At 60.7% G+C, this 53,814-nt stretch carries 61 protein-coding genes and 1 tRNA gene (2 of these 62 only partly in view); 38 read left to right on the top strand and 24 right to left on the bottom strand.

Annotation, left to right across the window (positions count from 1 at the left end):
• Positions 1-203, top strand: partial view of a hypothetical protein gene (locus tag Q1A07_RS00590; RefSeq protein WP_299776838.1) — the 3' portion only. It extends 7 nt beyond the left edge of the window; the window shows 203 of its 210 coding nt (coding positions 8-210); its start codon lies beyond the left edge, outside the window; its stop codon occupies positions 201-203.
• Positions 204-207: 4 nt separating this feature from the next.
• On the opposite strand, the gene Q1A07_RS00585 is transcribed toward Q1A07_RS00590, so the two are convergent.
• Entirely contained in the window at positions 208-1,371 is a 1,164-nt protein-coding gene (locus tag Q1A07_RS00585) for a reductive dehalogenase domain-containing protein (protein ID WP_299776836.1), read from the bottom strand.
• A 114-nt stretch (positions 1,372-1,485) separates the two neighbouring features.
• On the opposite strand from Q1A07_RS00585, the gene Q1A07_RS00580 reads away from it, so the two are divergent.
• Positions 1,486-2,430, top strand: a complete 945-nt coding sequence (locus Q1A07_RS00580; protein ID WP_299776834.1) for an NAD(P)-dependent oxidoreductase — start codon at positions 1,486-1,488, stop codon at positions 2,428-2,430.
• A 53-nt stretch (positions 2,431-2,483) separates the two neighbouring features.
• Here Q1A07_RS00580 and serS read toward each other — a convergent pair whose 3' ends face one another.
• Both serS and Q1A07_RS00570 read right to left on the bottom strand, forming a co-directional pair.
• Positions 2,484-3,776 (bottom strand): serine--tRNA ligase, encoded by a 1,293-nt coding sequence (gene serS / locus Q1A07_RS00575; RefSeq protein ID WP_299776832.1) that lies wholly within the window; start codon positions 3,774-3,776, stop codon positions 2,484-2,486.
• A gap of 76 nt (positions 3,777-3,852) precedes the next feature.
• On the bottom strand, positions 3,853-4,620 hold the full coding sequence (locus tag Q1A07_RS00570) for a serine protease (protein ID WP_299776830.1): 768 nt from the start codon (positions 4,618-4,620) through the stop codon (positions 3,853-3,855).
• A 206-nt stretch (positions 4,621-4,826) separates the two neighbouring features.
• On the opposite strand from Q1A07_RS00570, the gene yajC reads away from it, so the two are divergent.
• Genes yajC through Q1A07_RS00520 form a run of 10 tightly spaced genes read left to right on the top strand, consistent with a single transcriptional unit; the run spans position 4,827 to position 11,701 of the window.
• Complete coding sequence (gene yajC, locus Q1A07_RS00565) at positions 4,827-5,105, top strand: preprotein translocase subunit YajC (RefSeq protein ID WP_195820732.1); 279 nt, start codon at positions 4,827-4,829, stop codon at positions 5,103-5,105.
• A gap of 34 nt (positions 5,106-5,139) precedes the next feature.
• Entirely contained in the window at positions 5,140-6,801 is a 1,662-nt protein-coding gene (secD, locus tag Q1A07_RS00560; protein WP_299776827.1) for a protein translocase subunit SecD, read from the top strand.
• A 1-nt stretch (position 6,802) separates the two neighbouring features.
• Positions 6,803-7,771: a protein translocase subunit SecF gene (gene secF, locus Q1A07_RS00555; RefSeq protein ID WP_299776825.1), complete on the top strand. Its 969-nt coding sequence runs from the start codon at positions 6,803-6,805 to the stop codon at positions 7,769-7,771.
• Positions 7,764-8,516, top strand: a complete 753-nt coding sequence (locus Q1A07_RS00550; protein ID WP_299776823.1) for a sulfite exporter TauE/SafE family protein — start codon at positions 7,764-7,766, stop codon at positions 8,514-8,516. Before secF ends, Q1A07_RS00550 begins: the two co-directional genes overlap by 8 nt.
• Before the next feature lie 9 nt (positions 8,517-8,525).
• The gene (locus tag Q1A07_RS00545; RefSeq protein WP_299776821.1) at positions 8,526-8,879 is read left to right on the top strand and encodes an Mth938-like domain-containing protein; all 354 of its coding nucleotides are present in this window, start codon (positions 8,526-8,528) and stop codon (positions 8,877-8,879) included.
• A gap of 41 nt (positions 8,880-8,920) precedes the next feature.
• Entirely contained in the window at positions 8,921-9,538 is a 618-nt protein-coding gene (gene ccmA / locus Q1A07_RS00540) for a heme ABC exporter ATP-binding protein CcmA (RefSeq protein ID WP_299776819.1), read from the top strand.
• Positions 9,535-10,191: a heme exporter protein CcmB gene (gene ccmB, locus Q1A07_RS00535; RefSeq protein WP_299776817.1), complete on the top strand. Its 657-nt coding sequence runs from the start codon at positions 9,535-9,537 to the stop codon at positions 10,189-10,191. Before ccmA ends, ccmB begins: the two co-directional genes overlap by 4 nt.
• Positions 10,192-10,243: 52 nt before the next feature.
• Positions 10,244-11,011 carry a heme ABC transporter permease gene (locus Q1A07_RS00530; RefSeq protein ID WP_299776815.1) on the top strand — a complete coding sequence of 256 codons (768 nt, stop codon included), beginning with the start codon at positions 10,244-10,246 and terminating at the stop codon, positions 11,009-11,011.
• On the top strand, positions 11,011-11,166 hold the full coding sequence (ccmD, locus tag Q1A07_RS00525) for a heme exporter protein CcmD (protein WP_299776813.1): 156 nt from the start codon (positions 11,011-11,013) through the stop codon (positions 11,164-11,166). Before Q1A07_RS00530 ends, ccmD begins: the two co-directional genes overlap by 1 nt.
• On the top strand, positions 11,159-11,701 hold the full coding sequence (locus Q1A07_RS00520) for a DsbE family thiol:disulfide interchange protein (protein ID WP_299776811.1): 543 nt from the start codon (positions 11,159-11,161) through the stop codon (positions 11,699-11,701). Before ccmD ends, Q1A07_RS00520 begins: the two co-directional genes overlap by 8 nt.
• A gap of 31 nt (positions 11,702-11,732) precedes the next feature.
• On the opposite strand, the gene Q1A07_RS00515 is transcribed toward Q1A07_RS00520, so the two are convergent.
• Positions 11,733-12,623 carry a DMT family transporter gene (locus Q1A07_RS00515; protein WP_299779086.1) on the bottom strand — a complete coding sequence of 297 codons (891 nt, stop codon included), beginning with the start codon at positions 12,621-12,623 and terminating at the stop codon, positions 11,733-11,735.
• A 305-nt stretch (positions 12,624-12,928) separates the two neighbouring features.
• Between Q1A07_RS00515 and Q1A07_RS00510 the strand changes: the two genes are divergently transcribed.
• Positions 12,929-13,213, top strand: a complete 285-nt coding sequence (locus Q1A07_RS00510; protein WP_299776809.1) for a hypothetical protein — start codon at positions 12,929-12,931, stop codon at positions 13,211-13,213.
• Between the two features lie 100 nt (positions 13,214-13,313).
• Here the strand turns inward: Q1A07_RS00510 and acnA are convergent, their stop codons facing one another.
• The gene (gene acnA, locus Q1A07_RS00505; protein ID WP_299776807.1) at positions 13,314-16,004 is read right to left on the bottom strand and encodes an aconitate hydratase AcnA; all 2,691 of its coding nucleotides are present in this window, start codon (positions 16,002-16,004) and stop codon (positions 13,314-13,316) included.
• A 229-nt stretch (positions 16,005-16,233) separates the two neighbouring features.
• Between acnA and Q1A07_RS00500 the strand changes: the two genes are divergently transcribed.
• Positions 16,234-16,929, top strand: coding sequence for a thioredoxin family protein (locus Q1A07_RS00500; RefSeq protein WP_299776805.1), 696 nt, complete (start codon positions 16,234-16,236; stop codon positions 16,927-16,929).
• A gap of 323 nt (positions 16,930-17,252) precedes the next feature.
• Here the strand turns inward: Q1A07_RS00500 and Q1A07_RS00495 are convergent, their stop codons facing one another.
• The 4 genes from Q1A07_RS00495 to purB form a co-directional block, all read right to left on the bottom strand.
• The gene (locus Q1A07_RS00495; protein ID WP_299779085.1) at positions 17,253-18,311 is read right to left on the bottom strand and encodes a FliG C-terminal domain-containing protein; all 1,059 of its coding nucleotides are present in this window, start codon (positions 18,309-18,311) and stop codon (positions 17,253-17,255) included.
• 85 nt (positions 18,312-18,396) lie between these two features.
• A complete protein-coding gene (locus Q1A07_RS00490) occupies positions 18,397-18,918 on the bottom strand; it encodes a hypothetical protein (RefSeq protein WP_299776804.1) in 522 nt (173 codons plus the stop codon).
• Between the two features lie 101 nt (positions 18,919-19,019).
• Entirely contained in the window at positions 19,020-19,181 is a 162-nt protein-coding gene (locus tag Q1A07_RS00485; protein ID WP_195820718.1) for an adenylosuccinate lyase, read from the bottom strand.
• Positions 19,182-19,277: 96 nt separating this feature from the next.
• Complete coding sequence (gene purB, locus Q1A07_RS00480) at positions 19,278-20,582, bottom strand: adenylosuccinate lyase (RefSeq protein ID WP_299776800.1); 1,305 nt, start codon at positions 20,580-20,582, stop codon at positions 19,278-19,280.
• A gap of 83 nt (positions 20,583-20,665) precedes the next feature.
• Here purB and Q1A07_RS00475 point away from each other — a divergent pair, with 83 nt between their 5' ends.
• The 3 genes from Q1A07_RS00475 to Q1A07_RS00465 all read left to right on the top strand — a co-directional run bounded on the left by Q1A07_RS00475 (position 20,666) and on the right by Q1A07_RS00465 (position 22,087).
• Positions 20,666-21,004 (top strand): hypothetical protein, encoded by a 339-nt coding sequence (locus Q1A07_RS00475; RefSeq protein ID WP_299776799.1) that lies wholly within the window; start codon positions 20,666-20,668, stop codon positions 21,002-21,004.
• Complete coding sequence (locus Q1A07_RS00470) at positions 20,994-21,407, top strand: DUF6314 family protein (protein ID WP_299776797.1); 414 nt, start codon at positions 20,994-20,996, stop codon at positions 21,405-21,407. The genes Q1A07_RS00475 and Q1A07_RS00470 overlap by 11 nt, the downstream gene beginning before the upstream one ends.
• A 74-nt stretch (positions 21,408-21,481) precedes the next feature.
• The gene (locus tag Q1A07_RS00465; RefSeq protein ID WP_299776795.1) at positions 21,482-22,087 is read left to right on the top strand and encodes a biotin transporter BioY; all 606 of its coding nucleotides are present in this window, start codon (positions 21,482-21,484) and stop codon (positions 22,085-22,087) included.
• A gap of 84 nt (positions 22,088-22,171) precedes the next feature.
• Here the strand turns inward: Q1A07_RS00465 and Q1A07_RS00460 are convergent, their stop codons facing one another.
• Together Q1A07_RS00460 and Q1A07_RS00455 are read right to left on the bottom strand one after the other, a co-directional pair.
• The gene (locus tag Q1A07_RS00460; protein WP_299776793.1) at positions 22,172-23,386 is read right to left on the bottom strand and encodes an alpha/beta fold hydrolase; all 1,215 of its coding nucleotides are present in this window, start codon (positions 23,384-23,386) and stop codon (positions 22,172-22,174) included.
• 181 nt (positions 23,387-23,567) lie between these two features.
• The gene (locus Q1A07_RS00455) at positions 23,568-24,263 is read right to left on the bottom strand and encodes a VPLPA-CTERM sorting domain-containing protein (RefSeq protein WP_299776791.1); all 696 of its coding nucleotides are present in this window, start codon (positions 24,261-24,263) and stop codon (positions 23,568-23,570) included.
• A 589-nt stretch (positions 24,264-24,852) separates the two neighbouring features.
• Here Q1A07_RS00455 and Q1A07_RS00450 point away from each other — a divergent pair.
• Positions 24,853-25,653 (top strand): penicillin-binding transpeptidase domain-containing protein, encoded by an 801-nt coding sequence (locus tag Q1A07_RS00450; protein ID WP_299776789.1) that lies wholly within the window; start codon positions 24,853-24,855, stop codon positions 25,651-25,653.
• 16 nt (positions 25,654-25,669) lie between these two features.
• Here the strand turns inward: Q1A07_RS00450 and dddP are convergent, their stop codons facing one another.
• Positions 25,670-27,010, bottom strand: a complete 1,341-nt coding sequence (gene dddP / locus Q1A07_RS00445; protein WP_299776787.1) for a dimethylsulfonioproprionate lyase DddP — start codon at positions 27,008-27,010, stop codon at positions 25,670-25,672.
• 128 nt (positions 27,011-27,138) lie between these two features.
• Between dddP and Q1A07_RS00440 the strand changes: the two genes are divergently transcribed.
• Complete coding sequence (locus tag Q1A07_RS00440) at positions 27,139-27,876, top strand: DUF3445 domain-containing protein (protein ID WP_299776785.1); 738 nt, start codon at positions 27,139-27,141, stop codon at positions 27,874-27,876.
• Positions 27,877-27,909: 33 nt separating this feature from the next.
• On the opposite strand, the gene Q1A07_RS00435 is transcribed toward Q1A07_RS00440, so the two are convergent.
• The 5 genes from Q1A07_RS00435 to Q1A07_RS00415 all read right to left on the bottom strand — a co-directional run bounded on the left by Q1A07_RS00435 (position 27,910) and on the right by Q1A07_RS00415 (position 32,393).
• Entirely contained in the window at positions 27,910-28,353 is a 444-nt protein-coding gene (locus tag Q1A07_RS00435) for a glyoxalase superfamily protein (RefSeq protein ID WP_299776783.1), read from the bottom strand.
• Positions 28,354-28,551: 198 nt separating this feature from the next.
• Positions 28,552-29,475 (bottom strand): alpha/beta fold hydrolase, encoded by a 924-nt coding sequence (locus Q1A07_RS00430; protein WP_299776781.1) that lies wholly within the window; start codon positions 29,473-29,475, stop codon positions 28,552-28,554.
• A gap of 100 nt (positions 29,476-29,575) precedes the next feature.
• A complete protein-coding gene (locus Q1A07_RS00425; RefSeq protein ID WP_299776779.1) occupies positions 29,576-30,403 on the bottom strand; it encodes a hypothetical protein in 828 nt (275 codons plus the stop codon).
• Between the two features lie 204 nt (positions 30,404-30,607).
• The gene (gene glnA, locus Q1A07_RS00420; protein WP_299776777.1) at positions 30,608-32,011 is read right to left on the bottom strand and encodes a type I glutamate--ammonia ligase; all 1,404 of its coding nucleotides are present in this window, start codon (positions 32,009-32,011) and stop codon (positions 30,608-30,610) included.
• A gap of 43 nt (positions 32,012-32,054) precedes the next feature.
• Positions 32,055-32,393, bottom strand: a complete 339-nt coding sequence (locus Q1A07_RS00415; protein ID WP_299776775.1) for a P-II family nitrogen regulator — start codon at positions 32,391-32,393, stop codon at positions 32,055-32,057.
• A gap of 167 nt (positions 32,394-32,560) precedes the next feature.
• On the opposite strand from Q1A07_RS00415, the gene Q1A07_RS00410 reads away from it, so the two are divergent.
• A complete protein-coding gene (locus tag Q1A07_RS00410) occupies positions 32,561-34,105 on the top strand; it encodes an NAD(P)H-hydrate dehydratase (RefSeq protein ID WP_299776773.1) in 1,545 nt (514 codons plus the stop codon).
• Here Q1A07_RS00410 and Q1A07_RS00405 read toward each other — a convergent pair.
• Positions 34,102-34,617: a Hint domain-containing protein gene (locus Q1A07_RS00405; RefSeq protein WP_299776771.1), complete on the bottom strand. Its 516-nt coding sequence runs from the start codon at positions 34,615-34,617 to the stop codon at positions 34,102-34,104. The two genes, Q1A07_RS00410 and Q1A07_RS00405, sit on opposite strands and share 4 nt — an antisense overlap.
• Before the next feature lie 144 nt (positions 34,618-34,761).
• Here Q1A07_RS00405 and Q1A07_RS00400 point away from each other — a divergent pair.
• The 4 genes from Q1A07_RS00400 (at position 34,762) to Q1A07_RS00385 (ending at position 38,568) form a co-directional block, all read left to right on the top strand.
• Positions 34,762-34,846: transfer RNA gene (locus Q1A07_RS00400), tRNA-Leu, on the top strand.
• A gap of 563 nt (positions 34,847-35,409) precedes the next feature.
• Entirely contained in the window at positions 35,410-36,387 is a 978-nt protein-coding gene (locus Q1A07_RS00395) for a hypothetical protein (protein WP_299776769.1), read from the top strand.
• Positions 36,388-36,777: 390 nt separating this feature from the next.
• The gene (gene tig, locus Q1A07_RS00390; protein ID WP_299779084.1) at positions 36,778-38,109 is read left to right on the top strand and encodes a trigger factor; all 1,332 of its coding nucleotides are present in this window, start codon (positions 36,778-36,780) and stop codon (positions 38,107-38,109) included.
• A gap of 114 nt (positions 38,110-38,223) precedes the next feature.
• Positions 38,224-38,568 carry a hypothetical protein gene (locus Q1A07_RS00385; protein ID WP_299776768.1) on the top strand — a complete coding sequence of 115 codons (345 nt, stop codon included), beginning with the start codon at positions 38,224-38,226 and terminating at the stop codon, positions 38,566-38,568.
• A 3-nt stretch (positions 38,569-38,571) separates the two neighbouring features.
• Here the strand turns inward: Q1A07_RS00385 and Q1A07_RS00380 are convergent, their stop codons facing one another.
• On the bottom strand, positions 38,572-39,033 hold the full coding sequence (locus Q1A07_RS00380) for a lytic transglycosylase domain-containing protein (protein WP_299776766.1): 462 nt from the start codon (positions 39,031-39,033) through the stop codon (positions 38,572-38,574).
• 117 nt (positions 39,034-39,150) lie between these two features.
• Positions 39,151-39,684, bottom strand: coding sequence for an AAA family ATPase (locus Q1A07_RS00375; RefSeq protein WP_299776764.1), 534 nt, complete (start codon positions 39,682-39,684; stop codon positions 39,151-39,153).
• 140 nt (positions 39,685-39,824) lie between these two features.
• Here Q1A07_RS00375 and Q1A07_RS00370 point away from each other — a divergent pair, with 140 nt between their 5' ends.
• Positions 39,825-39,983: a hypothetical protein gene (locus tag Q1A07_RS00370; protein ID WP_299776762.1), complete on the top strand. Its 159-nt coding sequence runs from the start codon at positions 39,825-39,827 to the stop codon at positions 39,981-39,983.
• A 98-nt stretch (positions 39,984-40,081) separates the two neighbouring features.
• Here the strand turns inward: Q1A07_RS00370 and rplI are convergent, their stop codons facing one another.
• Genes rplI through rpsF form a run of 3 tightly spaced genes read right to left on the bottom strand, consistent with a single transcriptional unit; the run spans position 40,082 to position 41,347 of the window.
• The gene (gene rplI, locus Q1A07_RS00365; protein ID WP_299776760.1) at positions 40,082-40,729 is read right to left on the bottom strand and encodes a 50S ribosomal protein L9; all 648 of its coding nucleotides are present in this window, start codon (positions 40,727-40,729) and stop codon (positions 40,082-40,084) included.
• A gap of 10 nt (positions 40,730-40,739) precedes the next feature.
• On the bottom strand, positions 40,740-40,967 hold the full coding sequence (gene rpsR, locus Q1A07_RS00360) for a 30S ribosomal protein S18 (RefSeq protein ID WP_005982441.1): 228 nt from the start codon (positions 40,965-40,967) through the stop codon (positions 40,740-40,742).
• A 26-nt stretch (positions 40,968-40,993) separates the two neighbouring features.
• Positions 40,994-41,347 (bottom strand): 30S ribosomal protein S6, encoded by a 354-nt coding sequence (gene rpsF, locus Q1A07_RS00355; RefSeq protein ID WP_299776758.1) that lies wholly within the window; start codon positions 41,345-41,347, stop codon positions 40,994-40,996.
• Between the two features lie 271 nt (positions 41,348-41,618).
• Between rpsF and Q1A07_RS00350 the strand changes: the two genes are divergently transcribed.
• The gene (locus Q1A07_RS00350; RefSeq protein ID WP_299776756.1) at positions 41,619-42,107 is read left to right on the top strand and encodes a hypothetical protein; all 489 of its coding nucleotides are present in this window, start codon (positions 41,619-41,621) and stop codon (positions 42,105-42,107) included.
• 144 nt (positions 42,108-42,251) lie between these two features.
• Positions 42,252-42,824, top strand: a complete 573-nt coding sequence (locus tag Q1A07_RS00345; protein ID WP_299776754.1) for a YceI family protein — start codon at positions 42,252-42,254, stop codon at positions 42,822-42,824.
• Between the two features lie 68 nt (positions 42,825-42,892).
• Here the strand turns inward: Q1A07_RS00345 and Q1A07_RS00340 are convergent, their stop codons facing one another.
• On the bottom strand, positions 42,893-44,092 hold the full coding sequence (locus Q1A07_RS00340) for a cytochrome b/b6 domain-containing protein (protein ID WP_299776752.1): 1,200 nt from the start codon (positions 44,090-44,092) through the stop codon (positions 42,893-42,895).
• 188 nt (positions 44,093-44,280) lie between these two features.
• Here Q1A07_RS00340 and fabD point away from each other — a divergent pair, with 188 nt between their 5' ends.
• The 11 genes from fabD to Q1A07_RS00285 all read left to right on the top strand — a co-directional run.
• Positions 44,281-45,213 (top strand): ACP S-malonyltransferase, encoded by a 933-nt coding sequence (gene fabD / locus Q1A07_RS00335; protein WP_299776750.1) that lies wholly within the window; start codon positions 44,281-44,283, stop codon positions 45,211-45,213.
• 8 nt (positions 45,214-45,221) lie between these two features.
• The gene (gene fabG, locus Q1A07_RS00330; protein ID WP_299776748.1) at positions 45,222-45,959 is read left to right on the top strand and encodes a 3-oxoacyl-[acyl-carrier-protein] reductase; all 738 of its coding nucleotides are present in this window, start codon (positions 45,222-45,224) and stop codon (positions 45,957-45,959) included.
• 251 nt (positions 45,960-46,210) lie between these two features.
• A complete protein-coding gene (locus tag Q1A07_RS00325; protein ID WP_066009325.1) occupies positions 46,211-46,444 on the top strand; it encodes an acyl carrier protein in 234 nt (77 codons plus the stop codon).
• A 165-nt stretch (positions 46,445-46,609) separates the two neighbouring features.
• Complete coding sequence (locus Q1A07_RS00320; protein WP_299776741.1) at positions 46,610-47,143, top strand: GNAT family N-acetyltransferase; 534 nt, start codon at positions 46,610-46,612, stop codon at positions 47,141-47,143.
• An 81-nt stretch (positions 47,144-47,224) separates the two neighbouring features.
• Positions 47,225-48,484: a beta-ketoacyl-ACP synthase II gene (gene fabF / locus Q1A07_RS00315; protein WP_299776740.1), complete on the top strand. Its 1,260-nt coding sequence runs from the start codon at positions 47,225-47,227 to the stop codon at positions 48,482-48,484.
• Entirely contained in the window at positions 48,484-49,650 is a 1,167-nt protein-coding gene (mltG, locus tag Q1A07_RS00310) for an endolytic transglycosylase MltG (protein WP_299776738.1), read from the top strand. Before fabF ends, mltG begins: the two co-directional genes overlap by 1 nt.
• A gap of 680 nt (positions 49,651-50,330) precedes the next feature.
• Positions 50,331-51,557, top strand: coding sequence for a terminase family protein (locus tag Q1A07_RS00305; protein WP_366944034.1), 1,227 nt, complete (start codon positions 50,331-50,333; stop codon positions 51,555-51,557).
• A gap of 179 nt (positions 51,558-51,736) precedes the next feature.
• A complete protein-coding gene (locus tag Q1A07_RS00300; protein WP_299776736.1) occupies positions 51,737-52,915 on the top strand; it encodes a phage portal protein in 1,179 nt (392 codons plus the stop codon).
• Complete coding sequence (locus tag Q1A07_RS00295; protein WP_195822524.1) at positions 52,908-53,129, top strand: hypothetical protein; 222 nt, start codon at positions 52,908-52,910, stop codon at positions 53,127-53,129. Before Q1A07_RS00300 ends, Q1A07_RS00295 begins: the two co-directional genes overlap by 8 nt.
• A 35-nt stretch (positions 53,130-53,164) precedes the next feature.
• Positions 53,165-53,722 carry an HK97 family phage prohead protease gene (locus Q1A07_RS00290; RefSeq protein WP_299776733.1) on the top strand — a complete coding sequence of 186 codons (558 nt, stop codon included), beginning with the start codon at positions 53,165-53,167 and terminating at the stop codon, positions 53,720-53,722.
• Positions 53,723-53,792: 70 nt separating this feature from the next.
• Positions 53,793-53,814 carry the 5' end (the start) of a phage major capsid protein gene (locus Q1A07_RS00285; protein WP_299776731.1) on the top strand. Its footprint extends 1,157 nt past the window's final position, so 22 of the gene's 1,179 nt are visible here — the first part of the coding sequence; it begins with the start codon at positions 53,793-53,795; its stop codon lies off the right edge, out of view.

Genomic DNA, 53,814 nt, shown 5'->3' with positions numbered 1-53,814 from the left:
ACGAAACAGCGATTGAAGAACGTCACAGCTCACTGCGGAGTGTCACGCATACACTCTTGCTTCTGGCAACAGGCGTATTTCTTGGCATCATGCTGGCAGAGCTGCGTGAGGTTGCGATGGACAGCGATGCGCGCGCAGCCTTCGAGGCACAACCGATTGCAGGTGAAGACTGGCACGGCAACGTGCGCCGGTCGACCCCCTGACGGCTCAGGGGGCGGACCACCAGGCGCCTGGTTTTTTCCGCCCCCCACGCCCCTTATCCAGCCAAAGCGCCACCTGCCTGAGGGGTGAGAGCGCAAGGCGCAGCCACAGCCGGTGATACCATTTGCGAAAGTCCCGGTTGAACGGACAGACCCGCAGGCAGATCGCACAATCGGACGCCAGCTTGGCCCAGAACCCAAAGCATTTCTCTGCGTCGGATGTCCATTTGCGCACGCCCTTGAGGGCGGAGATATTGGTGCCCCCAACTTCCGGCGGACCAAAGGGCAGGGCCTTGACCGGGCAGGCCTCGGCGCATTTGGTGCAGATGTCGCAAAATGCCCTGACGCCCTGCGGTTTGGGGCTGTCATGCGCCAGAGGCAGCGACGTGAAAATCTTCGAAAACCGAAGCCGCGGCCCGAATTCCGGGGTGATCACCATCTGGTTACGCGCATATTCCCCCAGCCCCGCCTGGAGCGCATAGGGAATCACCAGCGCCGTGTCGTTCATCGACGGGACGGCCTCATACCCGAGATTACGGATGTAGGCGGCCAGCTGCATCACGGTTGCGGCCTCCTGACTGTAAGCGCGCCCGGTGGCCGCACCAGCGGTCGCTGCGGGGTAGGTATCAACCAGATCTGCATCCATCTCATGCCCCAGCACGATCACAGACGTAATCCCCTCGGGCAGGTTGTTCGGTGCGTCAGACAGATCACGCGTGTCGATGCGGGCGCTGTAGTGCCAGCGCGCATCAACCCCGGTAATTCCGCATAAGTCTGCTTTAAAAAAGCGCGCTACCTTTTTGATCTCGCGCGACATATCGTTCGAATCTGTAACCTTGAGGGCCACAGGAGCGACGGGTGTATCGGCGCTGATCGGTGCCTGAAACCCTTCGCGGCGCCCTTGATCGGCAAAGCGGTCCGTCATCACATCCGAGATCAGCCAGGACGCATTGCGCAGCGCAAAGTCCCGCTGACCAAACCCATCGCCCCGGCGCGGGGTCGCCTCCATCCGGTAGGAGGCGAAAAACGCGTCAGACCGCGCGCTGCGCACGGCGGGATCCCAGAACGCCCGGGTGAAAATGTCATTGCGCTGCGCAAAGGGCTCAAACCCGTCGGTCACGTCGATCCCGGCGGCCTTGTCAGAGACGTCGCTGTGCAACTCCTTTACCATCCTCTCAGGGTACGCCGCGAAATTCATCGGTCAATCGTAAAGGTCGCAAACAGGCGCGACCGTGGCGGCCGGGGTTCGCAGGCTGCCCGAAACACGATTGTCAGGGAGTGCGACATGAAGATTGGTTTTATCGGGCTGGGCAATGTCGGTAGCAAGCTTTGCGGCTCGCTGATCCGCAACAAGATGGATGTGCAGGTCTTTGATCTCAATGCGGAATTAGTGGCGGCGAAGGTGACCCAGGGGGCCGCAGAGGGCCAGAGCCCCGCGCGGATGATGCAGGCCTGCGATGCCGTGATCACCTGCCTGCCGTCGCCTGCCGCCTCCGCCGCGGTGCTCGACGAGATGTTGCCGCACGTCGCACCCGGAAAAGTCTGGATGGAAATGTCGACAACGGACGCCGCCGAGGTTAAACGGCTGGGTGCGCTGGTCATGGCCAAAGGGGGCGCTGCGGTCGACTGCCCGGTCTCGGGCGGATGCCACCGCGCGGACACCGGCAACATCTCGATCTACGCAGGTTGTGACCGTGCCACCTTCGACCGCGTGCTGCCCGTCCTGACGTGCATGGGGCGCCGTATCCTGCACGTGGGCGAGATCGGAAACGCCAGCGTTCTCAAGGTGATGACCAACTATCTTGCAACGGCCAACCTGCTGACCCTGTGCGAGGCGCTCACGGTCATGAAAGCCGCAGGAATGGACATGGGCACCACCTACGAGGCGATTGCGATGTCTTCAGGCACCTCCTTCGTGCACGAAACCGAAAGCCAGCTGATCCTGTCGGGATCCCGCGACGTGAACTTCACCATGGACCTGGTGCAAAAGGACATCGGGCTCTTCCAAAAACTGGCCGATGTACACGGGGTTCCGCTCGAACTGTCCCCCAAGGTGATCGAGATGATGGCGGATGGGCAGGCGCGCTACGGCACCCGCGCGCAGTCCGACCGCATGATCGAACGGCTGGAAGAGGCCACCGGGCTTGAGATCCGCGCCCCCGGGTTCCCGCTGGAACTGATCGATGACGAACCCGAAGCGCGCGGCTACGAGGTCACCACCAACCGCTGATTTTCATTGTTCTGCCAATATGCCGGGGTTTGGGGCAGCGCCCCAATCCTGTCTCACACCAGCTGACCTTCGGGGGTCAGCGTCGTCTTGCCGCCAAGATAGGGTGCCAGCACATCGGGCAAGACAACCGAGCCATCCTCCTGCTGACCGTTTTCCAGCACAGCAATCAGACACCGTCCGACCGCAAGACCCGAACCGTTCAGCGTATGAACGAACCGGGGCTTGCCGCCATCCGCCGGTTTGTACCGTGCATTCATCCGCCGCGCCTGGAAATCGCCGGTGGTGGAGACCGATGAAATCTCGCGGTAGCTGTCCTGACCGGGCAACCACGCCTCGATGTCATAGGTGCGCTTGGCGCCAAACCCCATGTCACCGGTGCACAGGATCACAGTGCGGTAGGGGATAACCAGCCGTTCCAGAATATCCTCGGCACAGCGCAGCATGCGCTTTTGCTCTGCATCTGATTGATCGGGCAGGGTGACGGACACCATTTCCACTTTTTCGAACTGGTGCTGGCGCAGCATGCCCGCCGTGTCCCGGCCCGCACTGCCCGCCTCGGACCGGAAACACAACGTGTGGGCGGTCATCCGGCGCGGCAGGTCCGCTTCGTCCAACACGTCCCCTGCCACCGAATAGGTCAGCGTGATCTCGGAGGTGGAAATCAACCACATATCCTCCGTCGTCTTGTAGCTGTCCTCAGCAAATTTCGGCAGCTTGTCGGTGCCATACATCGCCTCATCCCGCACCAGCACCGGACAGTTCACTTCCGTCAGCCCGTTGTGATCCACGTGAGTGTCGATCATGAATTGCGCCAGCGCCCGGTGGATGCGCGCCACGGCCCCTTTGAGCATCACAAACCGCGCGCCCGAGGTCTTGGCAGCCGTTTCGAAATCCATCGACGCGGCAACCCCGGCGATCTCGTAGTGCTCCTTGGGTGCGAAACCGAAAGCAGGGACATCGCCCCAACGGTTCACTTCGACATTATCCTCTTCATCCGCACCGTCCGGCACATCGGCCGCGGGCAGATTGGCGATCCAGGCCAGTTTCTCGGTCAGCTGAGCGTCAAGCTCCTTGGCTTCCGCCTGCATGGCGGCGACTTCGGCCTTTTTCTCACCGACAAGAGCGCGGAGACGCTCGAACTCCGCATCGTTGCCAGTGGCCTTCGCAGCGCCAACTTCCTTGGAGGCCTTGTTCTGATCCGCCTGTGCGGTTTCTGCGGCACTGATCTTGGCCCGACGCGCCTCGTCCAGCGCCAACAGCGCGGCAGACGCGGGGGCCTCTCCCCGGCGCGCCAGGGCGGCGTCAAAAGCATCGGGGTTTTCACGGATGGCACGAATATCATGCATGTCGGCAGTCCTTGATCTGAGTCGTCACGTATTGCTGCTTATGACCGATCTTGGTGCGGTCCGTAACCATGAGATTTCACTGTCCCGGCGCCACTTTGGTGCCGCGCGCGTCCGCCCGTTCCCACGCGTCTTTCCAGTGGTCAGTGATCCAGTCGTCAACTGGAACCGCCAGCGTTGTCGGGTTTTCGCTGCCAATGCGCCCCACGATCACGCCGACGAGATGCCAGTCACCATCAACTTGCGCCAGAACCGGACCTCCGGAGTTGCCACTCACGACTTCGCAATCGATGACGATCACGTCGTGGTCATCTTCCGGGATCACAGGGCAGTTGAACCGACCGGCAAGCCGTTCCTTCCCACCACGGTTGTAGCCCATCAGGGCCAGAGGTCCGCTGATCTGCCGGTCCGGCTGGAACAGGGGGAGCGGGGTAACCAGATCTGCGGGCAAGGGCGTGTCCAGCCGCAGAACCGCCACATCGTATTTGAACCGGGTGTTTCCTTTTGCAAACGGGTAGGCAGGATGCACATCCCTTTGCACAGAGCCGCGGTAGATCGTGGCAGCATCTTGTGTTTTTCCCAAAATGAAGTGGCGCTGACGTGTACGTTTTGCTGTACCACCTGCGCAATGCGCAGCCGTCAGCACCAGATCGGGCGCGATCAGCGTGCCCGTGCAGGTCGCCGATTTTTCGGGGCTGGTGCTGTTGATCCCTCCGACGGCCAACCAAAGCGCGCGCTCCGCCGGATCCAGAGCAGGCAGGGGGGCCGCAAGGAGGGGCGCGGCAAATCCGATTGCGCAGGCCAGGATTCCTCCCAGAATTGCGCTGGTTTCTTTCCCGTTTGCCATATGATCTCCCAAACCTCGTATCGCGTCACAATGGCCTGAATTGCCGGGCGCGCCAAGGGGGCGGTGACAGGCAGGATGGTGCCGGTCAGGGTCAAGCAGTATTGTGCAAAGCCTCCCTTGCAAAGCGCCGTGTGAGCCCATAGGTTCCGCCAAAATTCGCGACCTGCTTAACGCGTTGTCGCGCCCCACCCGGAAGGACCATTTTCATGGAAGCGTTCGCGCAATTTGTGCCCCTCATCCTGATCTTTGCGATCATGTATTTCCTGCTGATCCGCCCGCAGCAGAAAAAAGTCAAAGAGCATCAGGCGATGGTGGCCGCGCTGCGCCGCGGCGATCAGGTGGTGACCCAGGGTGGGATCATCGGCAAGGTGGCCAAGGTCAAGGAAGACGGCGAGCTGGAGCTGGAAATCGCCGATGGCGTGAAAGTACGCGTGGTGCAATCCACCATCGCCACCGTTGTCTCCAAGACCGAACCGGCGAAGTAACAACGCCTCCTGACGCGTTCGAAAAGGCGTAGACATGCTGCAAATCGATCTTTGGAAGCGGATCACCATCTGGCTGACCTGTGCGGTGGGCCTGTGGCTTGCGATGCCCAACGCCTTCTACACGAACGTTGAAAAACACAACGACGCGGTTCAGGCCATCGAACTGGGTGCTACCACGCCGGAAAATCTGGCGGATCAGGCGCGCTGGCCGGATTGGATGCCCTCGGGGCTGGTGAACCTCGGTCTCGATCTGCGCGGCGGCGCGCATCTGCTGGCAGAGGTGCAGGTCGAGGATGTCTACGCGGCGCGGATGCAGGCGGCCTGGCCGGAAATCCGCGACAGCCTGCGCCCGGAGCGGTCAACGGTTGGCACGATCCGGCTGCAGCCTTCAGCCGATGATGAGGTGCGGGTACGCATCAGTCAGCCGGAGGGCATGCCGCGCGCGCTGGAAATCGTGCGTGGGCTGGCGCGCCCGGTGCAGACCCTGACCGGGGTGGGTGCCAATGACATCGAGGTGCGCGCGGAAAACGACCTGATCATCGTCACCTTGTCAGAAGCTGAAAAGCTTGCGACCGACGAACGGACCGTTCAGCAAAGTCTCGAAATCATTCGCCGCCGGATCGACGAGGTTGGCACCCGCGAACCAACGATCCAGCGTCAGGGTGCGGACCGTATCCTCATCCAGGTGCCCGGAATCGGGTCGGCGGGCGAGTTGAAAGAGATCATCGGCACCACGGCGCAACTGACCTTCAACCCGGTGGTGACGCGCGGTACGAACCCCGATGCCTCTGCCGGGATCGGCAACAAGATCGTGCCGTCTTTGGATGAGCCCGGCGTTTTCTACACCATCGAAGCGGCGCCCGTCGTGACGGGTGAGGAACTGGTGGACGCGCAGCCTGCGTTTGATCAGAACGGTCGCCCGGCGGTGAACTTCCGCTTCAATACTTCCGGGGCCCGCAAGTTCGGTGACTACACAGCGGTAAACATCGGCTCCCCGTTTGCCATCATTTTGGATGACGAGGTGGTCAGCGCCCCCACGATCCAAAGCCATATTCCCGGGGGCTCCGGCATCATCACCGGGCGCTTCACTGTGGAGGAATCGACCAATCTCGCGGTGCTGCTGCGGGCAGGGGCCTTGCCGGCGGGGCTCGAATTCCTCGAAGAACGCACCATCGGTCCGGAACTGGGGCAGGACAGCATCGATGCGGGTAAGGTCGCGACCATCGTGGCTTTCAGCGCCGTACTGGTCTTCATGTTTCTCAGCTACGGGCTCTTCGGGATCTTTGCCAATATTGCGCTGATCATCAACATCGGGCTGATCTTTGGTCTGCTGAGCCTCATCGGCGCCACGCTGACCCTTCCGGGGATTGCGGGTATCGTGCTGACAGTCGGGATGGCGGTGGATGCCAACGTGCTGATCTTTGAACGGATTCGCGAGGAATTGAAGACGTCCAAAGGCCCTGCACGAGCGATTGAACTGGGCTATGAAAAAGCGCTCAGCGCGATCCTCGACGCCAATATCACGACCTTCATCACCGCGACGATCCTCTTTGCCATGGGCTCGGGTCCGGTGCGCGGCTTTGCGATCACGCTGGGTCTGGGTATCCTGACCTCCGTTTTCACCGCGATTTTCGTCACCCGCCTGCTGGTGGTGATGTGGTTTGAACGTCGCCGCCCCAAAACGATCGAGATTTGATATGCGCCTGAAACTGGTCAAACAGAATACGAATTTCGATTTCTTCAAACGCTGGAAACTCTGGCTGGGCATCTCGGGTCTGATGATGGTGGTGGCCTTTGCCTCTTTCATGATCCAGGGGTTGAATTTCGGTATCGATTTCCGGGGCGGTACCACGATCCGCACCGAAAGCCCGCTGCCGGTGGAAATCGGCGTCTACCGCGATGCCATTGCCGTGCTGGACCTGGGCGATGTCACGATCACCGAGGTCTTCGATCCCACCTTCGAGGCGGATCAGAACGTCGCCATGATCCGCATTCAGGCGCAGGACGGGCAGGAGGCGGTGACCACCGAAGTGATTGCCGCCGTGCAGGAGGCACTCAGAACCGTGCGGCCGGATATCAAGTTTGTTTCGGTCGAATCCGTGGGGCCAAAGGTGTCTGGCGAGTTGATCCAGACAGCGGCGATTGCCGTCGTGCTCGCCATCGGGGCGGTGCTGATCTACATCTGGCTGCGCTTTGAATGGCAGTTTGCCCTCGGCGCCGTGCTGGCGCTGGTGCATGACGTGATCCTGACCATCGGCGTCTTTTCCGAATTGCAGATCCGTTTTGACCTCGCGATCATTGCCGCCCTGCTGACCATCGTGGGCTATTCGCTGAACGACACCGTGGTGGTCTTTGACCGGGTCCGCGAGAACCTGCGCAAATACAAGAAACGCCCGCTGAACGAGGTGTTGAATATCTCCATCAACGAGACGCTCAGCCGGACCTTCATGACCTCCGTGACCACGCTGCTGGCGCTCATCGCGCTTTTTGTGCTGGGCGGCGACGTGATCCGCGGCTTTGTCTTTGCGATGATCTGGGGCGTGATCGTCGGGACCTACAGCTCGATCTTCGTGGCCTCTGCCGCGCTTCTCTATCTGGGCGTGAAACGCGATTGGTCCAAGCCGGACGCCAATTCCGGCAACCAATACGCGGGCATTGATGCTTGAGGCGCTTTCAGGCGTTACCGATACAGGCGGGCTGATCTGGCTGACACTGGGCGTTCTCGCCGCCGGCATGGTGCGCGGGTTTGCCGGCTTCGGCAGCGGCATGATCATCATGCCCGTCGCTGCCTCCGTCCTCTCCCCCGTCGAAGCGGTGATTTTCATGATGATGGCGGAACTGGTCGGCCCCCTGCCGAACCTGCCTGCCGCCTGGCGGGATGGCGCGCCGCGCGACGTGGGGCGGCTGATGTTGGGTGCGACGCTGACCATTCCCGTGGGCGTCTTTTGCCTGTCGCATATGGATGCCACCTTCTTTGGCTGGGTGGTGTCTATCTGTGTGGCGGTCCTGCTGGTGCTGGTCATGTCCGGCTGGCGCTACAAGGGCGTGCTGACCCGGCCCATGACCGTTGCAACCGGGGGTTTGGGCGGTTTCATGGGGGGATTTGCCGGGGTGCCGGGGCCCCCGGTGATCATGCTCTACATGTCCAGCCGTCTGCCGATTTCGGTCATCCGCGCAAACTTCCTGCTCTACCTGCTGGCGATTGATTTCGTGATGATCGCGGTGTTCTTCGCGCTGGACCTGTTTGTCTGGAAAATCGCGCTGCTGGGGCTGCTGGCGGGCATCCCCAACGTGGTGGCCAATATGATCGGCGCCCGGCTGTTCGATCCGACGGCAGAGCTTCTTTTTCGCCGGGTGGCCTACCTCATCATTGCGACATCGGCTATTCTGGGGTTGCCGATCTGGAGCTAGGAGACGGGCATGCGCCTCAACGAAATTTCATTCACTGACGCGAAACCGATCGAGGGATATGGGGTGGGGTTCTTCCGCATCGGCGGCGAGGTCTTCCAGGGCCCGGTCATCGCCGGACCCAAGGGCACATTTGGGTGGCAGGGGTACGAGGATGTCGATGCACTCCTGGCCCTGAAGGACGAAATTGACGTGCTTTTTGTCGGCACCGGGGCCGAGACCGCGCATCTGCCCTCCGATGTCCGTGCCACGCTGGAAGAGGCGGGTATGGGCGTCGAGGTTATGGCCTCACCTGCTGCCTGTCGGACGTACAACGTGCTGCTGAGCGAGGGCCGCCGCATCGCGCTGGCGCTGATCCCGGTTTGAACGGGCTTTTGGTTGCGCGGGCAATCGGTTAACGCTGTCTCATGACATTGACGATCCGTGATCTTTGCGTGGCGCGCGGTGGGCTGCCGGTGCTGCAGGGGCTGAGCTTCACGCTTGCGCCGGGGCAGGCGCTGATCTTGCGCGGGCCCAATGGATCGGGCAAGACCACTTTGCTGCGGACGCTGGCCGGACTGCAACCACCGCTTGCCGGGCAGATTGACGGGGCAGAGGAGCAGATCGCCTATGCAGCGCATTCCGACGGGCTCAAGGCCATGCTTTCCGTGCGGGAGAACCTGACTTTCTGGGCTGATGTGTTCGGGCAATCGGACATTGTGCCGGCCCTTGATGCCTTCGCCTTGATGCCGCTGATCGACCGGCTGGCGGGCACGCTGTCGGCGGGGCAGAAACGCAGGCTGGGGCTCGCGCGGATGCTGGTGACCGGACGGCCGATCTGGATGCTGGATGAGCCGACCGTCTCACTCGACGTGGACGCCGTGGCGCAATTCGCGGTCGCTGTGCGCAGACATCTGGCGGCAGGGGGGATGGCGCTGATCGCCACCCACATCGACCTTGGGCTGGAAGCCGAGGTGTTGGATGTCACGCCCTTTCGCGCGACACAGGACACGCGCGCGGGCGCCAGTGACGAGGCGTTCCTATGACAGCGCTGCTGCGTCGCGATCTGAAACTGGCGGTGCGGGCCGGGGGTGGCTTTGGCCTTGGCCTCGCGTTTTTCCTGATCGTGACGGTGCTGGTGCCCTTTGGCGTGGGCCCGCAGTCCGAGCTCTTGTCGCGCATCGCACCGGGCATTCTCTGGCTGGGCGCCTTGCTGGCCTGCCTTTTGTCACTCGACCGGCTGCTGGCGCTGGATTGGGAGGATGGCACGCTCGATCTGCTCGCGACCTCGCCGCTGCCACTCGAGGCCGCGCTCGGCATCAAGGCGCTGGCCCATTGGATCACCACCGGGTTGCCGCTGGTGCTGGCCGTGCCGGTGCTGGGCATCCTGTTGAACCTCCCTGCGCAAGGGTATGGCTGGCTGGTCCTGTCGCTGCTGCTTGGGACCCCCGCGCTTTCGGTCATTGGCACCTTCGGGGCGGCGCTGACGGTGGGGGTGAAACGGGGCGGGCTCTTGATGTCGCTCTTGGTGCTGCCGCTCTATGTGCCGACGCTGATCTTTGGTGCAGAGGCTGCGCGACGAGGAGCCACGGGGATGGACCCGCTCACGCCGCTCTTGATGCTGTCAGGGATCACGGCAGGTGTTGTGGCCATCATGCCCTTCGCCTCTGCCGCCGCACTGCGGGTGAACTTGCGGTGACCGGGACCATTTGCCCATTGAGCCAAAAGGCCGAAAGGCTTAGATCAGTGCCATGTCCATGACCGAAGACACAGCCACACCCAAACGCCCCTCCGGCTTTTGGAGCTATGCAAACCCGGTGAAGTTCCTGGGCCTCAGCGAACGGGTTCTGCCCGCGCTCTGGGGGCTGGCGGCGCTTTCGCTGATCGTTGGCCTGATCTGGGGGTTTTTCTTCACGCCGGATGATTTCCGGCAGGGCTCCACCGTCAAGATCATCTACCTGCACGTGCCTTCCGCGATGATGGCGATCAATGCCTGGGTGATGATGCTGGTGGCCTCGCTGATCTGGCTGATCCGGCGCCACCACGTCAGCGCACTGGCGGCCAAAGCCGCCGCACCCGTGGGCGTCGTGATGACCTTGATTGCGCTCTGCACCGGGGCGATCTGGGGGCAGCCGATGTGGGGCGACTGGTGGGCGTGGGACCCGCGCCTGACCTCCTTCCTGATCCTGTTTCTGTTCTATCTGGGCTACATCGCGCTCTGGGAAGCCATCGAGGACCCGGACACCGCTGCTGACCTCACCTCTGTGCTGTGTCTGGTGGGATCTGTCTTTGCAGTGCTGTCACGCTACGCGGTGAACTTCTGGAACCAGGGCCTGCACCAGGGCGCCTCTCTCAGCCTTGATAAGGAGGAGAACGTGGCGGATGTCTTCTACTTCCCGCTGCTGGTCTGCATTGCGGGCTTCGTGCTGCTTTTTCTCGCGCTGGTACTCTACCGCACAGGCACCGAGATTCGTCTGCGCCGCACCCGTGCGCTACAGGCGCGGGAGGCCCGGCTGTGATGCCCGATCTTGGCAAATATGCAGATGCGGTGCTCTCCGCTTACGGGGTCTCCATCCTGCTGCTGGTCCTGCTGGTCGCATTGAGCCTGCGGCAGGGCAAACGCGCCCGCCGCGCGTTGCAGGATGTGGAAAAAAGGAGCAAGCCCAATGCCTAAAGTCTCGCCCCTGATGATCGCCCCGCCGCTGATCTTTGCCGGGTTCGTTGCCCTCGCAGGCATTGGCATGTTCCGCGACAATCCCAATGACCTGCCCTCCACGATGATCGGACAACGCGCCCCGGCGATTACAACGGATGTGCTGGGCGACTATCCCAGCGTCACACCCGAAGCGATGGCGACGGGTGAAGTCACGCTGGTGAATTTCTGGGCCAGCTGGTGCCCGCCGTGCCGAGCGGAACACCCCAACCTCCTGCGCATGGCGGCAGAGGGCATGCCGATCATCGGTGTGAATTTCAAGGATCAGGCGGGCACCGCCACGCGCTATCTGGACGATGATGGCAACCCCTTTGAGGCGGTGGCCTTCGATCCGCAGGGCCGCACGGCCATCGACTGGGGTGTGACCGCACCGCCGGAAACCTTCATACTGGATGCCGAGGGCACCGTGCTCTTCCGCTTTGCTGGCCCGCTGATTGGCAGCGACTATGAGCAGCGGTTCCTGCCGGAGTTGGAAAAGGCGCGCGCGGCGCAGTAAGCCCCCGCGCTGCCTGTGAGCGCACAGGGTGTCACTGCGCGTCTGCCTTTTTCCCCCGCCACAGGATAAAGAGACCCGACACAACGATCACGGCAGAGCCGAGCAGCATTGAAAAACTCAACTGCTCGCCAAAGAAAACCACACCGAAGCCCACACCGAACAGCAATCTGACGTATCTGAAGGGCGTAACGGCAGAGACTTCGCCAGTGCGCATCGCCTTCATCAGGCAGCTATAGGCCGCAACGCCGGCCAGAACCGCCCCTGCCAGAAAAAGAGATGTCTGGGCCGTTGGGATCACAAACGGCTGTGCCTGCCATGCCGAAAAAATCACACCGGCGACGACAACAGACAAAAATCCATATAGCCCGAGGATCGGGGTGCTGAGTGATGCGGGCGCGGCGCGGCTGGCCAGATCGCGCCCGGCAAATCCGATCATGCCGATGACGGCCAGCATCGAGAGCATGGAGAAACTGTCCGTTCCCGGCCGAACGATGATCACAACCCCGGCCAGTCCGATGAGAATGGCCGCCCATCTGCGCCATCCGACCTTTTCGCCAAAGACCAGCGCCGCGCCCGCAACCACGACCAGCGGCGTTGCCTGCAGGATCACGGTCGCCGAGGACAAGGGGGTGAGCGAAATGGCCAGGATGTAGAAGAGGCGTCCGACAATTTCAAAGAGCACGCGAATGCGCATCGGGCGCGATACCACATCCGGGGTGAACAGCGGCTCTCTTTGATGCAGGGCCAGACAGGCGAACAGAAAGGCACCGCCCAGGCCGAATATAATCAGGATTTGACCCACCGGCAGCATGTTGGAGGCTGCTTTCACAAAGGCATCCTCGACCGTGAAAGCCGCCATTGAGGCGATCATCCAGATGCTGCCGATCAGGTTGGCCCTGTTATCCGTGGCGATGGCGGGAATGGTAAGGAGTCCAGTTCTGTCGGCCCGTGCGTGCCCGTGACCGCTATCCCACTGAGCGGTCGTGGTCTAGAGTTCCAGCACTCATTTTTCCTTTTTGCTGAGAGGGTTGGAATGCCAACTTACATACCCGCTGGGCTGCCAAAAGGGGGATTTGACCAACAGCGTGCCGTCGATGAGCGCCAGATTTGGCGCCCCTGCATGCCGCCACACGCGCTGAAATCGCTGTTCTTAATCATGATTTAAGTCAGCCAAAGCTATTGCATGGAAGAGTGCTACCATAGGCACCTCAATAGAAAGCCTGTCCCATGACGCGTGTCAAAAATCTCTATCTCGGTCTGGCAGCCGTACTTTTTGCTGGTGTTGCACAGGCGCAGACCGTGCAGGAACCGCCACGCTTTGACGGCAGTCGCTCGGCTGCCTCCTCTTCAAGCGCCGTTGATTCGTCAGACCCTCAGCGCGCTGTACAGTCTCAGGGTGGCACACTGTCCAGAACCCTTGTGGGAGAGGCCATCCTGGAAGCGGCGCGGGAAGAGGGCCGGTACTTCATCGAAGAGCGCCGACAGCAGGCCACGCAACCAGGCAGCGACTAGGGCCTTGATGGTTCAGGGCCTTGGCCTGCTGCCTCCATCACAATGAAAAAAGGCCCCGGAGGAGATCCGGAGCCTTCTTTGAGTTTATCAGAACGGATAATCAGGCCGCTTCTTGGGCGAGGTTGCGCAAAACGTAGTGCAGCACGCCGCCATGTTCGATGTATTCGATCTCGATCGCGGTATCGATCCGGCATTTCAGCGTAATTTCTTTCACTGAACCGTCCGCCATGGCGATGGTGCAGGGTACTTCCTGCAGCGGCTTGATGGTGTCCAGACCGGCAATGGAGACGGTCTCTTCCCCGGTCAGGCCCAGCGACTTGCGTGTATCGCCGCCGGTGAATTCAAAGGGGATCACGCCCATACCCACGAGGTTGGAGCGGTGGATACGCTCAAAGCTCTCCGCGATCACCGCCTTGACGCCGAGCAGCGCAGTGCCCTTGGCAGCCCAGTCACGGGAAGACCCTGCGCCATATTGCTCACCACCAAAGACGACCAGCGGTGTGCCCGCGTCCTGATAAGCCATCGCGGCGTCGTAGATCGACGTCTGGTCGCCATCGGGGCCCTTGGTGTAGCCGCCCTCGACCCCGTCCAGCATCTCGTTCTTGATGCGGATGTTGGCGAAAGTGCCGCGCATCATCACCTCGTGGTTGCCGCGCCGTGAGCCGTAAGAGTTGAACTCGCGCACTGGTACCTGACGTTCGATCAGGTACTGCCCCGCGGGTGTGCTGTCCTTGAAGGACCCGGCAGGGGAGATGTGGTCTGTCGTGATCATGTCACCCAGCACGGCAAGCACCTTGGCATTGTCGATGTTGCTGATGGTGCCCGGTTCTTTACCCATGCCCTGGAAGTAAGGCGGGTTCTGCACATAGGTCGAAGACACCGGCCAGTCATAAACCTTGCTATCCGTTGTGCTGACGTCCTGCCATTTCTCGTCGCCTTTGAAGACATCGGCGTATTTGGTCAGGAAGGCGTCGCGCGTTACGGTCGCCTCGACCAGTTCGGCAATCTCCTGGCTGGACGGCCAGATGTCTTTCAGGAAGACGTCATTGCCTTCCTGATCCTGGCCCAGGGGCTCCGTGGTGAGGTCAATGTCGAGGGTGCCTGCCAGCGCATAGGCCACGACCAGCGGCGGCGAGGCGAGATAGTTGGCGCGCACGTCCGGGCTGATCCGCCCTTCGAAGTTGCGGTTGCCCGAGAGCACGGAGGTGGCCACGAGGTCCCCTTCGGCAATGGCATCAGACAGCTCTTTCTGGATCGGGCCAGAGTTGCCGATGCAGGTGGTACAGCCGTATCCCACAAGGTTGAACCCGATCTTGTCGAGATCTTCCTGCAGACCTGCGGCCTCCAGATAGGCGGAGACCACTTGGCTTCCGGGCGCCAATGAGGTCTTGACCCATGGCTGGCGGTTCAGGCCCAATGCCGCCGCCTTGCGGGCTACGAGGCCCGCGCCGATCATCACGTAAGGATTGGAGGTGTTGGTGCACGACGTGATCGAGGCGATCACGACCTTGCCGCTTTCCATGGTGTAGTCTTCGCCCGCGACTGCAACTTCCTTGCCCATCGGGCGTTTGAAAGTCTCTTCCATCTCGCGCAGGAAGGCAGTCTTGGCCTGGTCCAGTGCAACGTAGTCCTGGGGGCGTTTCGGGCCGGAGATGGCAGGCACGATGGTGCCCATGTCGAGGTGCAGCGTGTCGGTGTAGACCGGGTTGTAGTCCGCGCCGCGCCAGAAACCGTTCTCCTTGGCGTAGGCTTCGACCAGTGCCACGCGGTCTTCATCCCGGCCAGTATTGCGCAGGTAGCGCAGCGTTTCCGCGTCAATCGGGAAGAAACCACAGGTGGCTCCATACTCAGGTGCCATGTTGGCGATGGTTGCGCGATCAGCAAGCGGCAGGCGATCAAGGCCCTCGCCGTAGAATTCCACGAACTTGCCAACCACGCCCTTGGCGCGCAGCATCTCCACGACCTTCAGCACCAGGTCCGTACCGGTGGTGCCTTCCATCATCGTGCCGGTCAGCTCAAAGCCAACAACCTCGGGGATCAGCATGGAAATCGGCTGTCCCAGCATCGCGGCTTCGGCCTCGATCCCGCCAACGCCCCAGCCCAGAACGGCTGCACCATTGACCATGGTGGTGTGGCTGTCGGTGCCGACAAGCGTATCAGGGTAGGCAACCTCGGCCCCATTCTGATCGGTGTCGGTCCAGACGGTCTGGGCGAGGTATTCAAGGTTCACCTGGTGGCAGATGCCGGTGCCGGGGGGCACCACGCGGAAGTTGTTGAACGCCTTCTGACCCCATTTGAGGAAGGTATAGCGCTCCATATTGCGTTCGTATTCACGGTCCACGTTCATCTGGAAGGCGCGCGGGTTGCCAAACTCATCGATCATGACCGAGTGGTCGATGACCAGATCGACCGGGTTCAGCGGGTTGATCTTTTCGGCATCACCACCGAGGCTGATGATCGCGTCGCGCATCGCGGCGAGATCGACAACCGCCGGCACACCGGTGAAATCCTGCAGCAGCACGCGGGCAGGGCGGTAGGCAATCTCGCGGGGGTTCTTGCCGCCCTTTTGCGCCCATTCGGCAAAGGCCTTGATGTCGTCGGTTGTGACCGTCTTGCCATCCTCGAACCGCAGCATGTTTTCCAGCACCACTTTCAGGGCGGCGGGCAGGTTTGAGAAGTCGCCCAGACCGGCCTCTGTCGCGGCAGGAATGGAGTAATAATCGACGCTCTGCGCGCCGACGCTCAGGGTTTTGCGGGTTTTGGAAGTGTCGTGACCAACGGTAATGGGCATAAGGGGTGTCCTCTGGCTTGGGCTGGATCATGTCTTGGGTTGCGCGTTCAATGCCCTATGGAGCAAGGCAGTTCAACTCAAATCCACCCGGTTGGTTGAAAATTGTATACCATTGTGTACCGTTTCAAGGGAATTTGCCTCGCAATCTCTCAAGAAACCTTGATTGGTCATTACAGTCGGGAGATTCTACGGTGCATGAAACGGCTCTGATGGCCGCAAGAGGAATCACATGAAACGAATGTTGCAGGCCTTTGCCGCATTTTGGTTGCTGGCCGTACCCGGTTTTGCTCAGAACTCGCCGGTCGTGGTGGAGCTGTTCACGTCGCAGGGATGCTCGTCGTGCCCGCCGGCGGATGAGTTGATGCACGCGCTGGCCAAGCGCGACGACGTGATCGCACTGGCGCTGCACGTGGACTATTGGGACTACATCGGCTGGAAAGACGAATTCGCCGATCCGCGCAATGCGGAGCGCCAGCGGGCCTATGCAACGACGGCGGGGAGGCGGTCGATCTACACGCCCGAGATGATTGTGAACGGTTTGACGGACATCGTCGGCGCGAAGCCGATGCAGATTTCGGAAGCGATCGCGATGCACAAGGAGCGGTCGCAGCCCGTCACGCTGTCGCTGACGCGCAGTGGTGATAAGGTACAGATCGAGGCGTCGCGCCTGCAGGGCAATAGCGAGGCGATGGTGGTGCAGATGCTGCGCTACCGGCCTCAGCGCGAGGCGCGGATCACCCGGGGCGAGAATGCGGGCCGTACGATCAAATATGCCAATGTGACCGAGGACTGGAAGGTGCTGGGAGAATGGGACGGCAGAGCGCCGCTGTCCCTCTCGGTCGCCGCGCCCGGGGATGCGCCGGTGGTGGTCTTGATCCAAGCGGCCAAGATGGGCCCTATTCGGGCCGCCGCGCAACTGAAGTGATTTGGTGGAATGGCGTCGGGTGATGTAGTCCAACTGTCGTTATTTTTCTTCATCACGGGGTCAAATGGACCACCAATCCGCCACGCCTTCCGAGACTGTAGGGCGTTGTCACCCGTGACTGGAAATCGCCTGTACGCGCCATTGTGGCCGGAGCCAACGTGCGACACGTCTATAACGCACCTCCCGGCAAACCGGCAGAAGCAGACAGGCTGGCGTTCTCGCAGTTTGCACAGCGCGCGTTGGCGGAACCACTGATACGCAAACGGACGCCTCAGCCCGCTACCCCCCAGACGAGACTGCGCAGCGGGCCTGGAGTCTGGAGGTCAGTCCTCGTCGCTGTCCTGCACCACCAGCAGCAGGTCACCAGAGGCTTCCATTTCCCGGATTTGCGTCACAATCGTCGCCATCGCCTCTTCGCACTCGGCTGCTTTCACCTTCTCGCGCTCGGAGATTTCCTCGCGCAGCTGATCGGCCATGCGCCCGGACATATTCTCCAGAATGAAGTCGGCGCTTTCCTTCATACCAGCCGCCTCTGACCCGGCCAGTGCGGTGACCAGCACCTCCTGATCCAGCTCGCGAACGACACGCGGTATATCGCGCGGTGCAATCCGCTTGGGGATATTGGCAAAGGTGAAGATCGCCTTGCGCACCAGATCGGCAAAACCCGCGTCTGTTTCGTCCAGCCCTTCCAGTACATCGTCCCGCGTGACGGAGGCTGTGGAGTTCAGGATCGCCCCAACCCGCTCCACCGGGCCATCGTCGAAAGCCTTCATCGGCTCTGCATCAAGCTGGGTCGCAAGCGACAGGCCAATCCGGTCTACCGCGTCGGGGGTCACAGCACTGGTTTGTGATACGGCATACGTAATGCGCCGGGCCTGCGGGCCAGGCAATTTACTTAACAACTCGGCGGCGCGCGACACATCGATTTTTGACAGCAAGACGGCGGCCACTTCGGTGCTTTCATTTTCCAGGACCGGCAGCAGCTTTTCGGTCCCCATGTCACGCAACCGTGCCCATGGATCGCCATATTGACGAACCCCTGCTTCTTTTCGCAGGCGCGCTGCCGTTTGCTTGGAAATTCGCCCGTCCAGCGAATCGAGCGCGCCTGCGATCCCACCTGGGAAAGACAGACCGATGCTTTCAAGTTCATCGGCAAATTCGGAAACCACGCTGCCCAGCGTGCCACGGTCGACCAGACGCATGGAGCCCATCTGCTTGGTCAGCTGCGCCTGAAGTTCCTCGGGCAGATCCTCAAGCGGGATATCTGCCCCCTCGTTCAGCAGCAGCCGCACTACGATCGCCGCCTTTGCCTTGCGGCTCAAGGAGACCGGAGCCTTGTTTCCCGTCTCCGGCAAAGCCGGAAACGGAGCCATTGGGACCATATCTGTCATCTTCACCTGCCTGAACCTGATCTCTCTTTGTTCTCGCAGATAAAGGTTAAGGATTGGCTGAAGTCAGTAGGTATAATCAGTAGTTGTAGGTGGTGCCTGTCGCGATGGCATTGCGCAGCGAGGCCTCGGACCAGGTGCCTTCACCACCGTGGGCACGAATGGCCCGCAGCTGCACCATGGCACCTTTGACATCACCGGATTCGACTAGGCCCTGACCCATGTAGGAGCGTGCCAGAATATTGCCCGGGTTCTCGGCAATCGCCTGTTCATAGAACATCATGCCCAGATCGACATTGCCCATCTTGCGGTGGGTGAACCCCATATAGGTCAGGCGCCCGGCATGATCGCGGGGCAATGCCTGCGCGACGGTCTGGGCGTCCTGGTAGCGGCCTGCATACGCCAACTGGCGCACGGCCAGATAGAGCTGTTCGCTTTCGAGGCTGCTTTCCTGAGCATCCACACAGGTCTTGGTTTTCTTGTCATAGACCTTTGCGCCGTCGCAGCTCACAGCCGGTTTTGGGGGGGGAGCATCGTCGTTGCCCCCATTGGCCAGAACGGCGGTGGGCAACAGGAAGGCTGCTGTCAGAAAAATACGCATTTAAGAAATCTCCTTGCACGGGTTAATTACTGTACGCCGATAACAAGGCAGAGGGTCATTTTATGCGATCACAGAAGCGTGATCGCATAAAAAAGTTCAAATCAGGTGGTCGTGGCCACGCAGGATTTGCTGTCGGTGTCATAAACCGTGCCTGCAGCGCAGGACATGGTTATTTCTTCCTTGCCGTAGTTGCACCCGGCGGCAAAAGCCAGGGCGGGGGCAAGCGTGAGGGCCACCGCGGCGGCCAACGTCTTGATCGTCATTGCGGGTCTCCTGTGTTGAATACCCTCCAAGGTAGCAGCCGTTGACGTTTGGTCAACAAAAATGCCCGGTCCGCTCTGGCGGTAACGGCGCTTTGCCTAGTCCTTGAACACCCGCGCAAAGATCGTGTCGACATGTTTGGTGTGATAACCGAGGTCGAATTTCTCTTCGATCTCCGCAGGGCTGAGCGCCGCTGTCACATCGGGGTCTGCTAACAGTTCCTCTTTGAAATCCGTGCGATGTTCCCAGACCTTGAGCGCGTTGCGCTGAACGAAGCTGTAGGCGTCCTCGCGGCTGACGCCGGCCTGGGTGAGGGCGAGCAGCACACGCTGGCTCATGACCAGACCGGGGAATTTATTCATGTTGTCCAGCATGTTGTCCGGAAAGATCAGCATCTTGTCGATGACGCTGGTCAGCCGGGCGAGCGCAAAGTCGAGCGTTATGGTCGCATCCGGCCCGATCATGCGTTCGACCGACGAATGCGAGATGTCGCGCTCGTGCCAGAGGGCCACATTCTCCATCGCCGGGATCACAGCAGAGCGGACCATACGCGCCAGCCCGGTCAGGTTTTCGGTCAGCACCGGATTTTTCTTGTGCGGCATCGCTGAGGAGCCCTTTTGGCCCATGGAGAAGAACTCCGCGCCTTCCAACACCTCGGTGCGCTGCATGTGGCGGATTTCGGTGGCGACGTTCTCGATGGAACTGGCCACGACCCCGAGGGCGGCAAAGAAGGCGGCGTGTCGGTCGCGCGGGATCACTTGGGTGGAAATGGGTTCGGGTGCGAGGCCCAATTGCTTGCAAACGTGCTCTTCCACCGCCGGGTCGATGTTGGCGAAGGTGCCGACAGCACCCGAGATCGCGCCGGTGGCAATCTCGTCGCGGGCTCTTTCCAGACGGTCCAGGTTGCGATCCATCTCGGCGTAGAAACGCGCGAAGGTCAGGCCCATGGTTGTGGGTTCCGCGTGAATGCCGTGGCTGCGCCCGATGCGCACGGTGTCCTTATGCTCCAGCGCGCGGCGCTTTAGCGCGGCGAGCAGGGCCTTCACATCCTCAATCAGCAGGTCGGCGGCGCGGGTGAGCTGCACGTTGAAACAGGTGTCCAGCACATCCGAAGAGGTCATGCCCTGATGCACGAAACGCGCCTCGTCGCTGCCCACATGTTCGGCCAGATGCGTCAGGAAGGCGATCACATCGTGTTTGGTCACCGCCTCGATCTCGTCGATCCGCGCCACGTCGAACTCAACATCCTTGGCCTTCCAGACGGCCTCGGCATTCTCGCGCGGGATCACGCCCAGATCCGCCATCGCGTCACAGGCATGGGCCTCGATCTCGTACCAGATGCGGAATTTCGTCTCCGGAGACCAGATGGCAACCATGTCGGGGCGGGAATAGCGGGGGATCATTGGCGCACCTTTTCGTATTTGTGTCGGCTCGCCTGCGCTCATAGACTGACGGGCATGGCGCTACAAGATGGGAGCCGGGGTTTATGCGTTTGGTGTGGATCGCTCTGATGGGGCTGTGGCCCGCTCTGGCAGCGGCTGAGACGGTCGTCTGGATGCCGCTGACGGGGGATGAGGTGCAGCAGGCGCTGACGGACCGCAAGCTGCAATATGACAGCGCCTGGCAGGAGTTTCGTGCCTCGGGCCGGACGCTGTACAACGCGGGAGCGGACAGCTGGGGCTATTGGCGCGTGCAGGGCGACCAATACTGCAGCCAATGGCCGCCGTCTGACCTCTGGGCCTGCTACGGTATGGCACGGTCCGGTGACAGGGTGCGATTTATCGGGGCAGGTGGCGACATAACCGATGCGACCTATGCAGACTGAGGCGGTGGCGCGCGTGCTGGCGGATTTCGAAGGCCGGTGGGACTTGCAGCGCCAGATCGACCATACGGGCGGTCAGACAGCGCAGTTTACAGGACAAGCGGTCTGGACACCGGACGGGCACGGCATGATCTACCGTGAGGCGGGACAGCTGGAGATGACCGGCGGACCGGTCTTGCAGGCAGAGCGGATGTATCTGTGGGGCGCGGATCTGGACGTCTGTTTCGACGATGGTCGGTTCTTTCACCGCGTGCCTGCCGAGGGCGGCACGGCAAGGCACTGGTGTGACCCCGACAGCTATGTGGTGCAGTATGATTTCACGCGCTGGCCCGCGTTTTCGACGGTCTGGGACGTGACGGGCCCGCGAAAAGCCTACAGGATGGTCAGCCAATACAGCCGCCGTTAGCGCAACAGGTCTTGCACCGGGCGGGTGGCTGCGGCATTCAGGGGCCAAGCATTCTCAACAGGAGACCTCTTCTCATGCAATTGTCCGCCTCACACTCTGTTCTGGCAGATTATTTCGTCCCCTCTGAAGGCACCGCGCGTCGGATCAAACAGGCTGTGCTTGTTGTTCTGGGTATCGCTTTGGTGACGATCGCCGCGAACATCAAGGTGCCGGTGCCGGGATCGCCCGTGCTGATGAACCTTGGCACCTTTGCCGTGCTGACCATTGGTGCGGCCTATGGCGCGCGGCTCGGCCTGACGACGATCCTGGGCTACATGATCATCGGCGCGCTGGGATTTGACGTGTTCCAAAACTCCACCGCCGATCTGAACGGTATCGAATATATGATGGGTGGCACCGGTGGCTATCTGGTTGGCTACGTGATGGCGACTGTCCTGCTGGGCGCGCTGGCACAGCGCGGCTGGGATCGGTCCATGGTGTGGATGGCGGTGGCGATGCTGCTGGGCAATATCTTGCTCTATGTGCCGGGCCTTCTGTGGCTGGGCCAGCTTTACGGCTGGGACAAGCCGATCCTCGCATGGGGTCTGACACCCTTCCTGCTGGGGGATGCGATCAAGCTGGCGCTGGCCGCGCTGCTCCTGCCTGCGATCTGGAAAGCGGTCGGCAGCGCGCGCCGCTGACCCCACCGCCGTTTTGTTAAAATGCGAGGCGCAGCCGATGGCTGCGCCTCATTTCATTCTGGCGCTTGTAGCACGCTGAGCCCGTTACTCGGCCAATTCGGTGATGACGGTGGAACTGCGCTCCAACGTGCGGTGCACGGGGCATTTGTCGGCAATCTCCAGCAGGCGCGTGCGTTGCTCTGCATCCAGCTCCCCGGTGAGGGTAATACGCCGTCGCCAGGTGTCGATTTTTTCGCCAACAGCGGTTTCCGCATCCTGGGCGTGCATCTTGTTGTGGCTCACATCGACGGAGACATGGGCCAGTTGCCACCCCTTGCGGCGGGCATACATGCGGATGGTCATGGAGGTGCAAGCCCCCAGACCGGCAGAAAGAAACCCGTAGGGGCTGAGCCCCTTGTTGCTGCCGCCATAGGCCAGCGGTTCATCCGCCAGCAGATGATGCCCGTCCGATGAGGTTATGTCAGTCAGGTATCCATTTGGATCGGCCTCAGATACGCGCAACACACCTTCAGGCGCGCCGGGGGGCGGGGCGGGCGGTTTCAGAGCGATATAGCGCCGCGCCCAGGTGGCAATGACGTCAGCGGCGTATTCCGCATCCTCGCCACGGGTGACCAGATGATCGGCGCTGTCGAGGGTGACAAAGCTCTTGGGGTGTTTTGCCGCCAGAAAAATCTGGCTGGCGTTGTCGATGGAAACGATTTCGTCCCTCGGAGCATGCAAAACCAGCAGTGCGGCGTTCAGGGCGGCAATCGCGGGCGTCAGTTTTTCCTGCGCGACATCCTCTACGAAACCCTTGCCGATCTGGAAAGGACGCCCCCCCAGCGACACCTCGGCCACGCCTTTCGACATGATCTCGGGCAGGGCGTCAGCGAAGTTGTGTGTGACATGCTCGGTATCAAAGGGCGCGCCCAGCGTGGCAACCGCCTTGATCGTGTCGAGCCGTGCGGTGGCCTTCAGCACCGCAGCACCGCCCAGGGAATGACCGATCATCAGGGACGGCGTCATGCCGCGACCAGACAGATAGGCATGGGCGGCAATCAGGTCATCGACGTTGGAGGTGAAGGAGGTGTTGGAAAACTCGCCCGCCGAATGCCCCAGCCCGGTGAAATCAAAGCGCAGCACGGCGATTCCCATAGACGCCAGGCGCGCCGCGATACGCCGTGCCGCCGGGATGTCCTTGCCGCAGGTAAAGCAATGCGCAAAGAGTGCCGTCGCCAGATGTGGCCCGTCCGGCAGATCCAGACGCGCGGCCAGTTCCGAGCCGTCATGTCCGGGGAAAGTGATACGTTGAGTGGGCATGGCAGGGCTCCTTTGTCAGGGATCAGAGTGGGGCCATGACAGGACGCATGCAAGGGGTGTGACAGCAGGATCACGGGGAGGTGACGCGCGCGCACTCATAGTGACGGTGTCACAAAAAAACGCGCCCTAAGCAGGACGCGTTTCCAGTCAACTATACTGTTGGTTCAGGTATACTGTCGGTTCAGGCTGCCTTGCGGGCCTTGCGCCGTGCTGCAACACCAAATCCACCCATCGCACCGATCAGCAGAAAGGCCGAAGCTGGCAGCGGCACAGCCGGTACGCCATCGCCTTCAACGAAAAGCTTGGATGGGTTACCGTTTGCGGCCGCATAGATCAGGTTGAACTCGCCACCCGTGAAGTTGACGGTGCCGGTTTTCGGCGTTGTACGGATGCCCGTCGGGTTCGCAAAGCCGATGAGCTCCTCGCCGTCATCATAGATGGTGAAGCCATCATCGTGGGTCACGGATGTGTCAAAGGCGTTGGAATAAACTTCGGTAAAGGAAAACAATGTGGTGGTCTGGAACTTTGGGTTGCTCAGGCGCAAACCGGCGACGCCTTCGTCCAAACCGCTGATCGTGCCGGAGCTGAGAGACTCCAGAAAGTCCGAAACGGTTTCCAGATCGATGTCCTTGGGGAAGTTGTCGACAAAGAAGTCGAGCGCGCCGGTGTAAACAAACGTGTCTTTGTGCGTATCATCAGCGGCGGCAAAACGCGCGTCAAAGTTTTCGCGGTCAGCGCGTGCACCATTACCGGACCCGCCGGCGTTGAAGTTCACAACCTGCACTTCAAAAGTGCCGGACAGCGTCGCAGCCTGCGCATGTGTTGCAAATGTCGTAAGGGAAAGGGCAGCCGCAGCCGCCAGAGCGATGAGTTTCAAACCGTGTCTCCAACTCGTTACTGTTCGACCGTTTGAAGGGTCGATCCAAATGAACATAACCTGAGTCCTGCGAATCTGTTGCGCAGAGCCCAGAGATTAAAATTTGTCTACAATGGTGCGCGACGGAACGAAAGGGGAATTTTCTCTATCCCGCTGCGACTCCGACTTTTTCGCCCTCAGCGTGCATAGTACTGTGGCCTGCTGCGCATTCTGGACTTGCCGGGCAGGACCTTGACCATGTTGGGCACAGGCCTCCACCTGAGTTTCCTCGAACCGACCCGACGGGTGAGCTACCATCCAATCCATGGGTATGACGTCAACTGCGCCCGATCCAGGGTGCCAGAATCCGATCAGCCAATCTGATGGAGAAGGCATCAGGCATGTCCACGGTCTCAAGAGATGTGTCGCAAGCGGATTGCCGCGCAGGCAGATATTTGGGCGGTCGGTCTGTGATTTCTCCTTTGCTCCCCGCTTCCCGCAATACTAGAAGCGGGGTGGGATAAAAGAAGCAGTAATCCCTATCCAAAAAAACCCAAACTCTGGACGTCACAGATGTGCCGTCACAGCATTTTCGATCAGGAGAAACGTTATGATGTCGATGTTGAGAACCGCTGCGCTTTGCAGTATTTTTGCGACGGGTGCCTATGCGCAACCCTATGATATTTCTGACTATGTTTCGGAAATTGGCGTGGAGAATGCGACCACGGCCGTGGTGGTGAAGCGCCTGTCGGACGGACAAAAGTGGAGCAGTAACTTTGCCCGGGCCGATGAACGCTTTCAGCCCGCGTCGACATCGAAAATTCCCCATACGCTGATTGCGCTGGAAAGCGGTTTTGCCACGCCTGAGACCACCTTTGAATGGGATGGCAAGGAACGGTTCATGGACAGCTGGAATCAGGACCAGTCGCTGACATCCGCCTATCATCGATCAGCGGTCTGGGTCTACCAGCACATCACGACCAGCATCGGTGGCGACAAGATGGCAGATTGGTTGCAGGCCTTGGACTACGGCAATGCGGAGATCGGCGACGAAAGCGCGCTCGACAATTACTGGCTGCGCGGCCCGCTTGCAATCAGCGCCGAGGAGCAGGTCGACTTTCTGACCAAACTGGCACAGGAGGACCTGCCGCTCGCGCCCGCGACTTATGTGGACTCGCGCAAGATCATGATGGAGGCGGAAGCCGGTGATGCGCGGCTCTATGCCAAAACCGGCTACTACATACGTAATGCTCAGGATGATCTGGGCTGGTATGTCGGCTGGGTCGAGACGGCAGATGAGACCTATGTCTTTGCGCTCAACATGGATCTGGGCGGCTTTGACGAAGCACCGCAGCGCAAGATGCTGGCCCGGCACGTGCTTGCGCGGCTCGATATCTTTCCCGCGCCGTAACCGGGTCTAGTGCCCATCAACGCCCCATCAAATCATCGTCGAAGGGATAGGTGGTCAGGTTCTCGAAACCGTCTTCGGTGATGAGAACCTGATCCTCCAGCTTGATCGAGAAATCACCGCCCTCCGGGCTGACCAGCGCCTCCACGCATAGGCACATGCCCGGCTCCAGCGGATAGTCGTAGGCACCGTCCACTGCCTGGTCGGGATAGGCCACCAGGGGCCACTCATCGCACAGACCCACGCCATGCATCAGGCAGCCGTATTTCTGTTTCTGGAACGGTGCATCCAGCACATGGGTACCTGCCGACAACTCCGGGATCATCACGCCGGGTTTCAGCATCTGCATGTTGGTCATGATGTGCTCGACCCCGTGCTGCATGGCATAGATCATGTCGGGGCGCGGCTTTTCATCGCCGATCCACCAGCTGCGCGAGACGTCCGTGCAGATGCCATACGCCCCCACCAGATCGGTGTCGAAGGAGATGATCTCGTTTCGCTGGCAGACGCGCGGACCGCATTCCTGGAACCACGGGTTGGTGCGGGGCCCCGACGACAGCAGGCGGGTCTCGATCCACTCGCCGCCGCGACGGACGTTTTCGGCATGCAAAATTGCCCAGATGTCATCTTCGCAGGTCACGCCGTCGCCGACATGGCTGCGGGCGAACGCCTCCATTAGCCGCATCGCCGTCTCGCAGGCGTGCGAGGAACAGCGCATCGCCTTGATCTCGTCGGAGCCTTTTACCGCGCGGGATTTTTCCGTCACCTCTTCGCCATCCATGACCGTGAAACCCTGCGCCTCCAACGCCCGCAGCCCGTGCAGCATCACCTTGTCGGCGGCAAGTTGTGTCAGCCCCGGCGCATGGTCCGCCAACAAGATCCGCACCTCATTGGCAAATGTGTCGGCGGCCACGTCCACCTTGTCGCCCCGATCGAAGTAGAAGAGATCGGCCCCGGAGCGCTGCTCGCGGACCAGCGGGTTGAACTTGCTCAAAAAAGGCGCGTTCTTGTAGTCCCACATCACCATATAGCCATCGGCGCAGAGCAGGACCGCGCGAAAGGGATTGTGGGTGTTCCAGAGCTGCATGTTGGTGCTGTCGGTGGCATAGCGGATGTTGAGCGGGTCGGTCATCAGAAGCCCGGCATAGCCACGGTCAACGATATGCCGCGTCAGCCGCGCGTGCCGATAGGCGCGCATTGCGGCGAGGTCGGGCAGTTCCAACCCGGCCGCCGCCCATTCGGCAAAGGCCAGCTGCGTCGGGCCGATCTCCACCCGGTCCATGTCATTGGGGGAGCCATCGCCCAGCGTGGCGCCCCGGTTCGGGTCGATCTTGCGCGTATCGCGGTAATGTTGGTTCATCGCGGACCTCGCGGTATCTGTTTCCACTCAAGCTTGGGCGCAATTTCCGTTGCAGGTTTGCTCGAATGCGACACACCTCATGGTCGTTTTTTGATGACATTATGGCTGTCTCTGACTAAGGCGCTGTTATGGTGGAGATTTTGCAGAAAAAACTGCCGCAGGAGATGCTGGAAGAGCGCGCCTTGCCGGGTGTGCAGCCTCTTGGTGGTGACGACTGGCTGCGTCTGGACGAGGCGTATGCCGCCCAGATGGCGCATCGTCGGTCGCTGCTCGCGACGCAGCGCGCGGATGTCTATTGGCAGGACGCTGGCGCGCATATCGCCGCGCGGGAGGTGTTGAGTGAGGCTCTCAAGCTGCTGCCGGGTTTGGGCTTCGAGGTTTCAGACACAGAGTGCCGCTGCCCGGACGGGCAGGTCGTTCCGCTCGACGGGGATGCGCCACTGGTGGCGTTGGGCCAGCTGGTGCAGGAGGACATTTGCATTCTGCAAAAGCGCGGTGACGAACACGTACTAACCGCCGCCTGCCTGTGTTTCCCCGCCAGCTGGCGGCTGAGCGAGAAGGTCGGGCGTCCGTTGATCGGCATCCATGACACGGTCGATGAATATGACGCCGGTATTGCCCGCCGGGTGCAGCGCCTGTTCGACGGGGTGCAGGTGGGCCGCCCGATGTGGCGCTATAATCGCCTGTGGTACGACGACCCGGAACTGTTTCAGCCGCGCTCGGCCCTGTCGCCCCGTCGGATTGCACCGGGTGAGGCTGAAGCTGCCTATCAGCGCGCCGAACGGCAATGCATTGTGCGGATGCCCGAAAGCGGCGCGGTCGTGTTTTCCATCCACAGCTATGTTGTCAAAGCCGCGGCACGGTGATCCGGGCGCCCTGACTGAGCGCCCGGACCGCTGTCAGGGGCGCGACCAGTGGTCATTCAGAATGACCTGCGGTACGCCATCAGAGGTTTTCTGCGGGCTGCGACCCTTTGCATCCAGACTGCAATTGATCTGGCGGCGCAGGCAGGCAAACTGGTCCGAGCGCACCACATCCACCGGCTCGTCAAACCGGATGGTCATACGCCAGAAGCCTGCCGTGCGCTGGCTCGCCGCTTTCACGACGCCCTGAAAGCGGCGCCCGAGATAACGGCCGGTGACGCGCTGCCCAACTTGCCAGACTGTCTTGGGCGCATCGCCGGCCAGCGCGCAGAGCGTGTTCCAGTCACGGACGCCCCATTGATGTGCGACGGTTTCGAGCGCCATCGAATGCGACATGGGCTGACCGGCCTCGATCAGCCGGGCCCGCAGCCGCCGGGCCTGGGCCTTCAACGCGTCGCGGGAAGGAAGAGGTGTATCCACTTTCATCTCCATTCAGGTCGCAGGAGAGGGCAGGGTGTTCGCATTGCCGGCACCGATGCGCGACCCATGGGATCAGAAATCGGAAGGTCCATCGTGGTTTCACCAGAATGCGAACGGCAGGCACCACGCGCCTGAGCCGCCTCTATGCCGGCGCGTCGTGAAAGACAAGACATTTTCGCCCTCTCAAGTGACGGTGGCTCAACTCAGCAGTGCGAGATCCGTGGTCGTTGTCCGGCGCCGTGTCGGCAGCGGGAAGGCAGGCTGACCGGCCAGCGTCAACCCCGCGTCCCTGTAAAACTTGGCATTGTCGAACCACCAGCGGTGGGAGTTCAGCACGGTCCGGTTTGGCCCGTCCACATCCTTGAGGTATTGCTCGTGGCTGTAAAGATCGACGTGGTTTTTGTGAATGCCGGATGGCATGCCACTGCGGCCCGCCCGTTTGCGGAACCCGTTGGCGGGGACGGCTGCATTCAAAACATCGTCCAACTGGCTGTAATAATTGGTAAACCGCTTGGATCTATGCGCAAGTAAAAGCGCGCCCCAGGCGCCTTTACCGAACCACCGACGATCCGCGTCACCGGAGACAAACATGGTTTCGTTCAGCTTCCATGCCCCCGATCCGGGGCCCGCATCATCGTCGAATTCAGAGAGCGCGCGCAGCACCAGATAGGCCCCCATGGAATGCGCGATCAGATTGACCTTGGGGCGCGGGGACAGCGCCAGCAGGGGCAGGATGCCATCGCGGACGAGGTGTTCCGCTGTCAGCTTGGCGTGGCGTTTGTCGCTGTCATAGGCCGTGACCGTGCCCGCACTGGGCCAGTCGTAAGCGATCAGGGCACCGCGGTAGCCTTCCCCCCGCAACCCGGCCCGTATCTTGTTCATGCGGCCAAGGTTGTCGATCTGGTCGGTGTTGAACCCATGCACGTAGATCGTAATCTCGTTGGTCGTGGCCTCTGCCTTGACCTGGGCCAGCCAGTCGTCCTTGCTGATGATTCCGCCCTGCCATTTCCCGCTGGCGTCCGGACCGCTGGTCAACTGGACATAGCGGGTCACATCGGCGGGGTTATTGGTGAAGCGTTTTTTCGAGGCATTATAGGTACGGCGCGAAAAGAACAGGGTCATGCGAAAAATCTCCGTCAAAAATACGTGTCATCAAATGCGATGATGATGCACCAGAAACGGGAAATTACAAAATGCAGTTTTTTCCGAGGCGTGGGTTTTGTCAGTGCAGAACGTCGGCCGCGTTGTGGAGCGCATGGCCGATCTCCGGCTGTCCGATGATGCTGCAGACCAGTAACGCAAAGGCCGTAAGGCGGAGGGCCGCTTCGGATCCGATCCGTTGCGTCAACGCTGCCGTAAGCCTTGTGGTGATCTTCGAGCGCCGCAGCGCACTGACCCAAGTGGTCACGCTGACAGAACTGTCCGGAGATGGTGTGGCCTGCCGCATGGCGGGTCGGTGCGGCGAGAGTGCTGCGCGTATAATCCGGGTGTCCTGACGTTGCCGGCTGATTGGGCCCGCCACGGGGCGTCGCGGCACCACCTGCGTGCCCGGTTTGCACAGCGCGGGCATCGCAACGGCGGTCTCAACGCAACGCGCGGGTCGCTGCGTCCGTGCGGGTTGCCGCAACCGGGGCCGTCGAACCGTGACCGGGCCGGGGGCGGCTGCGGGAGCGAAAAACCGGAAGAAGTCGTTGGTCGCCATCAGCGCATCGCGCGAGAGCCAGCAGATCCCGTCGCAGGGATGGCTGTGGGCCAACAGGTAGAGCAGGGCGGCCAGATGCGTGTCACACTCAGCTTTCGCGCCATCGGTCGCACCCGAGAGCCGCAACATGATCCGGCCGGCCGCACCCCCGTCTTCCATCAGAATGCCCACATCGACAATTTCAGTCTGCACGAGAACCTCGTGGTCCCCCACGGGTTGCGTGACGCAAATGACCGCCCCCATCGCCTTGAAAAACCCCGAAACCAGTCTGGCGATCTCGTCGAGGTCCGCCGTGGTTCCGCTACTCAATACCAGCCCAGATTGATACCCTCTGTCAGTCTCTGACATGGTGCCGCTCCTGTCTGAATTCAACTTATAGTTTCACCTGTAAATGCGATGATCCTTGGGAGATTCGGTGCAGGGAGCGGGGTATTCCCGTTTTGAGGGAAATTTTAGGAAAGTTTTAGATTTCAGGAGGTTACCCAAAAAGAAAGGGCGCCCCGGATCGGAACGCCCCAGTTTTGACATGATGTGACGGCTTTTTGGGCCGGATCAGCAGCTGTAGTAGAGTGCGAACTCGACCGGGTGTGGCGTGTGTTCGTACTGCTCGATCTCTTCCATCTTCAGATCAATGTAGCCTTCGATCTGATCCTGGGTGAAGACGTCGCCCTTGAGCAGGAAGTCCATATCGGCCTGCAGCTCTTCCATGGCCTCGCGCAGGGAACCGCAGACGGTCGGGATGCCGGCCAGCTCTTCCGCGGGCAGATCATAGAGGTTCTTGTCCATCGCCTCACCGGGATCGATCTTGCTGGTGATGCCATCAAGACCGGCCATCAGCAGCGCGGCAAAGCACAGGTAGGGGTTCGCCGAGGGATCGGGGAACCGGGCCTCAACGCGCTTAGCCTTGGGGCTTTCGGTCCATGGGATCCGTACACAGCCCGAGCGGTTGCGCGCGGAATAGGCGCGCAGCACGGGGGCCTCAAAACCCGGGATCAGGCGTTTGTAGCTGTTGGTGCCGGGGTTGGTGAAGGCGTTCAGCGCCTTGGCATGCTTCAGTATGCCACCGATGAAATATAGTGCTTCCTGAGACAGATCGGCGTATTTGTCACCTGCAAACACGGGTTTGCCGTCTTTCCAGATCGACATGTTCACGTGCATGCCGGTGCCGTTGTCACCTGCAATGGGTTTCGGCATGAAGGTTGCCGATTTGCCGTAGGCGTGTGCCACGTTGTGGATCACGTATTTGTACTTCTGCAGCTCGTCGGCCTGTTTGGTCAGGCTGTCAAAGATGAGGCCCAGCTCATGCTGACAGGAGGCCACTTCGTGGTGGTGCTTGTCCACCTTCATGCCCAGACGCTTCATGGTCGACAGCATCTCGGAGCGCAGGTCCTGGCTTTCGTCGACCGGGTTGACCGGGAAGTAACCGCCCTTGACGCCCGGGCGGTGACCCATGTTGCCCATCTCGTAGTCGGTGTCGGTGTTCCACGCGCCGTCGGAAGCATCGACCTCGTAGGAGACTTTGTTCATCGAGGTGGAATATTTCACGTTGTCGAAGAGGAAGAATTCCGCCTCGGGACCCATGTAGGCCACGTCACCCACACCGGTGGACTTCAGATATTCCTCGGCTTTTTGCGCCGTGCCACGGGGGTCGCGCTCGTAGGCCTCACCAGTGTCAGGCTCCACGACGGAGCAGTGCAGACAAACGGTTTTTTCCGCGTAGAAAGGATCGACGTAGGCGCTGTCTGTGTCAGGCATCAGCTTCATGTCGGAGGCTTCAATGGATTTCCAACCTTCGATGGAGGAGCCGTCGAACATGAACCCTTCTTCAAGGAAGTCTTCGTCCACCTGATCGGCCATCACGGTCACGTGCTGCAGTTTCCCGCGCGGATCGGTGAAGCGGATGTCGACATATTCGACGTCCTCATCCTTGATCATCTTCAGTAATTCTTTGCTCATTCTCGTATATCCCTCTTGGTTGGAATGATAATCTTTGGGCCGGTCAAAGCGCGTCTGACCCGGTTTCCCCTGTACGGATGCGGATCGATTGTTCGACCGGCGTGACAAAAATCTTGCCGTCGCCGATTTTCTCGGTTTTGGCGGCGGAGACGATAGCGTCGATGGCCGCATCGACCATGTCATCGTCCAGCACAATCTCGATTTTCACCTTGGGCAGGAAATCCACGACATACTCGGCGCCGCGATAGAGCTCGGTGTGGCCCTTCTGGCGGCCGAAACCCTTGACTTCGATGACGGAAAGACCCTGGACACCGACTTCTTGCAGGGCCTCTTTTACCTCATCCAGTTTGAACGGTTTAATCACCGCTTCGATCTTCTTCATGGGGGCCTCCCTGCCTATGTTTCGTTTGGGTTCAGATCATTTCGGGCTGGAGCGGTCCATGGATTGCCGTAAACTGCTTTCTGTCCGAAGTGCATTTGGTAAATGTGCGCCTATTTTAACGGCGTGTCGCACAAAAAATAAGCGAAAGTGAATCGCGAGGGTCAAAAATGACTGAACTTCTGACCGGCGCAGAGATGCGCGCCCATGAAACAGCAGCGATTGAGTCGGGCGTGGTCACAGGTCTGGAATTGATGGAGCGGGCCGGGCAGGGCGTTGTCGATGCGATGTTCGCACAGTGGCCCGACATGCGGACAGGCGCGCGTCATGTCGTCGTGCTCTGCGGTCCGGGCAACAACGGCGGCGATGGCTTTGTCGTGGCCCGACTGTTGAAGGAGCGCGGTTGGACCGCGAATGTTTTTTGCCTTGCAGCGCCCAACAACCTGCCGCCCGACGCGCGTCAGAATTTCGACCGCTGGGCAGACTTGGGGCCGGTTGTTCCCATAACGGAATTGCAGATCGACAGTGATTTCAAACCTGATCTGATAGTGGACGCCCTGTTTGGGACCGGTCTTACGCGCGCCATTGAGGCTCCACTGGATCTCCTCTTCTCAGAGATCAATGCGCATGCTGCACGGGGAGATACAAAAGTCCTTTCTGTTGATATCCCATCGGGGGTCTGTGCCGACAGTGGGCGGGTTTTGGGAGGCAGCCTGCGCGCCGACTTGACCGTGACATTCCACGGCGAGAAACCGGGCCATCTCCTGACGCATGGACTTATGGCTCACTCAGAAAAAGTGGTTGTTGTTGATATCGGACTTCCACCCCATCGACGAAATCCGTCCGATGCAAAATTCATCCTGAAAAACGAGGCTCCTACTGCTTCCACTCTGGGCAAATCCGGGGGGCGGCATAAATATGATTACGGGCACGCGGTTGTGATCAGCGGCCCCGCTGCGCACACGGGGGCCGCGCGTCTGGCCGCCCGTGGTGCCTTGCGGATCGGCGCGGGGCTGGTGACCGTCGCTGCGCGCGCACAGGCGCTGCCCGAACTCGCGGCACATCAGACCGCCGTGATGCTCCGGCAGGTGGAGCGTGGCGCTGATCTGAAGGTCCAGTTTGGCGATGACGCCCGTGCGAATGCCTTTTGCGCGGGACCTGCCTTGGGGACAGATGATGTCGCGGCAGACCTGCTTGGCGCGGTGCTGGCGTTGGAGCGCACCACGGTGCTGGATGCGGATGCGCTGACGCTCCTGGCAGAGCGGCCAAAGCTTTTTGCCGCTTTGCACACCAGCTGTGTATTGACGCCTCACGGCGGTGAATTCGCGCGGCTCTTCCCCGAGATCGCCCAGAAATTCGCCACACCGCCGACGCGGGGCCCGGCCTATTCCAAGGTCGATGCAACCCGCGACGCGGCCAGAAAGGCGGGTTGTGTTGTGCTGTTCAAAGGGCCGGATACCGTGATCGCCGGTCCGGATGGCAGGTGCGTGATCAATCCGCCGGACGACAGCGCCGCCTGGTTGGCCACGGCAGGATCCGGGGATGTGCTGGCCGGATTTATCTGCGGCCTGCTCGCCAGGGGCTTGCCGCCCCTGTTGGCCGCAGCAACAGGCACCGCCCTTCATGGTGAATGCGCGCGATCCTTCGGTCCGGGCCTGATTGCAGAGGATTTGCCAGAGGCGCTTCCGGGTGTCTTTCGCCAGCTGGGTGCCTAGCTTGCTCTGGTGAAGCTTGGGACGCCGGCAGTATCCGCCGTTCCAAGCTCCAGGCCATCGGCGTAGATCACCTGCGGTGCCGCGCAAAAAATGCGGTGCAGTGTCACAAGCTGCTGGCCAAGATCGCGCACAAACTCGCCATCCACCAGACATGCTGCTTCCACCAGCGCTTTGTTCGCGCCGCAAAACGCAAGTGCCCGCCAATCGCGCAGATGGATGGTCTGATGGGCTGTCAGCAGGGCATCGCGGTCGGGTCTGCTGTGACCGAGAGAGCCTGCGATGACATAGACAGCGGGTGCAATCACGCTGACGATGTCGATCCGGATCACGGGTACGGCACCGCTGCGGGTCAGCACATGATCCCCCGTGCGCAACGTCTCAACCGGGCGTTCGCCTTTGAGTGTCAATATCTGCGCTCCGGAGACCAACCCGGCAAAACGGTGGTCTCGCGGCGCGCCATGGCCCGTCGGACAGTGCTCGCTGCCCACGCGCCCGGCCGTTTTCGGCTTCATGGGCGTTCTTCCTTTTGCAACCTGCCTCTAGGTTGATCACAGGTTAGTCTAACATCTGCTTAAAGTCCCACGAAATTTTCCTCTCGCGCTGCGTGCACGGGTTTGCTAAGCAGCGCGCCAACCGGGTCTGCAATCCGGTAACGTGCGGGTGTGGCGGAATTGGTAGACGCACCAGATTTAGGTTCTGGCGCCGCAAGGCGTGGGGGTTCAAGTCCCTTCACCCGCACCACGGAATCTTTTGAAATTCTTTGATTTCAACTGGGTGATGAATCTACAGGATTTTCAAGCCACCTCTTTACCCACCCCAGCGGCTTCGCGGCACCGTGTTTAAACAACAAGAGATGCCGGTTGGCTGAATCGCCTGTCACCTTCCCGGCCTGACATTTTACAAAATCTGACAATACCGCCTCAGCACAAGGGAATTGGTGGAAGCGGCTGGAGTCTCCTTTACGACGATCAGCCGCTTTGAGACTGAGAAGGGCGGCCTACAGCACTACAGCGCGGAAGCTCTTAGGAAAGCGCACGAAGCACAGGGCATCCAGTTTTGGGAGACCGGCGAGGTCGCGGCGGGACCCGGTGTTGCCCTCAAGGCCAAAGGCCAGGCTGCTGAGGTTCCTGTTTCGGTCGCGTTTGGCAAACTGCGAGCGCGCACATGGAATCCGGCAGAAAGCTTGCATGAACGCGGCTGCTGCGCAATCCTAGCGTTTTATCGAATAGGTATTTTCAACCGATAGTACTGCTCGTTACCACAGAAAGCTTTAAGCCGTACGAGATTGAATTAGGGAGCTGCGAATGGACAAAAAGAAACTTCTTTCCAACAAAAACGGAACCGAAGACAAGTCAGGTATTGATCCGCCCGACAAACAGAAACTTGGTTTCTTGTCAAACATATGGGTGCTGATTTCAACGGTCACCCTGGTCTCTCTGGTGACGGCTGCGCTGAGGTTTTTTGCTGAGAGGTCACCGAATGGCTCCTCTGCAATTGAGCAGTTCTTCCTGGGCTTTTTCGAACCTATAGCCATTGGGATATCAGTGTCGTTCATCTTCTTTTATGTGCAAAACAAGCTCAAGGCGGATGAGCTTTCAAAGCACTTTAGCCGTTATGAGAACGTATTTGCCGCTGCGGAGCTGCTTCAGAGCAGCCGAGAGAATAACGGGCTCGCGGGCATTGTGCCGAGCCCAGAAGAGGAGAATATTTTTGAGGAGTTTTCGAGACGCTCCTACCAACCTGGAACAGCGCCGACTATTTGGTGGATGAATTTCAGAATTGAGAAGTATGACACATTCAAAGACTCCATTGAACGCTTCGTAAAGCAAGGCGGGCACGTCCATGTGGTCACAACGCACCACAGAAACCCAAATATCAACTTTCGCCGAGAAGAGGCTTACCCGGAAAAATCTGTCAGAGACTACGAGCAGCATTTCCGAATGCAGGCCCGTACCTTCATCAAGTTGGAGAATTCCCTCCGTTCAATTGAAGACAGATCAGCGGGCAAGTTCCGGGTGTATTTTAATGAAGGAACTCCGGCGATCCCCATTTTTATCGTCAAAGACGATTTGGACTATAGAGCGTATACCGGCTACTATCTAAACGAGATTTCTGGAAAATTGCCCTATGTTTATTGGGAAACCGCGGCCGAGGGCATGGTCGGCAAGTTGCGCGATTATGTGGAGTTCAAGATGAGCACCTGTGTTTCTGCAAGCGAAATGGAGGAGGATCCCGATATTGCTCAAGACAAAGAGGAGATCGAAAGCCAAGGGACTTTATGATTGTGACGCGGGGCAAGGGTGTTCGCAGGTCGGAGCTGTTTGACAGGAGGGCAACGGTAAGGTCCTGGGGGACCGGCAGGCGTGCCGGCGTAGCTGTGCTGACAGGCAAACTCTGTCCTCCCGTTGAAGATGCACGCGGGTCTGCCGAAGTCCTGTCGCTTAAATCCAATCTGGCTCGGCGGCGGCACGAGGCGTTTTCGGCGCTCTTTCGGCGGTGCCGGTGGTCTTGTCACCATAAAGCGAACGCCCAAAAGGACCAAACCGGGTGCGCTGATCAAGTGCTCTGCGCTTTGCCCGCAACGCCCTCTTGCACCTTTGCCCCGGGCCACATAGAAGAGCGGAAATTTTATGCCCGCGCCCATCCGGCGCGCCCTATTCTATGGAGCACACATGCAGGTCACCGAGACGCTGAACGAAGGTCTGAAACGCGGCTATGCCATTACGGTCACCGCTGCTGAGCTGGAGGCCAAGGTCAATGAAAAGCTGGCCGAGGCGCAGCCCGAGGTCGAGATGAAGGGTTTCCGCAAGGGCAAGGTGCCAATGGCGCTGCTGAAAAAGCAGTTTGGCCAGCGTGTGATGGGCGAAGCGATGCAGGAAAGCATCGATGGCGCGATGAACGAGCACTTCGAGGCATCGGGGGACCGGCCAGCGCTGCAGCCGGAGGTCAAGATGACCAACGAGGACTGGAAAGAGGGCGACGATGTCGAGGTGTCGATGTCCTACGAGGCGCTGCCGGAAATTCCCGACGTGGAGTACGCGAAAATCAAGCTTGAGAAGCTGGTGGTGAAAGCCGAAGACGCGGCCGTCGACGAAGCTCTGGGCAACCTGGCTGAAACCGCGCAGGATTTCAAAGCCCGCAAGAAGGGATCCAAGGCCAAGGACGGCGATCAGGTTGTGATGGACTTCCTCGGCAAGGTCGATGGTGAGGCATTCGACGGCGGCGCCGCGGAAGACTATCCGCTGGTGCTGGGCTCCAACTCCTTCATCCCCGGCTTCGAGGAACAGCTGGTGGGCGTGAAGGCGGGAGAAGAGAAACTGGTCACTGTTTCTTTTCCCGAGGATTATCAGGCCGAAAATCTCAAGGGCAAGGAAGCCACTTTTGAGTGCACCATCAAAGAGGTGAAAGAGCCCGTTGCTGCGGAGATCAATGACGAGCTGGCCACCAAATTCGGGGCTGAGGACCTTGCCGCGTTGAAGACACAGATTGCCGAGCGTCTGGAAGCGGAATACGCCGGTGCGGCCCGTGCCGTCATGAAGCGCGGTCTGCTCGATGCGCTGGACGGCCAGGTGGATTTCGATCTGCCGCCGTCGCTGGTCGAGGCCGAAGCCAAGCAGATCGCACATCAGCTGTGGCATGAGGACAACCCGGATGTGGAAGGTCACGACCACCCGGAAATCGAAACCACGGAAGAGCACAACAAGCTGGCCACCCGCCGTGTGCGTCTGGGCCTGCTGCTGGCCGAGATCGGTCAGAAGGCCGAAGTGGAAGTGACCGATGCGGAAATGACGCAGGCCATCATGGCGCAGGCGCGTCAGTATCCCGGTCAGGAGCGCCAGTTCTTTGAATTCGTTCAGCAAAACCAGCAGATGCAGCAGCAGATGCGCGCGCCGCTGTTCGAAGACAAGGTTGTCGATCACGTCTTTGAGCATGCGACCATCAAGGAGAAAGACGTCTCCAAGGATGATCTGCAGAAGGCTGTTGAGGCGCTGGAAGACGAATAAGTCACGGGCTATGCCGACACATGAAGGGGCCGCGCCGCTGTGCAGCGGCCCTTTTTTGTTGGCCGGCCGCGCGACCGGCGGTTGGTTTGGTCAGCGCGAAACAGGATGCCAAAGATGAAAAAGCGATCTGTCGCAGCAGGTGCTGCCGCCGCGTTGATTGGCTTAGTCGGGGCGCCGACAGTCTCGAATTATGCGGGCAATCTTTTTCTCACGATAACAAGTGACGCGTTCTACATTCCACGACAAAGCACCATGGTCAGGTTTCGCCCGACCGTGATGAACGGAGGCTCGGGCGAGTGGTGGCTTTACGGAGAAGATGCCCGGTACTTTTACGCGATGTCTGACTACGACCACTTTTCTTACCTGTATCTGCCCAGGGACAAGATCGCCGCAGGGATCAACCCGTTGGACAAGGCGACATGGGGCGAGGGGACAGGGGTGGACTGGGTGGGCCGGTGAATTTCAGCCCGGACGCAACCCGGTTTCGACCAACATGCCGCGCCGCTTGGCCTCGTAGTAGTAGCCACGCGCGTACCACATGATGGCCCGATCCTGATCGCCATCCGACAGCAGCCATGCACCGCGCAGGTATTTGCCTGCGTATTTGAGGTTGGTTTCCGCATCCAGCAGATCGTTCGGTTTGCCGCGAAAGCCCATGGTGCGCGCGGTTTCCGGCAGAATCTGAAGCAACCCGTAGTAGGGTCCGTTGCGTGCCCAGGGGCGATGCGTGCTCTCACGGATCGCCAGCTTGTGCACCAGTGGACGCGGCAACTCATAGAAGTCCGCGTATTGGTTGATCAGGCGCCGCAGTTCGGGCGTCTCGTTGGGGTAGAGGGGCGGTTCAAATGGCGCGGGGTCCGATGCACCGCAGGCGGTCAGGGCAAAGGCAGAGGCGACGGAAAGAAAATGGCGACGGGTGAACACAAATGGGGTCCTGTGATGGAGATACTATCGCTTGGATATTGACCTATTGCATCGGCGGGACAAGAACGGCCGCCCCAATGGGCGAGGCTCCGCCGACGATCTCAAAACCGTTTCCGGTCAATCTTTTAGCAGATGCCCCAAGAGAAACTCAGCGCGCTCTGTCGGCGAAATCCTGGGCAGGTGCACCACCTCATATCCCAAGGTCTCAAAGGCGTCCTGCAAACGGTCGTACTCGGCAACGGCCTCGTCAAATCCGTGGCGGCGGGCGCTGTCGGTTTTGTAAATTTCCGGCCAGGGCGGCGTTAGAAACACCTGGTTCGTGTAGAGTTTCTCGCTCTTAAGCCAAGTTGCCAGAGGCTGCCCGGTCACATGCGCCAAGGCTGTGACGGCGTCTATCACACCCCGGTCGAAAAACACCCATCCGTCGGCCGCGCGGGCCTCGGCCAGATCGAGTTCGGCCAGGGCGAGCGTCTTGTCCAGAAAGCCGCGCATGTCTGTCCAGGGCAGGGCGGTTCCCCCGGTTTCCTGTTCCCGTTCGACAACCCGTCGCCCGGGCTCTTCTATCACGGTGTGGCCGCGCGCGGCCAATACCGCAAGCAGTGTGGATTTGCCGCCGCCCGAGCAACCGGAGATCAAAACAAACCTGTTCACATCGGTTTTCACTTCTCCAAATGACGCTTCTGTCCCGATGACGCCACGTGACCCACCGTCTCTTTGACGTGGGTCAATTCCCGTCTCCGCCAACAAGATTAAGGAGCGTTTACAGGAAACACAAAGAACAAGGTAAGATTATGAAACACCTGATACGCATCGCGCTCCTTGCACTCCCCCTTGGCCTCCTGGCGTGCACAGAGCCAGAGACCTACCCGGTAACCGGTGAGGAATGTGGCCCGCAAGACCCGGTGTTGGAGCTGGATGCCGCCGATTGCGGGATGCCGGGGCTCATGTAGCCTAACGCGCCTGCGCCGTCTTAGACAGGTTGCTCACACTCCATAGAAAAAGGCCGGTCGCATCTGCAACCGGCCTTTCATGTTCATCGAGAAGGCTCTCAGGCCTTGCCCGCAGTGTCTTCCTGATCGCCGGATGCGGCGTCTTCTTCAGCGGGATCGGCCACGGATTCGGCCAGATCTTCGTCCTCGGAGGTTGCAGCTCCGATGTCTTCAAAGAGCTCTGCGATTTCGAATTCCGCAGCAGCTTCTTCTTCGGCAGCCAGTTCCTGAATGGATTTGCCAGCGGCCTGCAGTTCGGCCTCTTCCGGGGAGCGGGCGACGTTCAGTTCGATTGTCGCATCGACCTCGGGGTGCAGAACGATTTGCACTTCGTGCAGGCCCAGCTCCTTGATCGGCGCCAGAACAACCTGCTTGCGGTCCACCGAGAATCCGGCTTCGGTCGCGGCCTCTGCTGCGTCGCGGGTGGTGACGGAGCCATAGAGCGCACCAGAGTCGGAGGCGGAGCGAATCACGATGAACTGTTGCCCATCGAGTTTTTCGGCCAGCGATTCCGCTTCTTTCTTGGTTTCCAGGTTGCGGGCTTCGAGCTGCGCTTTTTGCTGCTCGAAGGCTTCGATGTTGGATTTCGAAGCAGACAGGGCCTTGCCCTGCGGCAGCAGGAAGTTGCGGGCGTAGCCGGGTTTCACATCGACGACTTCGCCCATCTGACCCAGTTTTGCGACGCGTTCGAGAAGGATAACTTGCATGGTGTTCTCCTTACTTCACAGCGTAGGGCAGCAGCGCGAGGAAGCGGGCGCGTTTGATGGCACGGGCCAACTCGCGTTGCTTCTTGGCAGAGACTGCGGTGATACGGGACGGCACGATCTTGCCACGCTCAGAGATGTAGCGCTGCAGCAGACGTGTGTCTTTGTAGTCGATTTTCGGCGCGTTGTCGCCCGAGAAGGGGCAGACCTTGCGACGGCGGAAAAATGGTTTTGCGGCCATGGGTTATGTCCTTGTCCTAAAGTTGATCAACGGCGCTCGCGACGACCTTCACGCTCGTCACGTTTCTGCATTTGTACAGATGGCAGTTCGGCGTGGTCGTCGACCTTGATGGTCAGCACGCGCATCACATCGTCATGCAGGCGCATCAGGCGTTCCATTTCCTGAACGGCCGGTGCGGGTGCATCCGAACGCAGGAAAGCATAGTGGCCCTTGCGGTTCTTGTTGATCTTATAGGCCATCGTCTTGACGCCCCAGTACTCGTGATCCACGAGTGCGCCACCGTTGTCGGACAGGACGGCGCCAAAATGTTCGATCAGCCCTTCGGCTTGCGTGTTGGACAGGTCCTGACGCGCGATCATAACATGCTCATATTTAGGCATGTAGCTTCCTCATTTATATCAAGGCGCATTTCAAAGGTGAGGCCGTTACTCCTTTTGCGGCCCCGCCACGAGAGACTGCGCGGTTAAATCGTTTTGCAAAAGGAAGCGCCGATATACACGCTTTGACGCAACGCGCAAGCCTGCATGGCAGGGCTGGAATAGACGGCATTTGCACAATGCTCCACGAAATGGCCCTGACGGTGCCCGAAAGCTGTCTTATTTGCGTCTTGATTGCGGGTTTCTTTGCTCGTTAACCAAGAGAGGAAAGCACATGTCCAGCACAGTCGATCCCGTCAGCTTTGACTCCATCGCACCCCAGCCGGTGCGGACCGTGGATGGCAGTCGCATGCTTTTGCGTGGCGCGCAGGGCGTTGTCGGTGTTGCCTTGATCCTGACCGCCATCGGGCTCTGGATTGCCCCCGGTGCAAGCTGGGATCATGAACTGATGCTGTTCAAGCTGCTGGCGTCTGCTGTTGGCGGCATGGCTGGGATCGCCCTGTTGCAGGGTTTTGCGCGCCCCGCAGCGCCAAAAGTCGAGGTTGATACCATCCGTCATGAGGTGCGTCTGGTACGCACACGGGGCAAGGATCGCTTCGTGTTGGACCGCTGTACGTTCAAAGATCTGACCCGGGTGGAAAATTCGGGCACCTACTTGAAACTCTGGGGAAAGAACGAGGCGCTGCTGGCCGAGGTGGCCGCCAGCGACCGCGTTGCACACCGTAGCCTCGTCACTGCACTCCGGGTTGCGGGCAAACTCTGATCCCATTTGCGACATTCCGCCGATAGGCGACCCATCTGCGCGTTGTTCATCAGCGCGCAGAACTTGTTTGAGCATATGGAATTGTCTCGGCGGGCCAAAGACCCACATTAACCTTCATGTATTCATAAACTGGAGGTTCTCTTGATGAAATCGCTTCTTCTTGCCACAGCCCTGACCGCCGCTGCGGGCATGGCGTCCGCCGCTGCCGAAAAATACGTGCTGGATGCCAGCCACAGCCAGGTTTTGTTCAGCTACAATCACTTAGGCTTTTCTACGACCTACGGCATGTTCTCCGGCTTTGAAGGGGAAATCATGTTTGATCAGGAAGACCCCAGCGCCTCCTCCGTCACCGTGTCGATGCCGGTGATGAGCATGTTCACCGGGTGGGAAAAGCGTGAAGGGCACTTCATGTCGGATGATTTCTTTGGTGCGGAAGAGGGTGACATGATCACGTTCGCGTCAACCGCCATCGATGTGACGGGCGACAACACGGCGACGATCACCGGCGATCTGACCATGAATGACGTTACCAAATCGGTGACGCTGGACGCGGTTTTGAACCAGACCGGGGACCATCCGCAGGCGGGCAAACCCTGGGCCGGGTTCGATGCGACCACCACCGTATTGCGGTCTGATTTCGGTCTGGGGGCTTTCGCGCCCTATGTGAGTGACGAAGTCGAAATCGTCATTTCCATTGAGGCGATGAAGGCGGAGTAAACCTGCCTTTCCCTGAAAACGCATGAAGGCCGCGCAGCATTGGCGCGGCCTTTTCTGTTCTGGAGGGCCTAGCCGCCTTTCAGTGCTGTCAGGTCAATGCGGACCTCGACGTTGAACCCCACCGATGCCTCGTCCTTCTGGCTGTCGCCAATCCCGTAGGCGCGGCGGTCGAGCGTGGTGCTTCCCTGCATGGTGGCCAGCCCGTCGGCCAGCTCCAGCGTAAACGGCAATTGCACGGGCATGGTCTGATCCTTGAGGGTCAGCGTACCATCGGCCAGATACCCATCTGTGTTCTTGAGGATCTCCGCTGTGAACTGCGCCGTCGGAAAGGCTTCGGCATTGAAGAAATCCGCCCCAAGCGCTTGGCTGGTCACCGAACCCAGTGTCAGCGAGCCAATGGAGATGGTCACATCAACCGATCCGGCGACACCTTCGGCGACGGTTTCGTCAAAGCTGATGGCGGCCGTCCAGTCGGCAAAGCTGCCGGTGACGTCGGAGCCGAGCTGCTGGACGGTGATCTGGAGCGTGCCGTCCTGCACCGCCCAGTCGGATTCGACCGCCTGCAGTTCCGCAGCGGCCACATCCACGGTGTGTTTTTCATAAAGACCCAAGGTGCTGCCAATCACCAGCGCCACACCCCAGATCCCCACCGCGCTGATCAGCGGCAGGGTGATGCGATGGTCGTGCGCGGGCAGGGTGACGGCAGGCCGCCCGGGCAGCATCCTGCGCAGGGTCGCGTCCTTATCGATGACGTGATGTTTCATGGCGCCGGCGAAATGCAGGATGATGGCGCCCGCCAGCACCCGTTCGAACACGATGTGCAGTCCGGCGGCGGTGCTGGCCAGCGTTTCAGATTTTGGCACGAAGGGCAGGTTCTGACCCAGCGGCCACCAAATCGGCGCGAACCCGTCCGTCGCCGCGTGATGCACCCAGCCCGAGAGCGGCACCAGCAGGAGCGAGCCATAGAGCAGCCAGTGCACGGTTTCCGCCGCGAGGCTTTCGATCTTGCGGTCCGGGTGCAGCAGGCCCGGCTTTGGCTGGCTAATCGCCCAGAGGATGCGGGCCAGGGCTACGAAGAACACGGTTACGCCCAAGGTCTTGTGCAGCGAGAACATCAGCGCCTTCTGCGCCAGCTGCTCGGAGGTGTCATAGGGCAGACCGTTGGCATAGATGCCCAGCGGGATCAGCGTCAGGATCAGCAAGGCGGTCAGCCAGTGAAAGGTCTTGGTGACCGCGCCGTAGTGGGTAGAGGTATTGGCCAGCGTCATAGGAACTCCGGAAATCTGTGTTGCCTATAGAGTAGAGGTCTGCGAGCGCAGAACAATGGCGGCCTGCGCACAGCCTTTGCGCATATCCGCAAATCCTGCCGGTTTCCAGTTTCACCACCAGGGCCGTTGCCTCGCCCGCGCGGGCAGGCTAAGCCGGGGGCCAAGAAACGAAAAGGGGTGGCGGTTTCATGAGCATCGCATTTGTATTTCCCGGTCAGGGCGCACAGACCATCGGTATGGGCAAGGCCCTGGCCGAGGCTTATCCGGCGGCGCGTGCCGTTTTCGACGAGGTCGACGCGGCCCTTGGCGAAAAGCTGAGCGATCTGATCTGGGAGGGTGAGATCGAAACGTTGACCCTGACCGAGAATGCGCAGCCCGCGCTGATGGCCACTTCTATTGCCGCTCTGCGCGCGCTAGAGGCCGAAGGGATCGGGCTCGACCGGGTCAGCCATGTGGCGGGCCATTCCCTGGGGGAATACTCCGCGCTGGCCGCGGCTGGCACGTTTTCGGTGGCGGACGCCGCGCGGCTCTTGCGGACGCGCGGGCTGGCCATGCAGCAGGCGGTGCCTGTGGGGCAGGGCGCGATGGCGGCTGTGTTGGGGCTGGACTACGATACGGTGACGGATGTTGCCGCCAAGGCCGCCGAAGGCGAAGTCTGTCAGGTGGCCAATGAAAACGATCCCGCGCAGAATGTGGTCTCGGGTGACAAGGCAGCGGTGGAGCGGGCCTGTGTGCTGGCCAAGGAGGCGGGCGCCAAACGCGCGCTGATGCTGCCGGTCTCCGCCCCCTTCCACTGTGCGCTGATGGCGCCTGCGGCGGAGAAAATGGCCGAGGCGCTGGACTCGGTCTCCATGCAGGCCCCGTCCGTGCCACTGGTCGCCAATGTAACAGCAGAGGCAGTGAGCGATCCCGCAGAGATCAAGGCGCTGTTGATCAAACAGGTCACTGGGCAGGTGCGCTGGAAAACATCCGTGGAGTGGATGGCAGCAAATGGCGTGACCGACTTCTGGGAAATCGGCGCAGGCAAGGCGCTGAGCGGGATGATCCGGCGCATCGCCAAGGACGCGGGCACCCGTGCCGTGGGCACACCGGACGACATCAAAGCGGCATTGGAATCTTGAGAGGCAATATGTTTGATCTGACAGGGAAAAACGCGCTGGTCACCGGCGCATCGGGCGGCATTGGAGCAGAGATCGCGCGGCTCTTGCACGGGGCCGGGGCGACGGTCGGGCTGTCGGGCACCCGCGTGGAGCCGCTGGAGGCGCTGGCCGCAGAACTGGGCGACCGCGCCCATGTGCTGCCTTGCAACCTCAGCGATATGGCGGCTGTGGAGGCCCTGCCGAAACAGGCCGCCGAGGCCATGGGGTCGGTCGATATCCTGGTGAACAACGCGGGCATCACGCGCGACAACCTGTTCATGCGGATGTCGGATGAGGAATGGCAATCGGTGCTGGACGTGAACCTGACCGCGACCTTCAAGCTCTGCAAGGGCGTGATGCGCGGCATGATGAAGGCACGCTGGGGCCGGATCGTGAATATATCCTCAATTGTGGGGGCCACGGGCAACCCGGGCCAAGCCAATTACGCGGCCTCCAAGGCGGGCATGGTGGGCATGTCGAAAAGCCTCGCTTATGAGGTCGCCAGCCGTGGGATCACCGTAAATGCCGTGGCGCCGGGATTTATCGAGACCGCGATGACCGACAAGCTGACCGATGATCAAAAGTCTGGAATCATGGGACAAATTCCTGCCGGGCGCATGGGAACACCGGCTGAAATCGGCGCTGCCGTGCTCTATCTGGCCAGCCCCGAGGCGGGCTATGTGACAGGAACCACCTTGCATGTGAATGGCGGCATGGCCATGTTGTAGGTCAGATTTGCGCCTCCCAACCCCTGCGTGCACAATGCGTTTGCCATCTGTGTCGCTTGTGCTAAAGGGGGCGCAGAATTTGACCCCGCGTGCAGCTATCTGGACGTGGACCCATCCGAACCGGCACAGCGACAGGCGTGCTGACCCGGACAGAGCCGCCCTTTGGGGCAAACGTTTGCTTCGCCCTTCATGAACCGGGGCAGCGGACAACCGAAAGGGGCCATTCCGGCCCGAACGAATGAGGGACTATTATGAGCGACATCGCAGATCGCGTTAAGAAAATCGTTGTGGAGCACCTGGGTGTTGAAGAGGACAAGGTGACTGAAAACGCTTCGTTCATCGACGACCTCGGCGCGGACAGCCTCGACACTGTTGAGCTGGTGATGGCCTTCGAAGAAGAATTCGGCATCGAGATTCCGGATGATGCGGCCGAAACCATCCAGACCTTTGGCGATGCGGTGAAGTTCATTACCGAAGCTTCCTGATTGCGTCCGGGCACGGCCCGGTATTGCTTTGAAAATGGCGTCTTTCCGCGAGGAGGGGCGCCTTTTGCCATCTTACCTTCGCTCAGGGGTTGAATTGCAGGGGCGAGTTGCGCAAATCTCGCACCAGAGGGCGCAAAGCCCCGACCTGAGAGCAGAGGCTGCGAAATGTCGCGCACGATACCCACGATCAACACCTCGCGTTTGACCCTGCGCGGTATGCGGCCCGAGGATTTCAGCCGCTTTGCCGAGATATGGTCGATGCCGGAGGTGGTGGAGCACATCAACGGCGAGCCCTGGCCGCGCAGCAAGGCCTGGGATGCGTTTCTGCGCAATGCAGGCCACTGGCAGATTACGGGCTTCGGTCAATGGGCGATCCATCGCCATCGGGCGCCCGAGATGTCCGGACAGGTCGGTTTTTTCTACGCTAAGCGTGACCTGGGTGAAGATTTCGATAGCTTCCCGGAGGCCGGTTGGGTGCTGGCGCCGGATGCGCATGGGCAGGCGCTTGGGCTGGAAGCCGCCCGCGCGGCGCATGACTGGTTCGACAGGGTGGTGACGGGCCGGCTGGTCTGCATGATCGCGCCGGAGCATAAAGCCTCGCTCAGGATTGCCGAGGCGATGGGATATGAGGTGATGCGCGATGCGGAGTTTGCCGGATCGCCCGCACGGCTCATGGCGCGGAAAGGTCCCCCGCAGTAACGTGGGCTCTGCGCGGAGTGCTCTTGCATCAAAACCGCGCAGCACTGTATGGGGGGGCACCAAATTGGAAGGGGCATTGCGATGCGCAGAGTAGTTGTCACAGGTCTGGGCCTGGTTACACCGCTGGCAGATGGGGTCGAGGCGAGCTGGTCGCGGATTCTGGACGGGCAGTCCGGTGCCGGGCCGATCACCGGGTTCGATCCGAGCAAGCTGGTGACACAATACGCCTGCGAAGTGCCCCTGGGCGATGGGTCTGATGGCACGTTCAACGCGGATGCCTACATGGCGCCAAAGGATCAGCGCAAGGTGGATACCTTCATCCTGTTTGGTCTGGCCGCGGCGCAGCAGGCGGTCGAGGATTCCGGCTGGCAGCCGGAAGACCGGGAGAGCCTGGAGCGCACTGGCGTCCTCATCGGGTCGGGCATCGGCGGGCTGAATTCCATCGCCAATACGGCGATCATGATGAACGAGAAAGGCCCGCGCCGCGTCTCGCCCTTCTTTGTGCCCGGCGCGTTGATCAACCTGATCTCAGGTCAGGTGTCGATCAAATATGGCTTCAAAGGGCCGAACCATTCGGTGGTGACGGCTTGTTCCACGGGCGCGCATGCGATTGGCGATGCGAGCCGTCTCATTCAGCATGGCGATGCGGATGTGATGATCGCTGGCGGCGCCGAGGCCGCGATCTGCGAGATCGGGATAGCAGGTTTCAACGCGTGCAAGGCGCTCAGCACCAAACGCGGGGGTGACCCGCAAAAGGCCAGCCGCCCCTATGACGAGGACCGCGATGGTTTCGTGATGGGTGAGGGCGCGGGCATCGTCGTGCTGGAAGAGTACGAGCACGCGCGCGCGCGTGGGGCGAAAATCTATGCGGAAGTGCTGGGGTATGGGTTGTCGGGTGACGCCTATCACATCACGGCACCTTCCGAGGATGGCGAAGGCGGTGAGCGGTCGATGCGTGCGGCGCTGAAGAACGCCGGGTTGGAGCCGAAGGATATCGACTACATCAACGCGCATGGTACCTCGACCATGGCGGATACCATTGAGTTGGGCGCGGTGGAACGCCTGCTGGGCGATCACGCGGGGAATGTGACGATGTCCTCGACCAAATCAGCGACCGGGCACCTGCTGGGCGCGGCGGGCGCGATCGAGGCCATCTTCTCGATCCTGGCGATCCGCGATCAGGTCGCGCCGCCCACCATCAACCTCGACAACCCTGCGGTGGAAACGCCGATTGATCTGGCGCCCAATGCCAAGCGGGATCGAAAGGTGGATGTGGCCCTGTCCAATTCCTTTGGTTTTGGCGGCACCAACGCCAGTGTCATCTTTGGGAAGGCGCGCTGATGTGGCGGCACATCGCCTCTAACGCGGTCACGATGCTGATTGTGCTGCTGTTTCTGGGCGGTGGTGTGATCCTGTGGGGCAAGGGCCAGTACGAGGCTGCGGGTCCGCTGGATCAGGCGATCTGTCTACAGGTCGAGCGGGGCAGCAACATGCGGCGGGTGAGCCAGTCGCTGGAGGATCAGGGGGCGGTGAGTTCTGCCGCGATCTTTCGCATGGGCGCGGATTACGCGGAAAAGACCAGCCAGTTGAAAGCCGGGAGCTTTCTGGTCGACCCCGGGGCCTCGATGGAAGAGATCGTGGACATCGTGACGCGCGGCGGGGCAAGCACCTGTGGCACGGAAGTGGTGTACCGCATCGGGGTGAACCGTCTGGGCGTGCAGGTGCGCGAGTTGGACCCGCAGAGCAACCGGTTTGAGGAACGGGCGAGCTTTACGCCCGCCGACGAAGAGACGCCGGAGATCTATACGGAGAAGAAAGCGGAGCGCGATACGCGGTTCCGCGTGGCGCTGGCCGAGGGTGTGACCAGCTGGCAGGTGGTGGAAAGCCTCAAGGCGATGGATGTGCTTGAAGGGTCGGTGGAGGAGCTGCCGCCGGAAGGATCCTTGGCACCGGACAGCTATGAAGTACGCCCCGGGGATGATCGGGCAGAGATCATTGCACGGATGCAAAGCGCGCAGGAATTGCGGGTGGCGCAGGCCTGGCTGAACCGGGATGACAACCTGCCGGTTGAGACGCCTGAGGAGTTGCTGGTGCTGGCCTCGATCATCGAGAAAGAGACCGGGGTTGCGGATGAGCGCGGGCAGGTGGCCAGCGTTTTTGTGAACCGGTTGAATCGGGGCATGCGACTGCAGACGGACCCGACGGTGATCTATGGGGTGACCGAAGGTAAAGGGGTGCTGGGGCGTGGGCTGCGGCAGAGCGAGCTGCGCAGGGCGACGCCGTGGAACACCTATGTGAACGAAGGTCTGCCGCCCACGCCGATTGCCAATCCGGGCACCGCGAGCCTTGAAGCGGCGGCGCGTCCGCTGGAGACGGATTATGTGTTTTTCGTGGCGGATGGCACAGGCGGGCATGCGTTTGCCGAGACGCTGGATGAGCATAACCGGAACGTGGCCAAATGGCGTGAGATCGAGGCGGAACGCGCCAACCAGCCTTCCGGGAATTGAGGCCTGCGCCTAAGGTGGCGCAAGCCCCACCTTACCTGCTGGTTTCGGGCGGTTTGCCGGACAGTCACGGGATGATCCGAGCCGGTGGCGCGCGAAAATCGTTAACGGCACCGTACGGTAGTCATTTGATAAGAAAACGATTTTCCTTGACTTTGCGCACGGTCACACGTATAACTTGTGACATGCTAGAAGAAGTGGGCAAACGACCCCGGGAGTGATCCCGACGGGTCGTTTTTTCGTTTCTCTCGTGCGGAGACTACGCGCATGAGAGGTATAAACCTGAATGACTTTAATCACCCCAGAGCACGTAGAGTCGCAAACCGAAGACCTTTTGAATTCGGTCATCGGAACCATCAGAGATTTGCGTAAAGAACTCGAAGACCTCAAAGAACGGGTCCGCGAAACGGATGGTGCAGTGACAGCGCAGGACTCCAGGGCAGTGACGCAAACGGTGTCGCTCCTGGAGACATGCCAGAAAGTGGAGAACCGCCTTGTCGAATGCCGCACAAAACACGCAGGTATCGCCCACGGGGGCTATGCCCTCGATCTCGAAAGAGCACGGGCTTCGATTGGGTGCAAGCTGGCTCGGCTCCGCTGCCCGCGACCTACAGGACCAATTTCTGAATGACCTATCTGAGGGAGAGCTTCTGGCTCTCCCTTATTTGTTCGAGTTCTGGGCAATGGAGCATCAGTTGCCGCCGGAGGGAGACTGGCGGTCCTGGGTGATCATGGGCGGACGCGGGGCGGGGAAGACCCGCGCAGGCGCCGAATGGGTGCGCGCGCAGGTAGAGGGCGCGCGGCCGATGGATGAGGGGCGGGCGCGACGCGTGGCCCTTGTCGGCGAGACCTTTGACCAGGTCCGCGAAGTGATGATTTTTGGCGACAGCGGGATTCTCGCCTGTTCGCCGCCCGACCGGCGCCCGACGTGGGAAGCCGGACGGAAGAGGCTGGTCTGGCCCAATGGCGCGGTTGCGACCGTGCATTCGGCCTTTGACCCTGAGGGGTTACGCGGGCCGCAGTTTGATGCGGCCTGGGTGGATGAATTGGCCAAGTGGAAGAAGGCCGAGGCGACGTGGGACATGTTGCAGTTCGCGCTGCGGCTTGGCGAGAAACCGCAGGTTTGCGTCACGACCACGCCGCGGAATGTGGGGGTTTTGAAGACTTTGCTGAAATCGCCCTCGACGGTGCTGACGCAAGCGCCGACGGAAGCCAATGCCGCCAATCTGGCTGCTTCCTTTCTGGAAGAGGTACGGGCGCGCTACAAGGGCACGCGGCTTGGCCGGCAGGAGTTGGATGGTGTTTTGCTGGAAGACGCGGAAGGCGCACTTTGGACTTCCGCGGGGATCGAAACTTGCCGGGTGCGCAAACTGCCGGAACTGGACCGGATTGTTGTGGCGCTGGACCCGGCAACAACGGGTGGGTCCGCATCGGATGAATGCGGGATCGTCGTGGCCGGGGTGAAGATGACCGGCCCACCGCAGGATTGGCGGGCCTATGTTCTGGCCGATTGTACGGTGGCGGGGGCCACGCCCGCAGGCTGGGCGCAGGCGGCGATTTCCGCGATGGAACACTATGGCGCGGACCGGCTGGTGGCCGAGGTCAACCAAGGTGGTCAGATGGTGCAGGAAGTTTTGCGGCAGGTTGACCCGCTGGTGCCCTACAAGGGCGTGCATGCAAGCCGGGGCAAGGTGGCGCGTGCGGAGCCGGTGGCCGCGCTCTATGAACAGGGGCGGGTGAAGCACCTGCCGGATCTCGATGGGCTTGAGGATCAGATGTGCCGGATGACGGTCCAGGGCTATGAGGGCAAGGGCTCGCCCGACCGGGTCGACGCGCTGGTCTGGGCTCTGCATGAGCTGATGATCGAGCCGGTCGCGAAATGGCGCGCCCCGCGCGTACGGTCCCTTTAACGTTTTGGCCACCCTCTGCGGTTGGGCCTTGTCTGCAAGGGTTAATAGCAGCGCACGCTGCCTTTGCATCTTTGAAATCTGAATTCGACAATTATCGAGCAAGCAAGATCAGCCCCGCTACGCAGATCATCGGCGCGGGCGCATTTGGCATGCGGGCGATCACATGAGGAGCAAACGACATGGTTTTTGACTTTCTAAAGCGCGGTGCACCGCTGGACGCTCCCGAGCAGAAAGCGAGCGCCACCGGGCCTGTCGTGGCCTACCAGACCTCGGGCCGCGTGGCCTGGAGCCCGCGCGATGCCGTGTCGCTGACCCGGACGGGGTTTTCCGGCAACCCGGTGGGGTTTCGGTCGGTCAAGCTGATTGCCGAGGCGGCGGCGGCGCTGCCGCTGGTGCTGCAGGACAGCGAGCAGCGCTATGATGTGCATCCGCTGATTGATCTGGTGGCGCGGCCCAACCCGATGCAGGGCCGGGCGGAATTGCTGGAGGCACTCTATGCCCAGTTGCTGCTGACCGGGAATGGCTATGTCGAAGCGGTGGTAAATGAGGAAGCAGCCCCGGTGGAGCTGCATGTTCTGCGGTCGGACCGCATGAGCGTGGTGCCGGGCGCCGATGGCTGGCCGATTGCCTATGAATATGCCGTGGGCGGGCGCAAACATCGTTTTGATGCCAGCGGCGCGCAGGTGCCTGTCTGCCATATCAAGAGTTTTCACCCGCAGGATGACCATTATGGGTTCAGCCCGATGCAGGCGGCGGCCATGGCGCTGGATGTGCACAATTCTGCCAGCCGCTGGTCCAAGGCGCTGCTGGACAATGCGGCGCGTCCGTCGGGGGCGATTGTCTACCGGGGTGCCGAGGGGCAGGGCACCATGGCGCACGACCAGTACGAGCGCCTTGTGAACGAGATGGAGAGCCATCATCAGGGGGCACGCAATGCGGGCCGTCCGATGCTGCTCGAAGGGGGGCTTGACTGGAAGCCGATGGGCTTTTCGCCGTCGGACATGGAATTCCAGAAGACCAAGGAAGCCGCCGCACGGGAGATCGCACTGGCCTTTGGGGTGCCGCCCATGCTGCTGGGCATTCAGGGCGACGCGACATACGCCAACTATCAGGAAGCACACCGTGCTTTTTATCGCCTGACGGTATTGCCCCTTGCGACCCGTGTGACCGCGGCGCTGGCGCAGTGGCTGGCGGGGTATACGGGCGCGCAGCTGACGTTGAAACCGGATCTGGATCAGGTGCCTGCACTGGCGGCGGAACGGGACGCGCAATGGAGCCGCGTGGCCGAGGCGGATTTTCTGAGCCAGGCCGAAAAGCGCGCGCTTCTGGGGCTGCCAGCGGTGAGCGCCGATGAGTGATCCTGGTTTTGAGCGGTTCGAATGTGCGCCGGGGCTGCGGTTGCAGGCCCACGAGCGGGTCGCCCAAATCCAGCATGACAACCTCATCCGCCGGCTCGACCGGGTCGAAGAGATGATGGAGCGGTTGGAGAAAAGGCTGTGGCTGACCGTTTACGGGATCGTTGCGATGATCCTGGGGCAAGCGCTGCAGTCGGTGCTGGTGGCGGTGCCATGAGCGGGGGAAGAGAGACAATGATGAGGAGTGGACCCATGGATATTGAGACAGGGCTGGAGCGCAAGTTCGCCCGATTTGGCGATGCGCTGGCCGTCGAGGACGGTTGCGTGATCAGCGGATACGCCAGCCTTTTTGGTGCGGTGGATCAGGGCAATGACGTGGTTGCGGCGGGGGCTTATGCTGCCTCGCTGTCGACGCTGACAGCCAAGGGCACCAAGGTGAAGATGCTGTGGCAGCACGATCCGACCCAGCCCATCGGGATCTGGGATGAGGTGCGCGAAGATGGCAAGGGTCTCTGGGTCAAGGGGCGTCTGCTCGACAGTGTCGCCAAGGGGCGCGAGGCCGCAGCGCTGATTGACGCGGGCGCGATCGATGGGCTGTCCATCGGGTACCGTACCCGGAAGGCCACCAAGAATTCCAAGGGCCAACGGCTCTTGACCGAACTGGAGCTTTGGGAGGTGTCACTGGTGACCTTCCCGATGCTGCCCAGTGCGCGGGTTGCGGGCAAGTCGGAGGAGACCGACCTTGACCGTTCCCTGCGTGATATGGCCGCCGTCTTTGCGGGCGCGCGCGCTGATCTGGCGCGCCGCTAACGCGCACCTGTCGTCCGGGTCGCACGAGGGGTTCGTGCGGCTCTCACACAACACCATAGAGGATTTGCCCATGAGCAAGACCGCACCGAAGG

The organism is uncultured Roseobacter sp., assembly GCF_947492555.1.
Classification (GTDB): domain Bacteria; phylum Pseudomonadota; class Alphaproteobacteria; order Rhodobacterales; family Rhodobacteraceae; genus Roseobacter.
Note: the sequence above shows the minus strand (reverse complement) of the source record. Positions and strands in the feature narration are given on the sequence as shown.

Excerpts from the sequence above, each read along its gene's own strand:
- Q1A07_RS00500 (WP_299776805.1), top strand. The coding sequence starts at position 16,234 with ATGAAACGAATGTTGCAGGCCTTTGCCGCATTTTGGTTGCTGGCCGTA.
- Q1A07_RS00305 (WP_366944034.1), top strand. The coding sequence starts at position 50,331 with ATGGAGCATCAGTTGCCGCCGGAGGGAGACTGGCGGTCCTGGGTGATC.
- ccmB (WP_299776817.1), top strand. The coding sequence starts at position 9,535 with ATGACAGCGCTGCTGCGTCGCGATCTGAAACTGGCGGTGCGGGCCGGG.
- rpsF (WP_299776758.1), bottom strand. The coding sequence starts at position 41,347 with ATGCCTAAATATGAGCATGTTATGATCGCGCGTCAGGACCTGTCCAAC.
- Q1A07_RS00520 (WP_299776811.1), top strand. The coding sequence starts at position 11,159 with ATGCCTAAAGTCTCGCCCCTGATGATCGCCCCGCCGCTGATCTTTGCC.
- rplI (WP_299776760.1), bottom strand. The coding sequence starts at position 40,729 with ATGCAAGTTATCCTTCTCGAACGCGTCGCAAAACTGGGTCAGATGGGC.
- Q1A07_RS00460 (WP_299776793.1), bottom strand. The coding sequence starts at position 23,386 with ATGCCCACTCAACGTATCACTTTCCCCGGACATGACGGCTCGGAACTG.
- yajC (WP_195820732.1), top strand. The coding sequence starts at position 4,827 with ATGGAAGCGTTCGCGCAATTTGTGCCCCTCATCCTGATCTTTGCGATC.
- tig (WP_299779084.1), top strand. The coding sequence starts at position 36,778 with ATGCAGGTCACCGAGACGCTGAACGAAGGTCTGAAACGCGGCTATGCC.
- Q1A07_RS00470 (WP_299776797.1), top strand. The coding sequence starts at position 20,994 with ATGCAGACTGAGGCGGTGGCGCGCGTGCTGGCGGATTTCGAAGGCCGG.
- Q1A07_RS00415 (WP_299776775.1), bottom strand. The coding sequence starts at position 32,393 with ATGAAGAAGATCGAAGCGGTGATTAAACCGTTCAAACTGGATGAGGTA.
- Q1A07_RS00485 (WP_195820718.1), bottom strand. The coding sequence starts at position 19,181 with ATGACGATCAAGACGTTGGCCGCCGCGGTGGCCCTCACGCTTGCCCCC.
- Q1A07_RS00425 (WP_299776779.1), bottom strand. The coding sequence starts at position 30,403 with ATGTCAGAGACTGACAGAGGGTATCAATCTGGGCTGGTATTGAGTAGC.
- ccmA (WP_299776819.1), top strand. The coding sequence starts at position 8,921 with ATGACATTGACGATCCGTGATCTTTGCGTGGCGCGCGGTGGGCTGCCG.
- glnA (WP_299776777.1), bottom strand. The coding sequence starts at position 32,011 with ATGAGCAAAGAATTACTGAAGATGATCAAGGATGAGGACGTCGAATAT.
- Q1A07_RS00570 (WP_299776830.1), bottom strand. The coding sequence starts at position 4,620 with ATGGCAAACGGGAAAGAAACCAGCGCAATTCTGGGAGGAATCCTGGCC.
- ccmD (WP_299776813.1), top strand. The coding sequence starts at position 11,011 with ATGCCCGATCTTGGCAAATATGCAGATGCGGTGCTCTCCGCTTACGGG.
- acnA (WP_299776807.1), bottom strand. The coding sequence starts at position 16,004 with ATGCCCATTACCGTTGGTCACGACACTTCCAAAACCCGCAAAACCCTG.
- Q1A07_RS00350 (WP_299776756.1), top strand. The coding sequence starts at position 41,619 with ATGTCCAGCACAGTCGATCCCGTCAGCTTTGACTCCATCGCACCCCAG.
- Q1A07_RS00295 (WP_195822524.1), top strand. The coding sequence starts at position 52,908 with ATGAGTGATCCTGGTTTTGAGCGGTTCGAATGTGCGCCGGGGCTGCGG.
- Q1A07_RS00580 (WP_299776834.1), top strand. The coding sequence starts at position 1,486 with ATGAAGATTGGTTTTATCGGGCTGGGCAATGTCGGTAGCAAGCTTTGC.
- serS (WP_299776832.1), bottom strand. The coding sequence starts at position 3,776 with ATGCATGATATTCGTGCCATCCGTGAAAACCCCGATGCTTTTGACGCC.
- Q1A07_RS00545 (WP_299776821.1), top strand. The coding sequence starts at position 8,526 with ATGCGCCTCAACGAAATTTCATTCACTGACGCGAAACCGATCGAGGGA.
- secF (WP_299776825.1), top strand. The coding sequence starts at position 6,803 with ATGCGCCTGAAACTGGTCAAACAGAATACGAATTTCGATTTCTTCAAA.
- rpsR (WP_005982441.1), bottom strand. The coding sequence starts at position 40,967 with ATGGCCGCAAAACCATTTTTCCGCCGTCGCAAGGTCTGCCCCTTCTCG.
- Q1A07_RS00300 (WP_299776736.1), top strand. The coding sequence starts at position 51,737 with ATGGTTTTTGACTTTCTAAAGCGCGGTGCACCGCTGGACGCTCCCGAG.
- fabD (WP_299776750.1), top strand. The coding sequence starts at position 44,281 with ATGAGCATCGCATTTGTATTTCCCGGTCAGGGCGCACAGACCATCGGT.
- dddP (WP_299776787.1), bottom strand. The coding sequence starts at position 27,010 with ATGAACCAACATTACCGCGATACGCGCAAGATCGACCCGAACCGGGGC.
- Q1A07_RS00510 (WP_299776809.1), top strand. The coding sequence starts at position 12,929 with ATGACGCGTGTCAAAAATCTCTATCTCGGTCTGGCAGCCGTACTTTTT.
- Q1A07_RS00585 (WP_299776836.1), bottom strand. The coding sequence starts at position 1,371 with ATGGTAAAGGAGTTGCACAGCGACGTCTCTGACAAGGCCGCCGGGATC.
- Q1A07_RS00440 (WP_299776785.1), top strand. The coding sequence starts at position 27,139 with ATGGTGGAGATTTTGCAGAAAAAACTGCCGCAGGAGATGCTGGAAGAG.
- Q1A07_RS00495 (WP_299779085.1), bottom strand. The coding sequence starts at position 18,311 with ATGGTCCCAATGGCTCCGTTTCCGGCTTTGCCGGAGACGGGAAACAAG.
- Q1A07_RS00290 (WP_299776733.1), top strand. The coding sequence starts at position 53,165 with ATGGATATTGAGACAGGGCTGGAGCGCAAGTTCGCCCGATTTGGCGAT.
- Q1A07_RS00405 (WP_299776771.1), bottom strand. The coding sequence starts at position 34,617 with ATGAAGCCGAAAACGGCCGGGCGCGTGGGCAGCGAGCACTGTCCGACG.
- Q1A07_RS00395 (WP_299776769.1), top strand. The coding sequence starts at position 35,410 with ATGGACAAAAAGAAACTTCTTTCCAACAAAAACGGAACCGAAGACAAG.
- Q1A07_RS00465 (WP_299776795.1), top strand. The coding sequence starts at position 21,482 with ATGCAATTGTCCGCCTCACACTCTGTTCTGGCAGATTATTTCGTCCCC.
- Q1A07_RS00430 (WP_299776781.1), bottom strand. The coding sequence starts at position 29,475 with ATGACCCTGTTCTTTTCGCGCCGTACCTATAATGCCTCGAAAAAACGC.
- Q1A07_RS00325 (WP_066009325.1), top strand. The coding sequence starts at position 46,211 with ATGAGCGACATCGCAGATCGCGTTAAGAAAATCGTTGTGGAGCACCTG.
- Q1A07_RS00530 (WP_299776815.1), top strand. The coding sequence starts at position 10,244 with ATGTCCATGACCGAAGACACAGCCACACCCAAACGCCCCTCCGGCTTT.
- Q1A07_RS00410 (WP_299776773.1), top strand. The coding sequence starts at position 32,561 with ATGACTGAACTTCTGACCGGCGCAGAGATGCGCGCCCATGAAACAGCA.
- Q1A07_RS00550 (WP_299776823.1), top strand. The coding sequence starts at position 7,764 with ATGCTTGAGGCGCTTTCAGGCGTTACCGATACAGGCGGGCTGATCTGG.
- Q1A07_RS00340 (WP_299776752.1), bottom strand. The coding sequence starts at position 44,092 with ATGACGCTGGCCAATACCTCTACCCACTACGGCGCGGTCACCAAGACC.
- Q1A07_RS00385 (WP_299776768.1), top strand. The coding sequence starts at position 38,224 with ATGAAAAAGCGATCTGTCGCAGCAGGTGCTGCCGCCGCGTTGATTGGC.
- mltG (WP_299776738.1), top strand. The coding sequence starts at position 48,484 with ATGTGGCGGCACATCGCCTCTAACGCGGTCACGATGCTGATTGTGCTG.
- Q1A07_RS00345 (WP_299776754.1), top strand. The coding sequence starts at position 42,252 with ATGAAATCGCTTCTTCTTGCCACAGCCCTGACCGCCGCTGCGGGCATG.
- fabF (WP_299776740.1), top strand. The coding sequence starts at position 47,225 with ATGCGCAGAGTAGTTGTCACAGGTCTGGGCCTGGTTACACCGCTGGCA.
- secD (WP_299776827.1), top strand. The coding sequence starts at position 5,140 with ATGCTGCAAATCGATCTTTGGAAGCGGATCACCATCTGGCTGACCTGT.
- fabG (WP_299776748.1), top strand. The coding sequence starts at position 45,222 with ATGTTTGATCTGACAGGGAAAAACGCGCTGGTCACCGGCGCATCGGGC.
- Q1A07_RS00475 (WP_299776799.1), top strand. The coding sequence starts at position 20,666 with ATGCGTTTGGTGTGGATCGCTCTGATGGGGCTGTGGCCCGCTCTGGCA.
- purB (WP_299776800.1), bottom strand. The coding sequence starts at position 20,582 with ATGATCCCCCGCTATTCCCGCCCCGACATGGTTGCCATCTGGTCTCCG.
- Q1A07_RS00320 (WP_299776741.1), top strand. The coding sequence starts at position 46,610 with ATGTCGCGCACGATACCCACGATCAACACCTCGCGTTTGACCCTGCGC.
- Q1A07_RS00450 (WP_299776789.1), top strand. The coding sequence starts at position 24,853 with ATGATGTCGATGTTGAGAACCGCTGCGCTTTGCAGTATTTTTGCGACG.
- Q1A07_RS00490 (WP_299776804.1), bottom strand. The coding sequence starts at position 18,918 with ATGCGTATTTTTCTGACAGCAGCCTTCCTGTTGCCCACCGCCGTTCTG.
- Q1A07_RS00370 (WP_299776762.1), top strand. The coding sequence starts at position 39,825 with ATGAAACACCTGATACGCATCGCGCTCCTTGCACTCCCCCTTGGCCTC.